General features: G+C 70.6%; 49 protein-coding genes and 3 tRNA genes (1 of these 52 cut by a window edge). 16 read left to right on the top strand and 36 right to left on the bottom strand.

The annotated features are described in order from the left end of the window. The coding region (locus tag ABZV06_RS05905) for a hypothetical protein (RefSeq protein WP_355618998.1) at positions 1-264 on the bottom strand (264 nt) is incomplete at its 3' end. Positions 265-461: 197 nt separating this feature from the next. On the opposite strand from ABZV06_RS05905, the gene ABZV06_RS05910 reads away from it, so the two are divergent. Then, a complete protein-coding gene (locus ABZV06_RS05910) occupies positions 462-1,100 on the top strand; it encodes a response regulator transcription factor (RefSeq protein WP_355240644.1) in 639 nt (212 codons plus the stop codon). 2 nt (positions 1,101-1,102) lie between these two features. Here the strand turns inward: ABZV06_RS05910 and ABZV06_RS05915 are convergent, their stop codons facing one another. From ABZV06_RS05915 to ABZV06_RS05930, 4 genes are read right to left on the bottom strand one after another with little or no spacing between them, the layout of a single operon-like run. Further along, positions 1,103-2,482, bottom strand: a complete 1,380-nt coding sequence (locus ABZV06_RS05915; protein WP_355240641.1) for an EsaB/YukD family protein — start codon at positions 2,480-2,482, stop codon at positions 1,103-1,105. Positions 2,483-2,508: 26 nt separating this feature from the next. Beyond that, positions 2,509-6,507 (bottom strand): type VII secretion protein EccCb, encoded by a 3,999-nt coding sequence (gene eccCb / locus ABZV06_RS05920; protein ID WP_355240638.1) that lies wholly within the window; start codon positions 6,505-6,507, stop codon positions 2,509-2,511. A gap of 6 nt (positions 6,508-6,513) precedes the next feature. Next, complete coding sequence (locus ABZV06_RS05925; RefSeq protein WP_355619001.1) at positions 6,514-9,258, bottom strand: right-handed parallel beta-helix repeat-containing protein; 2,745 nt, start codon at positions 9,256-9,258, stop codon at positions 6,514-6,516. Continuing rightward, positions 9,248-10,027, bottom strand: a complete 780-nt coding sequence (locus tag ABZV06_RS05930; protein ID WP_355240632.1) for a hypothetical protein — start codon at positions 10,025-10,027, stop codon at positions 9,248-9,250. Before ABZV06_RS05930 ends, ABZV06_RS05925 begins: the two co-directional genes overlap by 11 nt. A 155-nt stretch (positions 10,028-10,182) precedes the next feature. On the opposite strand from ABZV06_RS05930, the gene ABZV06_RS05935 reads away from it, so the two are divergent. After that, positions 10,183-11,199, top strand: coding sequence for a CE1758 family FMN-dependent luciferase-like monooxygenase (locus tag ABZV06_RS05935; RefSeq protein ID WP_355619004.1), 1,017 nt, complete (start codon positions 10,183-10,185; stop codon positions 11,197-11,199). Here ABZV06_RS05935 and ABZV06_RS05940 read toward each other — a convergent pair whose 3' ends face one another. The 5 genes from ABZV06_RS05940 to ABZV06_RS05960 all read right to left on the bottom strand — a co-directional run bounded on the left by ABZV06_RS05940 (position 11,200) and on the right by ABZV06_RS05960 (position 15,870). Beyond that, entirely contained in the window at positions 11,200-12,873 is a 1,674-nt protein-coding gene (locus ABZV06_RS05940; protein ID WP_355619007.1) for a hypothetical protein, read from the bottom strand. Then, positions 12,870-13,100 (bottom strand): hypothetical protein, encoded by a 231-nt coding sequence (locus tag ABZV06_RS05945; RefSeq protein ID WP_355619010.1) that lies wholly within the window; start codon positions 13,098-13,100, stop codon positions 12,870-12,872. Before ABZV06_RS05945 ends, ABZV06_RS05940 begins: the two co-directional genes overlap by 4 nt. A gap of 35 nt (positions 13,101-13,135) precedes the next feature. Beyond that, entirely contained in the window at positions 13,136-13,501 is a 366-nt protein-coding gene (locus tag ABZV06_RS05950; RefSeq protein ID WP_355619013.1) for a hypothetical protein, read from the bottom strand. Positions 13,502-13,572: 71 nt separating this feature from the next. Continuing rightward, entirely contained in the window at positions 13,573-14,196 is a 624-nt protein-coding gene (locus ABZV06_RS05955) for a sigma-70 family RNA polymerase sigma factor (protein ID WP_355240617.1), read from the bottom strand. 120 nt (positions 14,197-14,316) lie between these two features. After that, positions 14,317-15,870 (bottom strand): S8 family serine peptidase, encoded by a 1,554-nt coding sequence (locus tag ABZV06_RS05960; protein WP_355240614.1) that lies wholly within the window; start codon positions 15,868-15,870, stop codon positions 14,317-14,319. A 307-nt stretch (positions 15,871-16,177) separates the two neighbouring features. On the opposite strand from ABZV06_RS05960, the gene ABZV06_RS05965 reads away from it, so the two are divergent. Further along, positions 16,178-17,794: an RICIN domain-containing protein gene (locus ABZV06_RS05965; protein WP_355619016.1), complete on the top strand. Its 1,617-nt coding sequence runs from the start codon at positions 16,178-16,180 to the stop codon at positions 17,792-17,794. 61 nt (positions 17,795-17,855) lie between these two features. On the opposite strand, the gene ABZV06_RS05970 is transcribed toward ABZV06_RS05965, so the two are convergent. From ABZV06_RS05970 to ABZV06_RS05985, 4 genes are all read right to left on the bottom strand, one after another. Beyond that, a complete protein-coding gene (locus ABZV06_RS05970) occupies positions 17,856-18,851 on the bottom strand; it encodes a hypothetical protein (protein WP_355619019.1) in 996 nt (331 codons plus the stop codon). Between the two features lie 69 nt (positions 18,852-18,920). After that, positions 18,921-19,256 (bottom strand): putative quinol monooxygenase, encoded by a 336-nt coding sequence (locus tag ABZV06_RS05975; protein WP_355619022.1) that lies wholly within the window; start codon positions 19,254-19,256, stop codon positions 18,921-18,923. A gap of 9 nt (positions 19,257-19,265) precedes the next feature. Continuing rightward, positions 19,266-19,817 (bottom strand): type 1 glutamine amidotransferase domain-containing protein, encoded by a 552-nt coding sequence (locus ABZV06_RS05980; RefSeq protein ID WP_355619025.1) that lies wholly within the window; start codon positions 19,815-19,817, stop codon positions 19,266-19,268. Positions 19,818-19,868: 51 nt separating this feature from the next. After that, on the bottom strand, positions 19,869-21,083 hold the full coding sequence (locus tag ABZV06_RS05985; RefSeq protein ID WP_355619028.1) for an alcohol dehydrogenase catalytic domain-containing protein: 1,215 nt from the start codon (positions 21,081-21,083) through the stop codon (positions 19,869-19,871). Positions 21,084-21,427: 344 nt separating this feature from the next. Here ABZV06_RS05985 and ABZV06_RS05990 point away from each other — a divergent pair, with 344 nt between their 5' ends. Next, positions 21,428-22,657 carry a GH25 family lysozyme gene (locus tag ABZV06_RS05990; RefSeq protein ID WP_355240597.1) on the top strand — a complete coding sequence of 410 codons (1,230 nt, stop codon included), beginning with the start codon at positions 21,428-21,430 and terminating at the stop codon, positions 22,655-22,657. A 64-nt stretch (positions 22,658-22,721) separates the two neighbouring features. On the opposite strand, the gene ABZV06_RS05995 is transcribed toward ABZV06_RS05990, so the two are convergent. The 4 genes from ABZV06_RS05995 to ABZV06_RS06010 form a co-directional block, all read right to left on the bottom strand. Further along, a complete protein-coding gene (locus tag ABZV06_RS05995) occupies positions 22,722-23,378 on the bottom strand; it encodes a response regulator transcription factor (protein ID WP_355240594.1) in 657 nt (218 codons plus the stop codon). After that, positions 23,366-24,592 (bottom strand): sensor domain-containing protein, encoded by a 1,227-nt coding sequence (locus ABZV06_RS06000; protein WP_355619031.1) that lies wholly within the window; start codon positions 24,590-24,592, stop codon positions 23,366-23,368. Before ABZV06_RS06000 ends, ABZV06_RS05995 begins: the two co-directional genes overlap by 13 nt. Positions 24,593-24,709: 117 nt before the next feature. After that, positions 24,710-25,279, bottom strand: a complete 570-nt coding sequence (locus tag ABZV06_RS06005) for a DUF3455 domain-containing protein (RefSeq protein WP_355619034.1) — start codon at positions 25,277-25,279, stop codon at positions 24,710-24,712. A gap of 138 nt (positions 25,280-25,417) precedes the next feature. Further along, positions 25,418-26,257, bottom strand: a complete 840-nt coding sequence (locus ABZV06_RS06010; RefSeq protein WP_355619037.1) for an ATP-binding cassette domain-containing protein — start codon at positions 26,255-26,257, stop codon at positions 25,418-25,420. A gap of 360 nt (positions 26,258-26,617) precedes the next feature. On the opposite strand from ABZV06_RS06010, the gene ABZV06_RS06015 reads away from it, so the two are divergent. Then, the gene (locus ABZV06_RS06015; protein WP_355619040.1) at positions 26,618-27,733 is read left to right on the top strand and encodes a ricin-type beta-trefoil lectin domain protein; all 1,116 of its coding nucleotides are present in this window, start codon (positions 26,618-26,620) and stop codon (positions 27,731-27,733) included. Next, entirely contained in the window at positions 27,730-29,019 is a 1,290-nt protein-coding gene (locus tag ABZV06_RS06020; protein ID WP_355619043.1) for a cellulose binding domain-containing protein, read from the top strand. The genes ABZV06_RS06015 and ABZV06_RS06020 overlap by 4 nt, the downstream gene beginning before the upstream one ends. 81 nt (positions 29,020-29,100) lie before the next feature. Here ABZV06_RS06020 and ABZV06_RS06025 read toward each other — a convergent pair whose 3' ends face one another. The 5 genes from ABZV06_RS06025 to ABZV06_RS06045 form a co-directional block, all read right to left on the bottom strand. Then, positions 29,101-29,697, bottom strand: coding sequence for a TMEM175 family protein (locus ABZV06_RS06025; RefSeq protein WP_355619046.1), 597 nt, complete (start codon positions 29,695-29,697; stop codon positions 29,101-29,103). Positions 29,698-29,950: 253 nt separating this feature from the next. Beyond that, a complete protein-coding gene (locus ABZV06_RS06030) occupies positions 29,951-31,153 on the bottom strand; it encodes a low temperature requirement protein A (RefSeq protein ID WP_355619048.1) in 1,203 nt (400 codons plus the stop codon). A gap of 24 nt (positions 31,154-31,177) precedes the next feature. Then, entirely contained in the window at positions 31,178-32,026 is an 849-nt protein-coding gene (locus ABZV06_RS06035; RefSeq protein WP_355619051.1) for a cytochrome c oxidase assembly protein, read from the bottom strand. Beyond that, entirely contained in the window at positions 32,026-32,556 is a 531-nt protein-coding gene (locus ABZV06_RS06040) for a DUF2243 domain-containing protein (RefSeq protein WP_355619054.1), read from the bottom strand. The genes ABZV06_RS06035 and ABZV06_RS06040 overlap by 1 nt, the downstream gene beginning before the upstream one ends. An 86-nt stretch (positions 32,557-32,642) precedes the next feature. Beyond that, positions 32,643-32,894: a hypothetical protein gene (locus ABZV06_RS06045; protein ID WP_355240565.1), complete on the bottom strand. Its 252-nt coding sequence runs from the start codon at positions 32,892-32,894 to the stop codon at positions 32,643-32,645. Positions 32,895-33,265: 371 nt separating this feature from the next. On the opposite strand from ABZV06_RS06045, the gene ABZV06_RS06050 reads away from it, so the two are divergent. Both ABZV06_RS06050 and ABZV06_RS06055 read left to right on the top strand, forming a co-directional pair. After that, positions 33,266-33,499, top strand: a complete 234-nt coding sequence (locus ABZV06_RS06050) for a GntR family transcriptional regulator (protein WP_355240562.1) — start codon at positions 33,266-33,268, stop codon at positions 33,497-33,499. A gap of 264 nt (positions 33,500-33,763) precedes the next feature. Further along, positions 33,764-34,330 (top strand): RICIN domain-containing protein, encoded by a 567-nt coding sequence (locus ABZV06_RS06055; protein ID WP_355619057.1) that lies wholly within the window; start codon positions 33,764-33,766, stop codon positions 34,328-34,330. Positions 34,331-34,860: 530 nt separating this feature from the next. Here ABZV06_RS06055 and ABZV06_RS06060 read toward each other — a convergent pair. Continuing rightward, positions 34,861-35,991 carry a LacI family DNA-binding transcriptional regulator gene (locus ABZV06_RS06060; RefSeq protein WP_355240556.1) on the bottom strand — a complete coding sequence of 377 codons (1,131 nt, stop codon included), beginning with the start codon at positions 35,989-35,991 and terminating at the stop codon, positions 34,861-34,863. Positions 35,992-36,553: 562 nt separating this feature from the next. Here ABZV06_RS06060 and ABZV06_RS06065 point away from each other — a divergent pair. Next, a complete protein-coding gene (locus ABZV06_RS06065) occupies positions 36,554-39,262 on the top strand; it encodes an RICIN domain-containing protein (protein WP_355619059.1) in 2,709 nt (902 codons plus the stop codon). Positions 39,263-39,453: 191 nt separating this feature from the next. Here ABZV06_RS06065 and ABZV06_RS06070 read toward each other — a convergent pair. Beyond that, positions 39,454-39,526 (bottom strand) — tRNA-Arg (locus ABZV06_RS06070). A gap of 35 nt (positions 39,527-39,561) precedes the next feature. Beyond that, positions 39,562-39,652 (bottom strand) — tRNA-Ser (locus tag ABZV06_RS06075). 943 nt (positions 39,653-40,595) lie between these two features. Between ABZV06_RS06075 and ABZV06_RS06080 the strand changes: the two genes are divergently transcribed. Continuing rightward, the gene (locus tag ABZV06_RS06080; RefSeq protein WP_355240550.1) at positions 40,596-41,207 is read left to right on the top strand and encodes a hypothetical protein; all 612 of its coding nucleotides are present in this window, start codon (positions 40,596-40,598) and stop codon (positions 41,205-41,207) included. 4 nt (positions 41,208-41,211) lie between these two features. On the opposite strand, the gene ABZV06_RS06085 is transcribed toward ABZV06_RS06080, so the two are convergent. Next, positions 41,212-41,982 carry a CPBP family intramembrane glutamic endopeptidase gene (locus tag ABZV06_RS06085; RefSeq protein ID WP_355240547.1) on the bottom strand — a complete coding sequence of 257 codons (771 nt, stop codon included), beginning with the start codon at positions 41,980-41,982 and terminating at the stop codon, positions 41,212-41,214. A 144-nt stretch (positions 41,983-42,126) separates the two neighbouring features. On the opposite strand from ABZV06_RS06085, the gene ABZV06_RS06090 reads away from it, so the two are divergent. Continuing rightward, complete coding sequence (locus ABZV06_RS06090) at positions 42,127-43,242, top strand: globin domain-containing protein (protein WP_355240544.1); 1,116 nt, start codon at positions 42,127-42,129, stop codon at positions 43,240-43,242. 88 nt (positions 43,243-43,330) lie between these two features. On the opposite strand, the gene ABZV06_RS06095 is transcribed toward ABZV06_RS06090, so the two are convergent. After that, a complete protein-coding gene (locus ABZV06_RS06095; RefSeq protein WP_355240541.1) occupies positions 43,331-44,857 on the bottom strand; it encodes a peptide deformylase in 1,527 nt (508 codons plus the stop codon). Between the two features lie 335 nt (positions 44,858-45,192). On the opposite strand from ABZV06_RS06095, the gene ABZV06_RS06100 reads away from it, so the two are divergent. Then, a complete protein-coding gene (locus ABZV06_RS06100; protein ID WP_355619161.1) occupies positions 45,193-45,975 on the top strand; it encodes an IucA/IucC family C-terminal-domain containing protein in 783 nt (260 codons plus the stop codon). Positions 45,976-45,994: 19 nt separating this feature from the next. Here the strand turns inward: ABZV06_RS06100 and ABZV06_RS06105 are convergent, their stop codons facing one another. After that, on the bottom strand, positions 45,995-47,824 hold the full coding sequence (locus ABZV06_RS06105; RefSeq protein ID WP_355619062.1) for a hypothetical protein: 1,830 nt from the start codon (positions 47,822-47,824) through the stop codon (positions 45,995-45,997). Between the two features lie 211 nt (positions 47,825-48,035). Here ABZV06_RS06105 and ABZV06_RS06110 point away from each other — a divergent pair, with 211 nt between their 5' ends. Further along, entirely contained in the window at positions 48,036-48,746 is a 711-nt protein-coding gene (locus ABZV06_RS06110; protein WP_355240532.1) for a class I SAM-dependent methyltransferase, read from the top strand. 110 nt (positions 48,747-48,856) lie between these two features. Here ABZV06_RS06110 and ABZV06_RS06115 read toward each other — a convergent pair whose 3' ends face one another. Further along, positions 48,857-49,399 carry a YbhB/YbcL family Raf kinase inhibitor-like protein gene (locus ABZV06_RS06115; RefSeq protein WP_355240529.1) on the bottom strand — a complete coding sequence of 181 codons (543 nt, stop codon included), beginning with the start codon at positions 49,397-49,399 and terminating at the stop codon, positions 48,857-48,859. Between the two features lie 142 nt (positions 49,400-49,541). Between ABZV06_RS06115 and ABZV06_RS06120 the strand changes: the two genes are divergently transcribed. Then, complete coding sequence (locus ABZV06_RS06120) at positions 49,542-49,697, top strand: hypothetical protein (protein WP_355240526.1); 156 nt, start codon at positions 49,542-49,544, stop codon at positions 49,695-49,697. Here ABZV06_RS06120 and ABZV06_RS06125 read toward each other — a convergent pair. After that, complete coding sequence (locus ABZV06_RS06125; protein WP_355619065.1) at positions 49,694-50,680, bottom strand: hypothetical protein; 987 nt, start codon at positions 50,678-50,680, stop codon at positions 49,694-49,696. The genes ABZV06_RS06120 and ABZV06_RS06125 overlap by 4 nt on opposite strands. Before the next feature lie 84 nt (positions 50,681-50,764). After that, positions 50,765-50,851, bottom strand: a tRNA-Ser gene (locus ABZV06_RS06130). Positions 50,852-51,121: 270 nt separating this feature from the next. Between ABZV06_RS06130 and ABZV06_RS06135 the strand changes: the two genes are divergently transcribed. Then, the gene (locus tag ABZV06_RS06135) at positions 51,122-52,099 is read left to right on the top strand and encodes an NAD(P)H-quinone oxidoreductase (RefSeq protein ID WP_355619067.1); all 978 of its coding nucleotides are present in this window, start codon (positions 51,122-51,124) and stop codon (positions 52,097-52,099) included. Here ABZV06_RS06135 and soxR read toward each other — a convergent pair. Both soxR and ABZV06_RS06145 read right to left on the bottom strand, forming a co-directional pair. Beyond that, positions 52,082-52,537, bottom strand: coding sequence for a redox-sensitive transcriptional activator SoxR (soxR, locus tag ABZV06_RS06140; protein ID WP_355240517.1), 456 nt, complete (start codon positions 52,535-52,537; stop codon positions 52,082-52,084). The two genes, ABZV06_RS06135 and soxR, sit on opposite strands and share 18 nt — an antisense overlap. Before the next feature lie 48 nt (positions 52,538-52,585). After that, positions 52,586-53,293, bottom strand: a complete 708-nt coding sequence (locus ABZV06_RS06145) for a glycosyltransferase family 2 protein (RefSeq protein ID WP_355619070.1) — start codon at positions 53,291-53,293, stop codon at positions 52,586-52,588. A gap of 124 nt (positions 53,294-53,417) precedes the next feature. On the opposite strand from ABZV06_RS06145, the gene ABZV06_RS06150 reads away from it, so the two are divergent. Further along, complete coding sequence (locus ABZV06_RS06150; protein ID WP_355619073.1) at positions 53,418-55,655, top strand: hypothetical protein; 2,238 nt, start codon at positions 53,418-53,420, stop codon at positions 55,653-55,655. A 50-nt stretch (positions 55,656-55,705) separates the two neighbouring features. On the opposite strand, the gene ABZV06_RS06155 is transcribed toward ABZV06_RS06150, so the two are convergent. Beyond that, a complete protein-coding gene (locus ABZV06_RS06155; protein ID WP_355240508.1) occupies positions 55,706-56,299 on the bottom strand; it encodes a hypothetical protein in 594 nt (197 codons plus the stop codon). Positions 56,300-56,355: 56 nt separating this feature from the next. Beyond that, on the bottom strand, positions 56,356-57,103 hold the 3' portion of the coding sequence (locus tag ABZV06_RS06160; protein ID WP_355240505.1) for a histidine kinase dimerization/phospho-acceptor domain-containing protein. It continues 719 nt past the right edge of the window; only the last 748 of its 1,467 coding nucleotides appear in the window; the start codon falls outside the window, past its right edge — the gene reads right to left on this strand; its stop codon occupies positions 56,356-56,358.

Genomic DNA, 57,103 nt, shown 5'->3' on the forward strand with positions numbered 1-57,103 from the left:
CACCGTGCCATCAGCCGACACCTGCAACGTCACATGACTCGAACCGTCGTACGACACCTTCGAGCCATCGTCGAACGACCACGTACTGCCATCACCCGCATACGCGATCGACGCGACCCCACGCCCATTGGGCAGCACCACATGCGTCGGGCCATCATCGGTGAAGGCACTGAACACCGTGCCGTCCGGCAACTCCTGCGACGCGACGTGACCGTCATCGTCGTACGAGACAACCGACCCGTCAGAGAGCTTGTCGGTCAGCACTCGGCCTCCTGGTCGGGGCGTCGGATGGCAGTCCCCTCTGAGGCTAGGAGCGAGCATGGGAGCGCTGGAAATCCTCCGTTCAGGGACGTGCGTGAGATCTCCGGGGAAATCCGACCGTCCGTGAACCGGTGCCGTGGGCGACACGTTCTAGGAGCCGTTCACCCCGGTCCGCCCGGGTTGAGGCCCTGGAGGTACTCGTGTATTCAGTCGCGATCGTCGCTGCACAGCCCATCGCACGCGCCGGCATCGAGAAGCTGACCTCGGACGACCCGGGGCTGCGGGTGGCGGCGGCAGTTGGCTCCCTGCGGGACCTGTACAACCGCGGCGGGTCGTACGACGTCGTCGCGCTCGATTTGCCGCAGGTGACCGCTTCCACGCTTGACGACGTGGCCAAGCTGACGTCGATCGGGGCGCCACTGGTGAGTTCGGTGTGGGAGGGCTCCCCGTCGCTGTTGGCGACCATCCGCGCGGGGGCGCGCGGTTGCATCAGCCGGCAGGCGGAGCAGCGTGACGTGCGCGAGGCCATTCGGGTGACCGCTCAGCAGGGTTTCTACCTGTGTCCGCGCATGATCGGTCAGTTCCAGATGGAGCTGAACAGCCGCGGCGACGAGGACCGTAGCGGGCTGGCGCCACGGGAGGTGGAGACGCTGCGGTGGATCGCCTCGGGCTTCACCCACGCGCAGATCGCCACCCGGATGGGCCTGTCGCAGGCCACGGTCAACACCTACGCGAAGCGTATCCGCGCCAAGTTGAACGTGAGCAACAAGGCCGAGCTGACCCGGATGGCCATCGAGATGGGCCACCTGTCCCGTACCCGCCGCAACCCCGCGGCCTGACCTCAGAACAGTGCGCGGCCGACCGCGACCAGGTGCTCGAACACGCCCAGCACGCCCAGCGTCAGCGGCGCGATGGCGAGCCCGGTGACGACGCCGACGGCCTCGGCGCGGCTGCGTTTGCGCGGTGCCCGCGCCACCGTCGCCGCGTCGGTCTGATCATCCTTCGGGGGAATCAGGTAGGCCATCGCCACACCGACGCCGACGACGAGCAGGCCGGCGACGAGCAGCAGGGCCGCGACGAGTACGTCGGCAGCGCCGGCCCGGCTCACACCCACGATCAGCGCGAACAGTCCGATGAGACCCGCACCGGCGGCGGCGAGCAGTTCACTGGTGACGGCGGCCTGCCAGGCGCGGGCGAGCAGGGCCGCGCTGATGACGATCGCCGTGGCGACGGCGAACCCTTCGCCGGAGACCGCGAGCGGGGGCAGGGCGAGAGCCAGGGCGACGGTCGGCCCGGCCACGACGACGGCCAGGAAACGGTTCGACTCGCGTACGAGGTGGGTGGTGGCTTCGGCAGCCGCGGTGCGCCCACGGGGTCGGCGTACTCCCCAGGACGTCAGCATCGCCGACGTGCGGCGCGAACCCGCGAGCATGGCCACGGCCACGGCGGCGACGAGGGCCATGGCCTGGTTCCGGTCGGCCTCCAGGCCGAGGAGGAGCAGCGCGACGACGGCCGCCACGAACAACTGGACCTCGACGGCGGCGACGACCACGCTGGGTACGAGCGCCAGCCCCATGATCGCGGCAAGGTTCGCGCCGGCGATGGCACCGATCCAACGGTAGTCCGGGCCGCCCAGGCCACCTCCGACGAGCAGGCCGGCCACGGTCAGGCACGGCAGGGTGCCGAGCACCACGAGGTGGACGAACGCCTCGGGCATGGTGCTGGGCTTCTGTTGTAGACCCCAGGCGACTCCGAGAAGCGCCAGCGCGATCAGGACCAGGACGATCACCGTGACGGTCGGGGCGCGCAGTCCGCTTGCCCGACCGACGAGGACCGCTGCGGCGGCGAGCCACGCGAGGCCGAAGGCGAGCACCACCGGGCCTCCGCTCGGCCGGGTGCGGCGCTGGGCGGCCGCCTCGTCGGCGACGACCTCGTCGATGTCCATGACCACGGGCGCCTCACCGGGTTCCCGGGTGACGTCACGCAGGTAGAGCACCTGCCCGTCGACCACACCAAGGTCCTGGAGGCTCGCGTCGAGCGGGTACGCCTGCCCGTCGACACCGGCCAACGACCAGGCGGCCGGCATCACGTCCGGCTCGGCCTGCCCGCACAGCTCTGCCAACTGTGGCGCGTACTCGCCGATGGGAGCGGTGGACGGCACGGCGATGTCGACCCGGCGCAGTTGTCCCACGACCGTGATGCGGCTCTGCTCGTTCGCCATTGAAGACGCCTTTCGGGTACGGGTTGTCAGACGCTCGTGGCGACCTGGATGAGCCGGCGGGGACGTCCCCGCTCGACCAGGACGCCTCGGCCGGGCGGACGCTGGGCGGCACGTTCGTCGCCGAGCACCACCCCTTCGCGGTGGTCACCGGAGAGGATCAGTCCGCCGGCGCCCATGTCGCGGATGCGGGCGGCGAGCGGATCGCCCATCGTGCGGGAGATACCGGTGACCCGCCGGGACAGGACGACGTGCAGGCCGACCTCGCGAGCCTGCGGTATGAACGCGGCCAGCGGGTTGAGCGGGCCGGACGCGCCGGCGAGCAGGTCGTAGTCGTCGGCGACGACGTACAGCTCGGTGCCCTCCCACCAGTCGCGGGCCTTCAGTTGGGCCTGACTGATACCCGGCGGGGGTACGCGTTCCTTGAGCTTCTCGACGACCTGCTGCACGTAGACCTGCGCGGTGGTGGCGTCGCCCGCGTACGCGCCGAGGTAGTCCTCGGGTACGACGTCGAGCAGGGTGTGCCGGTAGTCGAAGAGGACGACCCGCATGTCGTAGGGGGAGGAGCGTTCGGTGAGCCCGCTGAGCCAGGTCTTGAGCACGGTGGTCTTGCCGGATCCGGCGTCGCCGTACACCAGGAAGTGGGGGTTGTCCCCCAGGAGGTCGAGGGTGACGGTTCCCAGGTCGTCCTCCGCGAGACCGATGGGGACGGCGGTGCTGGCGGGGTCGGTGGCCAGCTCGCGCACCTCCACCCGGTGGGGGAGCAGCTTGACCGGGGGCGCGGCCCGGCCGGTCCATCCTGCGGTGATCTTTGCGATCGTCTCCTCCTGGGCCTCGCGCAGGCCCTCGGCGGTGTCCTGCCCGTCGAGACGGGGTAGCACGATCTGGAAGTAGGCGCCGGGAGCACTGAGACCGCGACCGGCCGTCCCGGACGGCACACGGGCGGCCATCCGCCGGTTGACCTCGGATTCGGTGGGATCGTTGAGGCGCAGCTCGATGCGGGTGCCGATGCTGTCGCGCAGGGCCGGCCGGATGTCGTTCCACCGGCCGCTGGTGAGCACGACGTGCACACCAGCGCCGAGGCCGCGGGCGGCGATCTCGGTGACGATCTGCTCGGCGCCCTCGAACTCGGCGCGCAGCGCTCCCCAGTTGTCGATGAGCAGGAAGATGTCGGCCCCGCGTACTCCGGCGGGCAGTTCACCGGCGGCGCGGCGTTCCCGGAAGTCCCCGATCGAGTCGACGCCCAGCTCGCGCAGCAGGCGCTCCCGTTCGACGATCAGTGACCGCATCTCGGCGAGGGTGCGGCTCACCAGTTCGAGGTCGGTACGTCCGGCGACCGAACCGACGTGCGGCGCCGCCGTGAACGGATGCAGCGTGCCGCCACCGAAGTCGATGCAGTAGAACTGCGCCTCGGCCGGGGTGTGGGTGAGCATCGTCGACATCATGATCGTGCGCAGCAGGGTGCTGCGGCCGGTACGCGGTGCGCCGACGGCGGCGAGGTGACCGTGCGCCCCGCCGAAGTCCATGAGCAACGTTTCGTGTTCCTGCTTCAGCGGCAGGTCGAGCAGGCCCAACGCGATGGAGAGTTGACCGGTCAGCGGCCACATGCGCGCGCTGTACCCCCGGTCCGGCTGGTCGGTGGGGCGGCCGATGAGGTGGTCGAGCGCGAGTGCGGGCGGCAGCGGCGGCAGCCACACCTGGTGGGCGGGCGCGGTCAGTGAGCTGAGCCGCTCGACGATGATCTGCAACTCGGTGGGGCCGCTGCGGTTGGTGGCCTGGTTCTCGTCGGGCTCCCGCTCGATGACCTCGGACGCCGTGCGGATACCGAACGGTGCGAGCGTCGGACCACGGCCGGCAGCCGCGTCCCGCTCCTCGGGGCTGACGAACGGCGAGGAGACGTGGGCAACCCGCAGCCGCTGGTAGATGGACTCGTCGACCTTCAGGTACGCGGAGCCCGGGATCGGCGGCAGCTTGTACGCGTCCGGCGTCCCGATCACCGTCCGCGACTCGGCCGCGCTGAAGGTGCGCAGGCAGATCCGGTACGACAGGTGCGAGTCGAGCCCGCGCAGCCGTCCCTCCTCCAGTCGCTGGGTGGCCAGCAGCAGGTGCATGCCGAGTGACCGGCCGACCCGCCCGATCTGGACGAACAGTTCGGTGAAGTCGGGCCGCCCGGCGAGCAGTTCACCGAACTCGTCCACGACGATGAGCAGGTAGGGCAGCGGCTCCAGGGGTCGACCCTGCGGGTCGGTGACGCCGCTGGCACGGCGCATCTGGTACTCGCGGATGCTGTCCACGTTGCCCGCGTCGCGCAGCATGCGTTGACGTCGCTGCTGCTCGCCCATGAGCGCGGCGAGCACCCGGTCGATCATCGCGGCGTCGTCGGCCAGGTTGGTGATCAGCCCGGCGACGTGTGGCAGTCCGACCAGCGGGGCGAACGCGGCACCGCCCTTGAAGTCGACGAGTACGAAGCTCAGCAGCTCCGGCGAGTGGGTCAGCGCAAGGCCCATGGTCAGGGTGCGCAGCAGCTCGCTCTTACCGGAACCGGTCGCGCCCACGATGAGGCCGTGCGGACCGGACCCGCCCTGCGCCGACTCCTTGATGTCGAGTACGACGGTCCGACCGTCGCCGTCGGTGCCGATCGGCGCCCGCAGCATCCGGGGGTCTCCCGGGGCGACCCATCGACCGGTCAGGTCCGCGCTCACCGGGTCTGCGCCGAGCACCATCTCGGTCAGCGACCGGGTCCGGGTCAATACCTGTTCACGCTCGTCGGACAGCCGCAGCGGGGCCAGCGCTCGGGCGATCAGTTCGGCGAACTCGGGGGTCACCGCGTCCGGCACGCAGTCGACCGCGGGCGTGGTGACCAGTTCGGTCCGGCCCTCGACGGCCAGGTGACCGTTGTCGTCGACACGTACCCGCAGGTCGACGCGACCGGGCTCGTCGGCGTCCCGGTCCGCCAGGAAGATCAGCGTGAGGCCGGTCTCCGGCCCGGCCGCCAGCAGCAGCGCGTTCATCAGCTCCGAGCGTCCCCACTCGGAGACGGGTGCGAATCCGGTGAACACCACGATGAGCCGGCGCTGCCGAGGCGCGCTGCCGCGCTCGGCGGCCAGTTGGGACCTGCGGGCGGTCTGGGCCTCGATCCGCTGGGCCAGCTCCTGGGTGAGGTACGGGCCCAGCAGCTCGGGGTCGGGGGCGATCAGCGACACGGTGCCCGCCTCACCGCGGGTCTTCGGCTCGAACGTGTGCGGCAGCCACTTGGCCCAGTCCCAGCGGGGCGCGCCGGACGTCTCGACGGCGATGGTCACGTCGTCGGGAGCGTGCAGCACGGCCACCTGGCAGAGCAGAGCACGCAGCAGGGGTTCGGTGCGGGCGGCGCCACCGACGAGGCTGATCACCCCGGCCTTGCCGACATCGACCACCATCGGCTGGCGTTCCACCCGCCCCATCTGGTCGATGAGGGTGCGCGCCGCCTGCGCCGACTCCCAGTCGTAGTCGGCCAGCGGGTCCATCTTGGCGTCCATCTGCAAGGGCGTGGCGAGCCGCACCGAACCGCAGCCGAGCCGCGTACGCAGGAAGTCGTCATCCTGCTGGCGGCGCTCCCAGATCCGCTGTCGGGTGGTGGCGATCGACCAGAGCCGGGCCGGCTCAGGATTGCCGAACGCCGCCACCGTGCGCTGCGCGGCGGCCACCTGCCGGGCGCTGTCCCGGGACAGTTTGAGGTGGCCCCGGTAGCGCAGCCGCTGGCGCCGGGTGGTCTTGCCGGCCACGCTGCGCTGCTGCATCCGCATGGCGATGACCGCGCCGACGGACGTCACGAAGAAGAGCACACCGATGATGATCAGCGCGGGTCGCCCGAACGTGACCATGTACGCGGCCATGCCGACGCTGGACAGCAGCGGCAGGACGAGGCTCCACGCCGTGTTCGACGGGTTCTCGGTGGGCGGCTCGGGCGGGGTGGGCAGTACGACGGTGTCGTTCGGCAGTTCGGGTTGCAGGACCCGCGCCGGGCGGTGGAAGGCGAGTTTGGTCACCCGAGGTCACTCCCGGAAGTCGACGTCGATGCCGGCAAGGTCGTCCGCCTCCAGCGTGCTGAGGTGTTCGTCGGTCGGGTTGATCAGCTCGAACACGCGGGCGGCGTGTTGCTCGGTCATCTGCTGGAACACCTTGCGCGCGAACCGCCCGTTGCCGAAGCCCTCGCCCCGCCCGGTGGCCCCGAAGAAGGACCGCAACGCCGACTGGGCGGCCGGCGACAGTCGGTAGTCGTGCTCTCCGGCCTGCACCTCGACGATCTCGACCAGTTCGTCCGAGGTGTAGTCGTCGAACGTCAACGTGCGCGAGAACCGCGACGACAGGCCCGGGTTGGCGGCGATGAAGTGCCGCATCTGGTCGGGGTAGCCGGCCACGATGACCACCACCTCGGCGCGGTGGTCCTCCATGAGCTTGACCAGCGTCGAGATCGCCTCCTGGCCGAAGTCGGAACCCTGGCCCTCGGGCACGAGCGCGTACGCCTCGTCGATGAAGAGCACGCCACCGAACGCGCGCCGGAAGGCGGCCTCCGTCTTGGGCGCGGTGTGCCCGACGTACTCGCCCACCAGTTGGCCGCGGTCGACCTCGACCAGGTGCCCGCTGGCGAGCATGCCCATGGCCGCCAGCAGTTGGCCGTAGAGGCGGGCGACGGTGGTCTTTCCGGTGCCCGGGTTGCCGGCGAAGATCAGGTGGCGGGACATCGGCGGCGGCGACAGCCCGGCGGCGCGTCGCCGCTGGACCATCTGCATCAGCTTGACCATGGTCTTGACGTCCTTCTTGACGCCGGTGAGACCGACCAGGGCGGCGAGTTGCGCGAGCAGGGCGTCGAGGTCCGCCTCCGAGGCGACCGGATTGACCTTCCCGACGGCCCTGCGCTGACCGCCTGCCGCCAGCGCCGGCACGGCCAGGGCGGAACGCTCGGCCGGGGTGGATCCCCAGGTGGCGCTGCCGACGTCGGTGCTCCAGCACTCCTGGAAGGTCGCCTGGCCGCCCTCGGCCTGGCTGACGTCCTCGTCGGCGTCGTGCACGTGGCAGCGCAGCAGTGTCGGGTCGGCGCCGCTGCCCACGTACACGGACGGGTAGGCGGTGTGCGACACCTCCGCGTCGACGACGAGTCCGTGCGCGTCCGGCCCGAAGTAGAGACCGTTCTTCTTGCAGTGACTCAACCGCAGGTCGCGGACGACGGGTGCCGCTGCCGCCCAGACGGCCAGCCCACTGCCGCCGACCTCGGTGATCTCGCAACCCTCCAGCACCGCGCGGGACTCCTCGCCGAGGAACACACCGGCCGCGCCGCAACCGTCGACCCTGGTTCGGATCAGCGTCGGCGCGCAGCCCGCCGCCACCTCGATGCCGGTCTGCGCGGCCGCGCTGACCCGGCAGTCCTCCACCAACGGGCGGTGCGGAGTGTCGAGGTGTACGCCGATCGTGCCGCCGGTGACGGTCACGTCACGCAGCACTGCGTCGGCCGCGCCGTCGACGTGCACCCCATGATGCTCGGCACCCTCGACGACCCCGCCCCGCACGTGCAGCAGAACCCGCTCACCCGCCCGCACACCGATCTCCGGCGTACCCGCCACCACGCAGTCGACGAGCGTGGCCTCGGTCGTACCGACCAGGTGAACCGCGGTGAGAGCGCTGCCGCGGATCTCGCAGTCCCGCAGCAGGACCCGACCACCGGCCGCGTAGACGCCGTTCGCGCCCGAGTCGGTGAGAGCGCCGGAGAAGGCGCGTACCTCGGCCTCGTCGCGGACCGCGAGCGCGGTCTGCCCGGTGTGTGCCACGCGGACGTCGTGCAGCGCGAGCCGGCTCTGCCCGGTCGCGAGGATCCCCGCCGACCCGGCCCGCTCCACGTCGGTGTCGTCGACGCGGACCTCGGGAGAGCCCTCCAGGAGCAGTCCCGCCGCCTCGGTGCGGCTGATCCGGCACCGCTGGAGGGTGACTCCACCGTTCCCGGGATCACCCACCTGCGCGCCGACCAGCATGCCGGGCTTGACCGCCGGCCACCAGGCCGCGTCGAAGGACGCGCTGCCGGTAACCCGCACACCGTCGGCCGCGATGTCCTGCAACACGCAGTCGGTCAGGCGGGCCGTTGCCTGCTCGGTGATCGCGACGCCGACGGCACCGATTCGGCCGAGCTCACACCTATCGAGTACGGCCGTGGCGGTGCCCCCGGCGACCAGTCCGGCTCCGGTGATCGAGTCGAGATGCACGCCCACCAGTTCGCCGCGCGCCGAACCGGTCAGCACCACACCGTTCCCGTCGACGCGGTCCACCCGCACGTCGACGGCACCGAGCCGCGCGCCGTCCGTCGCCGTCACGCCCGTACCGGTGACGTCCTGCACCGCGCACTGCCGCAGCAACGCCGCCGCTCCACCGGAAATCTCGATGGTCCCGCCGCTGACGATGGCCGCCTCCAGGGTCAGCGAGCCTCCGGTCACGCTGACCGCGACCTGGCCCCCACGGGTGCCGGAGACGGTCAGTCCGCGTACGGTCGCCGCGCCCCCACGGACGACGAGCGCCGGACCCTCGGCGGCGGTCAGCTCGGCGGTGCCCTCCTCCTCGACGAGGAGGGTGATCGGGCGGTCCAGGACGACCTGTTCGCGGTAGACACCCGGCGCCACCACGATGACGGTGTCCTCCCGGGCGGCACGTACCGCCGCCCCGATGGTGCGGTGCCGGCCCCAACCCCTGGTGGACACGCGTTCCACCCGGCCCGTCGCCGGAATCGGCGCGAGGGTTTCGGTATCAGGTCTCACAGGCCACCTTCAGCTGGGCGAGCGCGATCCGGCTGCCCTTGGCCCCGGCACTGCCAGCCAGGTCGAGAGCGACCGCGATCTTGTTCTGGTGCACCGGAAACGTGCCCGCCGGCGCCCAGGTGCCGGCGTGTGCCTTCTGGTCGAAGGTGAAGTTGGCGTACGGGGTTCCGCCCCGCCCCGGCGTCATCGCGTACCGGACCCGGTTGGCGGGGTTGTAGTCCCCCTCGGGTACGTAGACCGAGACGGCGCAGGTGTTCATGCCCTTCGGCGGCGCGAACCACCACGTGACCGACTCGACGCCGGCCTTCGTCTGCTTCGTCGCCGGAGGCGGCACCGTCGCGTACGTACCGTGGCAGTTGTCGCCGTTCCACCCACCGGTGCCGACGGTCCGCCACTGCGCGGTACGACCGGCCGCCTCGAATCCGTGATCCGACGCGGCGACGCAGTCCCAGCCGGCCACCATGCTCCAGGTGGTGGGCGCGCCAGAGGCGAGCACTCCGTTGGGTGGAGCGGCCTGGGCCGGGGGTTTCTTCTCCAGCGGCTTGACCAGACTCCAGAAGATGCCGACCACCAGGGCGCCCACACACACCAGGGCGGACACGGTCACGAGAGTTGGCCAGCGCACGGTGAGTCGTTCACTGGCCGGGCGATCACCGGCGTGCTCCACGTAGGCGCGGACGAACTCCCGACGCCAACTGATCGCGGCTGCGGGCCCCGAACCCTGCGGCTCCGGCATCACCACTGTGGGGGCGCGGGACGGCTCAGCCACGGTCACCTCCAAGATTCCCGTTCACCAGACGGGTGGCCGACCGTCCCGGTTCACGAGTTCGTGGTGAATTTGCGAGCGACCACGCTCGGCGGGTGAACCGGGTGGCCCAGAAGCCCGTTCTGTAGGGGTCGTCGGCGCGGTCACCGGGAGGTCGGATGCAGTTCGGTGTGTACAGCGTGGGTGACCTCACCCCGGAACCAACGCAGGGGCGGACGATCAGTGAGCACGAGCGGCTGCGAGCCGTCGCTGTCATCGCCGAGCACGCCGAGGCAGCCGGATTCGACGTCTTCGCCGTCGGCGAGCACCACACCGGCGCGTACGTGACCTCGTCACCGGTGGCGCTGCTCGGATACGTGGCGGCCCGGACCTCACGGCTGCTGCTGTCCACGGCCACCACGCTGATCACCACGAACGATCCCGTTCGGCTGGCCGAGGACTACGCGACGTTGCAGCACCTCAGCGCCGGCCGGCTCGACGTGATGGTCGGCCGGGGCGCCTCCCGCTCGGCCTATCCACTGTTCGGCCAGGAGATCCGCGACTCACACGCCCTCGCGGCGGAGAACTACGCCCTGCTGCACCAGCTCTGGCGTACCGAGGACGTGCACTGGTCCGGCACCTTCCGGACGCCGCTGCACGGTCACACCACGCTGCCGCGTCCGCTCGACGGCACCCCGCCGTACGTCTGGCACGCGGCGGTCACCAGCGAGGAGACCGCCGAGCAGGCCGCCCGGTACGGCGACGGCTTCTTCGCCAACCACATCTTCTGGCCGGCTGAGCACACCCGTCGGCTCGTCGCGTACTACCGGGAGCGCAGCGCCGTACACGGTAAGGGCCCCGCGGTGGTCGGACTCGGCGGCCAGGTCTTCGTCCGTCGCCGCTCGCAGGACGCGGTCGACGAGTTCCGCCCCTACTTCGACAGGTCACCCGTCTACGGCGGGGGACCGTCGCTGGAGGAGTACACCGCGACGACCCCGCTCACCGTGGGCAGCCCCCAGCAGATCATCGACCGGGTGCTCGGCTTCCGCGAGTACGCCGGCGACTACCAGCGTCAACTGTTCCTCATCGATCACGCGGGGCTGCCCCTGCGGGTCGTCCTGGAGCAGCTCGACATCCTCGGCGAGGAGGTGCTACCCGTCCTGCGGCGCGAGGCACCCGCGCTGACCTGGTCCTAGTCAGCTCGGCGGAACATCCGCGGTGACGACCGCGCCGCCGCCGGCCCGGGCGACGGTGAACGATGCCACCGACTTCAGCGGCACCGCCAGGTGACCGCTGACGTTCTGCGTCGTGTCGTCGGCCTCCCAGCTGAGTACGCGCCAGACATGGCCGTCCGACGTGGCCGCCATCAGGCGATAGCCGACGCCCTTGTCGAGCCCGTCGACGGCGGCCCGGACGTCCACGCCCTCACCCTGCCCGGTGGCCACCACGGACAGCGAAGCGCCCGTCGCCGAGTCGGCCGCTACGGCGGTCACGGTCACCGCGAGCGGTGGCGTGACCCGACCGACGTGCTGCACCAGGGCCCCGATGGCCAGGCCGGCCACCGCGAGCGCGGTCGTGAGCAGCAGACCGGCACGCACCACCGCACCGCGTCGACGCCGTCTCGGGGCACCGGCCCGACCCGCGTGGGCCTCCCCGCCGGGACGGCTGCGGTCGTTTCGTACCACCGCCGGAGCGGTGGAGACGGCCGCGACCGCCGGTCCTTGGCTGCGCAGCGGTCCGGCCTTCCCGTGGCCGCGCTCCTCCCGATCGGCCGACCGGGTCGGACGCGGGCGTTCGGCGGTGGGGAGGATCGGCTCGGAGGAGAGCGCCTCGGACGGCCGTCGGGTCGATCCGGGCAGGACCGGCAGACGCGCGGCCGGCCCGGGCGCGACGCGAGGCACCGGGTCCGGTGCCGGCACCCCCCGGACCGGCACAGCCGGGACCGGGCCGGGCACATCCCGAACCGGCACAGCCGCGACCGGCGCTGGGGCGGTCGGGCCCGGGGCGGACACAGCCGGGACCGGCGCGGACACGGTGGAGACCGGCGCGTCCGGAGCACCACCGGGGGCGGACGCTGGCGCAGCCGCATCTGGCACTGCAGTGGCTGACACAGCAGGGGACGGCACGGCCGAGGCTGACGCGGCCGGGGCATCGGCGGCGGGCGCAGCCGCAATCGGTACGGCCTGGGCCGGAGTGGCGGCCGGGGCGACCGGCGCCGGGGACGGCAGCAGGGACGGCGTCGCGGACGGCGTCGCGGACGGCGGCCGAGCGGACGGCGGGGCCGGAGGGCCCACCGGTGGGGCCGCTGCCGACGCCGAGGTGGTGTCTTTCGGCGCGGGCGGTGACGTGGTGCGCGGGCGCGCGACCAGCGGCTGGTTGACCGGTGGCGGGTCCACCGGAGCGGGCGGCTGCGGCTCGGGCGGGCGGCTGTCGGACCTGGCGACTCCGGAGCCGACGGCCGCAGGCCTGTCGCCCGGGGACTCGGCGGCCATGGACGCGGCGGCTTCGGGGCTGGCAGCCCTGGACCTGCTGACCCTGGACGCCACGGGTCCGGCCCGGTCCCGGAGTCGACGCCGCAGACCCGGTGTGGGCTCCGGCTCCGGTTGGTGCGCGAGGAACTCGACGAACCGGGCCGGGGGTGGGCCGGTGCGGTTCAGCGCCCCGAAGCTGTCGAGCAGCTCCTCCCGATCCTTCTCCGGCAGCAGTGCCAGCACCGCGATCGTCTCGATCACGGCCACGGCGGCGTCCCGGCAGTCGGCACAGTCGTCGAGGTGCGCCGTCACCAGCGTTCCCTCCACGCGGTCGAGCACGTCGAGGTAGTACGGGGTGAGCAGTTCGGTGACGTGCGGGTTGCCAGCTCCGCCGCTCATCGTTCACCCGGCCGGGTCGACGGGTCGACATCCTCGCCGCCGGCAACTGCCTCATCAGGCTCGCCGAGCAGGGCCAGCGCCGCGACCGTCTCGACGATCTCGCCGGCATGGGCCTGGCAGCACGCGCACACCAGGAGGTGGCGGTGGATCAGATCACTCCGAGCAGGGTCGAGCGCACCCAGGTAGTGGAGGACGAGCTGCTCCTCCTCGATGTGAGCGCCCCGCACGCTCTCCGCCCCTCTTCTCCGCCCAGCTTCCCGTCTCAGGACCCGAGCAGCCGCCTCTGGTCCTGCTGTGCCGTCGGCTTGCCCGGGACCTGGTCCGCCCCGTCGATCTCCAGGACCATGCCAGAGTTCCGGTTGGCGATCCAGACCGTGCCGCCGCTGACGTCCCTGCGGCTCCACTGCCGGTCCGGGCGCGCAGCGACCCGTCGCGGCGGGGCACCCTCGGCGGGCGAAGTTTTCAGCCCGTCGTACGCGTCGGTGACGTAGCCGGGCCGCGGGAAAGCGCTCTTCCACACCTTGTCCTCGGAACTCACGGAGAGCCCGAAGGCACCCATTTCGGCACGTCCGCGTCTGGTCGCCAGGAGGCGGTGCCACACGCGCCGCAGCTTTGCACGCTTTTTCATGATCCACTCTTTGCGGCTAGAACGTCCGGAAGGAGACGGCGCTCACCAGACGGCGCGGCGACGGCGGCGGTTCACGGTTCGTCGGACATTCGTTCTTTCGTCGGAGGCCGGAACACGAATCCTCGGGCGATGAGCGCCTCACGGAGCGCCTTGAGCCCGTAGAAGCTCCGCGACTTCACGGTGCCCGGCGGGACGGCCAGCAGTTCGGCGACCTCGGCCACGGACCGTTCCTGGAAGTACACCTCGACGAGCGTGACGCGCAGCCGCTCCGGAAGTGAGTTGAGGGCCGCGCGCACCTCCTGCGCGTCGATCATTCGCTCGAAAGCGTCGCCCGCGCCCGCGTGCGTGTCGATGAACTCGTCGGAACGCTCGTCGGGGCGCACGTTCGCGGCGCGAAGCTGGTCGATGAAGATGCGCTTGGCCACGGTGAGGAGCCAACCCCGGCTCCAGCGCCCGTCCGCGTTGCGGGCACCCGGGTGCCGCCATGCTCTGAGCAGCACCTCCTGGACGATGTCCTGGGCTCGGTGGACGTCGCCGCGCGTCAGTCGGGTCAGGAAGCTGAGCAGCACCGGTCCGTGGACCTGCTCCAGGTGTCGCAGCGCTTCCTCGTCGCTCTCATCGGTCGCGGCCGCCGACTGGTACGGGACGATCTGGGCGGCCTCGGGTTCGTCCGGGCCACGAAGACCTGAGGACATATGTGGCACCCGGCCACCATGCCAGCGATCACCACACCTGTCATGACGTTGCCGCGCACCGACGGACGTCCCCGAAAGGGGACGTCCGTCGTGTCCCGAGGGGGACGTCCGACCCTCGGATCAGCCTCGTGCCGGGCTGGGTTCGGTGAAGGAATCCTCGTCCTGGGCGCGGTCTTCACGCAGCAACCGCCGCACGCGCAGGACCAGCATCACCGCCGCGACGAGCGCCAGGAGGGTCACGATCACGAGCAGCGTGGTACGGCCATCGGTCATCCCACCGCCGCTCACCGGCATGCCGCCGACCTTGGCCTTGGTGACCTCCTCCGGGAGCCGTGTGGTCACCGACGCCGCCAGGTCGATCAGGCCGTAGCCGTACCGGGCGTCCGGCACCTTGCCGCTGCCCATCTTCTGCGCCGTCGCCTCGATCCGGTGGGCCACCTGCTGCGCCGTCAGATCCGGGTACGCGGCCCGTACCAGCGCCGCGGCACCGGCCACGAATGCCACCGCGTACTGGGTGCCCGACCGTGCCGACGAACCGGTGCCGGTGATGCCGAGTTCGGTGATGTTGACACCGGGCGCCACCACGTCGATACCGCCGAGGTGGTAGTCCGCCGCCCACTGCCCGTCCATGCCGATGCCGCCGACCCGCAGCAGGCCCGGGCTTGTCCTGGCGTCCTGCGCCACCACCACGGAGGACAACGGGGAGCACGCCACCACGACGACGTCCTTGCCCACCGCGCCGTTGACCGCCGCGATGACGCCGGGGTCGTTGGTGTCCACGTGTGACCCGAGCGCGATCACCGTCGCGCCCGCCTCGGCGGCCGCCGTGATCGCCGACGCGCTGTCCTCGGCGCGGGCCTTGCCGGCGGCGTCGGTGATCCGGACGGGCATGACGGTGGCATCGGGAGCGATACCGCTCGACCCCCGGTCCTGGCTCACGATGAGCCCCGCCATCCCGGTGCCGGTCCCCAGGCAGTCGGTGTCGCCCCGACCCGAGCCGGCGATGATGTCCATCCCCTCCGAGACGTGGCCGGCCACCTGCGGGAGGCTGCCGTCGACGCCGGAGTCGACCACGGCGACCAGCTGACCGTTGCCCTTACTCGTGGGCCACGCCTGGTCGGGTGCGAGTCGGAGGGTGGCCCAGTTCGACTTGGAAGAGGACGTCGAGGCGGTCGCGCACTGGCCCGGCTTCGGTTTCGTACCCGGCTTGGTGGTCTTGCCGGGCTTCGTGGTCGGACCCGGCGGTGTCGTGCCCTTGCCGGGCTTCGTCGCGCCGGGGGACGGCGACGACTGCGGCCTCGGACCGGGCGACGGCACGGTGGTGGGTGACTTGTCCCCGAGGGCTCCGTGCTGCACGCCGGCACCGACCGCGTCCCACGGCAGGATCAACATCCAACCCGGGTTGAGCTTCGCCGGATCGGTCAGGGCCTGGCCGTCGGGTTGCTTCCGGCCGGCGTTCAGATTGAAGATCTCCGACGATCGGGAGCCACTGCCCAGGAACCGGTCGGCGACCTCCGTCAGGTTCTCCGGCTTCCCGGCGTACGACGTGGTCACCGTGTAGTACTTGACGTCCTCGGCGACGGCGGACGCCGCCTGCGCGGTGAGGCCGAGCAGCGCCAGGACCATCGCGGCGACCAGGCTGACGCGTCCGGCCGAGCGGGTGTTGCAGGACATGGATTCACCTTCGTCGTCGCCCCGGACTTCTCCGCGCGGCCGCCCGACCGGCACGCCGGTCGACCACGCCAGCCAGACGAGGTGGGCCATCCACCGGTTCACGATGTCGACGAATTTTCTTCGGCGACGAAGCGAAAGCGTGAACCGGCATCAGTGTCGGGCCGTTACCTCGTCGACCCGTACCACCGTGGCGTGAAGGTGTGTAGCAGTGACTCCGTTCAGCCGAAGTCCTCGACCCAACCGATGGCAGTTGCCCCGACTCCGCCGCCGGCACGCGGCGATCGCCGGGTTAGGTGTCCTTACCCTCATGGCTGGTGTTCTGCCGATGGCGGGGGACGGTCCCGCAGCGGTGGCCGCAGAGGCGGTCGCCGGCACGCCGGTGCCGCCCGCGCTGTCCGAGACGATCGTCGCGGCGTCCCTGTCGTGCCCGACGTTGAACCCGTCCCGCCTGTCCGCCCAGATCATGATGGCGTCGGGCTTCAACACGGGCGACAGCCGGGGCGTCGCCGGTCTCGACGACGACGACTGGAAGCTCTGGCGCCCGACGAAGACCGCAAACCGGGCCGACAGCGAGGCCAACATCTACGCCCTGGCCCACCACACCTGCGACACCGCTGGCCGACTGCGGGCCGCCGGGCTCACCGGCGACCTGTGGCCGCTGGCCATGGCGGCCGAAACGAGCGGACTCACGGCTGTCACCCGGGCCAAGGGCATTCCGGACGCCGCCCGCGTCTACGTCAACCGCCTCGAGGCGTACGCGCGCTGGTACGCCGACCAGCAGCCGTTCCGCATCGACGCCAAGGCCGCACAGTCCTCGCCGTCGGCACCGATCCCCGTGCCGGAGGCCTACGTCGCCGCGATCCGCAAGGCCGGCTCGGTGTGCCCGGCCGTCCCGCCACCACTGGTGGCGGCGCAGCTCATGGCAGCGTCGAAGTTCGACGCCAACCTGCGGTCGCCGGAGGGCAACCAGGGCATCGCCCAGTTCAGCCCGGAGCTGTGGAGCCAGTACCGTGCCACGGCGTCCGCCTCGGTGTGGAACCCGAACGACGCCATTCCGGCGCTCGGCATGGCCATGTGCGACCTGGGCGCACAGCTGACCGACCTGAACGGCGCCGAGCCGTACCGGCTCGCTCTCGCCGCCTTCCAGTGGGGCGACATGGCGGTCCGCGCGGCCGGTGGGGTGCCCAGGGCGAACGTTCCCCAGCTCGCCGACACGACGCCGCGCTACGTCTCCGCGTACGAGAAGGACACCCGGCTGGGCGGCGGCCCGGCCAAGCCCGGCAGTTCGCCGACGCCCGCGAGCCCGAGCCCGAGCCCGGCGATGACGCCGACGCCGACGGGTGCCAGCCCCGGCGCCGTTCCCCCGGCCGGCGGTGGGTCCCAGGGCCAGGGCACGTCCACCACCTCGCCCAGCCCGGCCGCCGGCAGTCCGCAGGCCCCACCGGCGACCATCGCGGGGCTTCGGGTGGGTCAGAAGTACAAGCTGCTGAACGACCACACGAACTCGGTGGCCGAGCTGCCGGACCAGGACACCAACAAGAGTGTCGGCGCGCACGTCCAGCTCTGGCTGAAGAGGGACCAGGCCGATCAGTACTGGAAGGTGACGGCGGCCCCGGCCGCCGGCTACATCGTCTTCGTGAACACCTTCAGCGGTCACGCCCTGGGCCTGGAGTCCGGCGGAACGTGGGACGGCGCGAAGGTCCTCCAGGTGAAGCTGAACCCGGCCGACCCGACGCAGCAGTGGTACCTGCAGGATGCGGGCGGCGGCAAGTGGTTCATCCGCAACCACGCGACCGGCAAGACGCTGGACATCCTCGGCGACGACCTGGGACCGGTGTCGGACGGCACCTGGAACGGCAAGTGGGTCGAGCAGTGGGACATCGTCCCCGGCCAGCGCGACCAGCTGTGGAGTTTCATCCAGTGACGACGCGGTGCGGCCCCGGTCCCTCCTCGGGACCGGGGCCGCGCCCGTTCCGGTGTGATCGCTACTTCCAGCGCGGACCGTTGCGCACCAAGCGGGCGCTGAGCAGGACGAGTCCGAGCAGGACGACCAGCCACACCGCCTCGACGAGCAGGGGTCGTACGCCGATCGCCTCGGGGAAGTACGACGTGGTCTGCAGCAGCGCGACGACGCACCCGTTCGGGTGGATGTCGCTGATGGTGCGGTACGGTTGCGGGAGCAGGGCGGTCGCCACGGCACCGCCCGACGCCGCGTTGCCGATCGCGATGAAGATCAACCAGGTCGGCACCACCGCCCAGCGGCCGATGAGGATCACCATCAGCGTGCCGAAGAGACCGGTGACGGCGATCTGGGCGGCCAGTGTGCCCCACAGGGCCGGCAGGGACGCGGGAAGCGCCCCGAGAACCGGGCCCACGACGACCGCCAGCGCCAGTCCGCCGATAACGGCGAGTCCGGCGATGATGGAGAGCCAGGTCCGCAGCGGTAGTCGGCCGACGTTCATCCGCAGTTGCAGGGCGGTGAGGAAGCCGAGCAGGGTTGCGGCGATCATCGCGTAGAAGGCGGCAAGGCCGGAGCGGTCGGTGTCGGGCAGTGGCCGGACGTCGGTGACGACCAGTTTCCGTCCGCCCTGCTCGTCCAGCTTGAGAGCGGCGTTGCGCAGCATCTGGGCGAGGGAGTTGCCGGCGGCGCTGGCGACCAGTAGCCGAGACCCACCCGGGTCGACGATCAGGGCCGCGTAGACCTTCTGCTGCTCGATGGCGTGTTCGGCCGCTTCGGCGGTCGGGTAGCTCCGATATTCGAGTGCGCCACGCATGCTCGACCTCAGCTGTTGGGCGATCGCTCCGTCGCTCGTCTCGCCACCCACGAGCGCCGCGGCGATGCGCCGCGGCGGCGGCCGGTCCAGTGCCAGGGTGTACGAGGCCACGAACGTCATGGCCAGCGCGATCCCGACGGCCACGACGGTCAGCACCGTGCGGAGTTCCCCGGGTTTGTGCTCACCGTCAGCCGTGTTCCTGCTCAAGAGCCCCCCTCGTGTCGGCGTGACCGTCGACGGCGGGGCGGGAGCCGCTCTGGCCCCCGCCCTGGTTCGCTAGCTGTTGCCCGCGGGTACGGCGAGGTCCGGGAACGGCGTCCAGCCGTCCTGCGCGATGGTCGCCCGAACGGTCTGCACCGTCTCGACCAGTCGTGGCGGCAGGTCCCGCTGAGCCTGCCGGAAGTGGTCCGACCGAAGGTGCGCGTTCATCGCCGCCTCGTCCCGGTAGGACTCGATCAGGATGTACTCGTTCGGGTCGTCGACGCTGCGCGACCAGTCGAACCACAGGCACCCGGTCTCGGCCCGGGTCGCGCGGGTGAGGTCGGCGACCGTCTCCGGCCACTGCTTGGCGTCCTCGGGCCGTACCCGGAACTTCGCGGTGATGATGAGCATGCCGCCCCCTCAGCGCGCTCGTGCCGCGAACAGTTCGATCACCTTCGGGTTGAAGGCCGGAATGTCGTCGGGCTTCCGGCTCGTCACCAGGTTGTCGTCGACGACGACCTCCTGGTCGACCCAGGTCGCGCCGGCGTTGAGCAGGTCGGTACGCAGCGACGGCCAGGACGTCATCGTCCGGCCCCGCGCGACGTCGGCCTCGGCCAGCAGCCAGAGGGCGTGGCAGATCGCGGCGACCGGCTTGCCGGCGTCGAAGAAGTCCCGCACGAACTGGACGGCCGTCGGGTTCGTCCGCATCGTGTCCGGATTGCCGACGCCGCCGGGCAGCACCAGCGCCGCGTAGTCCGCCGCCGAGACCTCGCCGACCTGCTTGTCCACCGGGAAGGTGTCGCCCTTGTCGTAGTGGTTGAAGAGCTGGATCGTGCCGCCCTTGTTGGAGATCAGCTCCAGGTCCGCGCCGGCCGCCTTGAGTGCGTTCCACGGCTCGACCAGCTCGGGAGTCTCCACCATGTCGGTGGCGAGAACCGCGATCCTGACCCCGCTCAGTGCCTTGTCCGTCATTTCCGTCCCGTCCTTCGGCTCGTGTTGGTTGTCGTGCTGTGGAAAAGCTGGTCAGGGCCGCAGTGCGACCTTGAGCCATCCCGGGCTGCGGAGATCGAACTCCCGGTACGCACTGAGCGCGTCCGTCACCGGCTCGTGCTGCGTCACCACCGTCGCCGGGTCGATGCGGCCCGACTCGACCATCGCCAACAGCTTCGGGATGTAGCGCGGGTGGTTGCCGTTACCGGCCTGCACGGTGAGGTTGCGGCCCAGCACGGTGCCGATCGGGAAGTAGCGGTCGTTCGCCGGGTAGACGCCCACGATGCCGAGGGTGCCCATCTTGGCGAGGCTCTCGACAGCCCAGGTCTGTGCCTGGGTGGGGGCGTCGCCCGGCTTCCACCGGCCGTCGGTCACGTCCTGGTTGGCGTCGGGGGAGATCTCCCGCTGCTCGTTGCGGTTCTGCTCGGCGGCCTCGCGTGCACCCTCGGCGGCGGGCCCGGCCTTGGCGCTCTCCGCGTCCACCCCGACGGCGTCCACCGCGCAGTCGGCGCCGATGCCGCCGGTCAGCTCCATGACGGCCTGCACCGGGTCCACCTCGTTGAAGTTGACCACCTCGGCGCCGTGGAGTCTCGCCTTCTCCAGACGGTCGGCATGCCCGTCGATCGCGATGACCCGCGACGCGCCGCGCTGGAACGCCGACACCACGGCGAACTGACCGACCGGACCGCAGCCCCACACCGTGGCGATATTTCCGTCCCGCACGTTGGCGAGGACCGCGCCGAAGTAGCCGGTCGGGTAGATGTCGGACAGGGTGATCGCCTGATCGTCCGTGACGGTGTCCGGCAGTCGGAAGAGATTGGTGTGGGCGAAGGGAACCCGCGCGTACTCGGCCTGTAGACCGTTGAAAGGGCCCTGGGGCTTTGGCGATCCGAAGGATGCCGTGCCGGACCGCGGGCCGTAGGGGTTGATGTCGTCGCATTGCGCGAAGTAGCCGCGCCGACAGTAGGAGCAGGAGCCACAACCAAGTACCGCCGAAATGAGTACGCGATCACCCGGCTTGAAGCTGCGGACCTGCGAGCCGACCTCCTCGACCACGCCGACGCCCTCATGACCGAGGATGCGCCCCTGCTCCATCTCGGACATCGTGCCGCGGATGAAGTGCAGGTCGGTACCGCAGATCGCCGCCGTCGTCACTCGTACAATGGCGTCGGTCGGCTGTTCAATTTTCGGCTCGGGGACATCGTCTACCCTGATGTCGCCCGTGCCGTGATAGACGACTGCCTTCATCAATGCCTCCCACTCACATCTGCCAGGCGTTCAGCGGAAGCGCAGATACCCCTCGGGGGAGGATTGAAACAATAGAGTAAGCGGTGCCGCGTCAACGGAGAATCGGAGAAAATTCCCCACGGTATGGCTCGGAACTTTACGGGGGGTTGATTTCCACCGTACGGCTCGACGCGTCCTACCGATGATCTGATTTCGGCCCACCGGACAGCGCGACCTGCCGTCGACAAGGGATACTCTGCGGACCCACATCGATGAGCCACCCGTCGGCGGCGCGCAGGCGTAGCGAGCCCCGCAGCCACGGCGACGGACGCCTCGACTCAGCGACCAGGAGAAACCCACCTCACATGCATAGAAGACTGCTCTGCGTGCTGATGTCCGCCGGCCTCGTGGTCGGTACGGCGCTCGGCGTCTCGCATCCGGCGCAGGCCGCAGACCCGTCCGTCGACGGTGGCGGCCGAGCGAACGCCGGCATCGCCCCGGGCGCGCGCAGCAGCGCGATGGCCAAGAGCGCCGCCATCCCGGCGGGTTACACGGTCCGGGGCATCGACGTCTCCAGCCACGACCACAACCTCGGCCCGATCAACTGGCCCGCGGTCGCGGCGAGCGGCGTGAAGTTCGCCTACGTCAAGGCGACGGAAGGCAGGACGTACCTCAATCCGTACTTCGCCGAGGACTACGCGGCGGCCAAGGACGCCGGCCTTCTGGTCGGCGCCTACCACTTCACCCGTCCGGACAGCCGCGACCCGATCAACGAGGCCAACTACTTCGTCGACAACGCGAAGTTCGCCAAGGACGGCCAGACCCTCGTGCCGATGGTCGACATCGAATGGCCCTACTGGAGCGGCGCGCCCACCTGTTACGGGCTCACCCCGACCGAGATGTCGAACTGGATCAAGGCCTTCACCGACCAGATCAAGGCACGTATCGGCAGGCCTCCGATGATCTACACGAACACCAACTACTGGAACCCCTGCACCGGAAAGAACGCGTCGTTCGGCGCGAACCCGTTGGACATCGCCGGCTACACCGCCGCTCGTCCGCCGCTGCCGGCGGGTTGGACCACGGAGACCATCTGGCAGTACGCCGCCGGCAACCCGAGCCAGCCCGGCAACTACAGCCAGAACGTCTTCAACGGCACCTACGCGGCGCTCACCAAGCTCACCAGCGCACCGGTGGCCGCGCCTCCGGTCGCGCTCCGCTCGCGGGCCAACAAGCGGTACGTGGTGGCCGAGAGCGCCGGCGCCAAGCCGCTGATCGCCAGTCGCACGACTGTTGCCCGGTGGGAGCAGTTCGACGTGATCAGTGCGGGCGGCAGCTACGTGGCGCTCCGCTCCCGGTCCAACGGTCGGTACGTGAGCGCGGAGAGCAAGGGTGCCAAGCCGCTGATCGCCAACCGGACCAAGGTCAGCACCTGGGAGAAGTTCACCATCATCAAGAACTCGGACGGCACGATCAGCCTGCGGGCCGCGGCCAACGGCAGGTACGTGGTGGCGGAGAGCAAGGGCACGAAGCCCCTCATCGCCAACCGTACGTCGATCAGTAGCTGGGAGAAGTTCGACCGGATCAGCCTCTGAGCACCGCCGCTGCCCGGCACCCCGCAACGGGGCGCCGGGCAGCGGTCTGTCACCGGCTCGCTGCTTACCGCTGCCCACCGTCCAGGTAACGCAGCACCGCGGTGACCCGCCGGTCGGCGCGGTCGTCCGGCGGTAGCTGGAGTTTGGCGAAGATGCTGCGGATGTGCTTGTGCACCGCGCCGTCGGTGACGAACAGCCGCTCGGCGATCGCGGTGTTGCCGAGCCCTTCGGCCATCAGCCCCAGCACCTCCCGCTCGCGGGGTGACAACTCGCCCAGCGCCCCGTCCGACCGGCGGTTGCGGGCCAACAACTGGGCCACCACCTCCGGGTCGATCACGCTGCCGCCGTCCGCGACACGGCGCAGCGCGGCGAGGAACTCCTCGACCCGGCCGACCCGCTCCTTCAACAGATAGCCCAGCCCGACGGCGCCCACCGAGAACAGGTCGGTGGCGAACGCCTGCTCGACGTACGCCGACAGGACCAGCACCGCGAGGCCGGGCCGCCGTCGCCGGGCCTCCACAGCGGCCACGATGCCCTCGTCCGTGTGGGTCGGCGGCATGCGTACGTCCACGATCGCCACGTCCGGCGCGTGCTCGTCGACGGCGACCAGGAACTCGCCGGGTGTGCCGGCGGTGGCGACGACGTCCAACTCCTCGGCCCGCAACAGCAGCGCCAACCCCTCGCGCAGCAGTGGGTCGTCCTCCGCGATCACGATCCGCATGGCAACTCCACGTGCATCCTCGTCGGTCCTCCCGATGGGCTGGTCAGTGTCATCCGGCCGTCGTACGCCTCGACCCGCCGGCGGATGCCGGTGAGCCCGGAGCCGTGCGCCTCGTCGGCGTCGCCACGCCCGTCGTCCTCGATGGTCACCAACAGCAGTCCCGGCTCACGGCGCACGGCGACATCCACCTGGCTCGCGCCACTGTGCCGAACGACGTTGGTCAGCGCCTCGGCCACCACGAAGTACGCGGTGGCCTCGACCGAGGCCGCGCAGCGGACGGCCACGTCGACCGCGAGCCGGCAGGGCACCGCGCAACTGCCGGCGAGGCCCGCCAGCGCGCCGGCCAGCCCTCGGTCGTCCAGCACGGGCGGCAGGATGCCCCGCACCACCGTACGCAGTTCGCCGAGCGCCTGTTCCGCAGCGTCCTGCGCCCGCCCGAGGATCTCGTCGGCACGCTCGGGGTCGCGCCGCACGGCTCGCCGCGCTGCTCCCAGCAACACGTTGACCGCGACCAGCCGATTCTGCGTACCGTCGTGCAGCGACCGCTCGATGCGGCGCAGTTCCAGCGCGTGGGCGTCCAGCGCGGCAGCCCGGGTGGCGGTCAGCGCGGCCACCCGCAGCGACAGGTCGATTCCCGGCGGCGGAGGCAGCAGCAATCGGCCCGGCCAGGCCTGGACCCGGGCCAGCGCCGGACCGAACCCGAACGCGGCGACCAGCAGGCCCACCCCGAGCAGGCCCACCAGCAGCGCCTCGGACAGCTCGTCGACACGCCACCAGACGAACCCCGGGGCGCCGTCCTCGGGCGGGACCAGCCGGTACCACAGCGGAAAGGTGATGTCCTGGACGGCGTTGACCGGCAGGGCGAGGCCGACCAGCCCCAACACCAGCCCGATTGTCGAGTGGAGCGTGAGCCAGCCCAGCTCCCGGCGCACGAACGGATCGCGTGCCGCCTCCCGCAGCCCGTCCTGCACCGGCCCCGGCGCGGGTATCGACGTGCCCCAGCGGGACAGCCGACCCCGCTCCCGGTCGGCCACCGAGCGCACCGACCGCAGGGCGCCGGGCACCAGGCGAAGCCCCAGCCCGGTCAGACAGGTCACCGCCACGACCATCACCCAGAGCAACGCGCCCAACGCGAGCAGCGCGGTTCCGAGCCCGCCGACGAGGTGTTCGAGGGCGTCGACCGAGGCGCGCAGCCGGCCCCGCACGTATGCCATCGCCACCCACCTCCCGCGCCAACATAGGTCACGGTGGGCACCCTCGGCAGCGTCCGCGGCGGAAAGTACAGCCTGCTGTACCAGCGGTTGTCGAGCGGGAAGGCTCGTCGCCGGGGGTTACCGCCTCGCCGCCCAGAAGACGTAGACCGCGCCGTACGGCACGGCCTTCGTGGCACCGTCCGTGCAGGCGCCCGCCGGGGCCGCGCCGCCCGAGGTCCGGAGCCGACTGATGTACGCCACCTTGCCGAGCGTGCCGGTGCCGGTGTGGCTGTCCACCGTCAGCAGCAACTCCGGGATCGTCCCCGCACGCGGGCTCTCCGCCGTCTTCTTGGCGGTGATCAGGGAGTTGTCGCGCTGGGACTGCCAGCTCGGTCCCTTGAAGTGGTGGATCCGACCGCCGGTCCCGAGGAGCTGGGCCTCCGGCACGGAAGCGCCGGTGAACACGCCACCGGTACAGGTGTAGGTCTGCGTTCCCCGGGTGACGACGTACGCGCCGACCGGTCGAGAACCTGCCGGCGGCTTGATCGCTGCGGCGATTCGCGGGATGTCGACCCGGCGGGCGTCGGCGCCGACGGCGGCCGGGGCGGCCACCTCGGCCGCGGACGCCTGATGGGTCACCGCTCCGGCCGCCGCGAGAAGACCGGCCACTCCGACGACCAGGAGTCCCCGGAAACGGGAACGAGACATGCTGGGCATGAGATTCCTCCGATTCAGGCGGGCAGGTTCGCGCCCACCTGAATCCTTTTACGGGCGAAATCCGCGCGCCGATCAAAACCGCGTGATATTTGATCGACCGTTCACCCACAAGGCGTACCGGAAAGGAATTCAGCCGGTGGCGGCCGCCAGCCGCCGGACGGACCCGGCGCGGGCCGCCCAACGCCCGTCCTCGTGGCGTACCTCGATGGGGTGCGCGAAGGCCGCCGAAACCTGCGCGGTCGTGACCGTTTCGTCGGCCGGGCCGGCGGCGACCACGCTGCCGCCGCTGATCAACATCGCGTGGGTGGTCGTGGCCGGAAGTTCCTCGAGGTGGTGGGTGACCATGATCGAGGCGAGGCGGGGGTGGGTCGCGCGGAGAAGGTCGATGGTCTCGAGCAACTGTTCGCGGGCCGCGACGTCGAGACCGGTCGAGGGCTCGTCCAGCAGCAGCAGTCGCGGCTGACTGATGAGAGCCCGGACGATCAGGGCACGACCCCGCTCGCCCTGCGAGAGGGTGGGCCAGCGTTCGTCGGCCCTGTCGACCAGCCCGAACGTGCTCAGCAGGGAATCCGTCCGTTCACGGTCATCCTGGGTCGGCCGCCAGCGTGGCGGCAGGTCCACCGACCCGACGAGCCCGGTCAGGACGACCTCACGGATGGTCAGCGGCGACCGCAGCGGATGGCGGGGGTTCACGTGACCGATCGCCCTGCGCAACTGTTGCAGGTCGACGCGGCCGAGTTGCTGACCGAGGATGCGCACGATTCCCGAGCTCGGATGGGTGAGCGCGCCGCAGAAGCCCAGCAGCGTGCTCTTGCCCGCGCCGTTCGGGCCGAGGAGCGCCCAGTGCTCGCCTTCGCGCACGGTGAGGTCGATGCCGTGCAGGATCTGCTTGCCGTCCCGCCGGAACGTCACGTCGCACAGTTCGACGACGGGGGACGGAGGGAGTGTCTCGGCGGACCTGGCGAGCATGGCCTTCTCTCGGTACGGCAGCGTGCAAGGCACGGCGACGGTCGCCCCTGCACGCTGCCACAGACCGGCCCGCAGGTCAGTGACCGGGGCCACCGCCGCTGAAGTGCTCGCCCGGGTGCGGTCGCCGCCGAGGTAGACCAGGACGGTTCGATGAATCTACACTCGTCTCTGTTAACGCTCACACTCGTCCCAGTGCTGAGGCAGCAACGCCGTGCCGATCTGACGATCGGCGCGAGCCGGGCAACGCCCGGCAGCCGGCGGCTGCTCGGTCCGCCGGCCCCCGAGGTTGCCGGCTGCCCGTGGCGGCCCTACCGATCGGCCAACGCCCTCGGCCAGCTCGACCGATCCAGGGGAGAAGACATGCGAACGAGGGCACGATGGCTCGCGACACTCGCGGCGCTCGGTGTCGTGGTCGCCGGAGTGGTGACACCCATTTCGCCGGCCAGCGCGGAATCCAACGGCGGCGTACGCGTGATGCCCCTCGGTGACTCCATCACCGAGGGCACGCAGGTGCCCGGCGGCTACCGCATCGGGCTCTGGCAGCGTCTCGCCAGTGGCCGGTACACGGTGGACTTCGTCGGATCGCAGTTCAACGGGCCCGCCAGCCTCGGCGACCACGACCACCAGGGGCACCCCGGCTGGCGCATCGACCAGATCGACGCGAACATCGTCAACTGGTTGAACACCCAACGCCCGCAGACCGTCCTGCTGCACATCGGCACCAACGACATCCTGCAGAACTACAACGTGAGCACCGCGCCGAACCGGCTCTCCACGCTGATCGACAAGATCACCACCACCGCGCCCACCGCCGAGGTGTTCGTGGCGCAGCTCATCCCGCTGTCCAACAGCAACCAGGAGAACGCCGCTCGTACGTTCAACGCGGCGATCCCCGGCATCGTGCAGAGCAAGGTCAACGCCGGTAAGCGGGTGCACCTGGTCGACATGCACAGCGCGCTCACCACCGCCGACCTGATCGACGGCGTCCACCCCACCGCCGGCGGTTACGACAAGATGGCCGCCCGCTGGTACAGCGCGTTGCAGTCGGTCCCCGGCAGCATCGGCGATCCGAGCAGCGGCGGCGGCCAGACCACCACCACCCTCGTGGGCACGCTGTCCGGCCGGTGCGTCGACGTCCCCGGCTCCTCCACCACCAACGGCACCCAGATGCAGTTGTGGGACTGCCACGGCCGCACCAACCAGCAGTGGACCTACACGTCCGGCAAGGCCCTGACGGTGTACGGCAACAAGTGTCTCGACGCCGCCGGCTACGGCACCTCGCCGGGCACCCTGGTCTCCATCTACGACTGCCACGGCGGCACGAACCAGCAGTGGAACGTCAACGCCAACGGCACCATCACCGGCGTGCAGTCCGGCCTCTGCCTGGACCCCTACAACCAGGGCACCGCCAACGGCACCAAGCTCGTCCTCTGGACCTGCACCGGCCAGACCAACCAGCAGTGGAGCCGTCGATGAAGCGGCTCGGTACCGCCAGATGGCTGACGGGGGCACTGGCCGTGGCCCTCGGCCTGGCACTGGCGACGACGACCCGGGACGCGGCGGTCGCGGACAGCCCGTACCAGCGGGGCCCGGACCCCACCCTGGCCAGCGTGGCCGCCACCCGGGGCCCGTTCGCCACGACGCAGGCGACCGTCCCGACCGGCAACGGCTTCAACGGCGGGTACGTCTACTACCCCACCGACACCAGCCTGGGCACCTGGGGCGCGATCGCGATCGTCCCCGGCTACTCCGCCCTGTTCGCCAACGAGGAGGCCTGGATGGGCCCCTGGCTGGCCTCGTTCGGGTTCGTGGTGATCGGCATCGAGACCAACAGCCGCACCGACGGCGCCGACGCCCGCGCCACCCAACTGCTCGCCGCGTTGGACTACCTCACGCGGACCAGCCCGGTCCGCAGCCGGGTCGACCCGAACCGGCTGGGCGTGATGGGCCACTCGGCGGGCGGCGCCGGGACCCTGCTCGCGTCGCTCCGGCGACCCACCCTGAAGACGGCTGTCGGTCTCGCACCGGGCACCCCCGGAAACAACCTGAACATGTCCAGCACCCAGGTGCCCACCATGCTCATCTCCGGCCAGAACGACGGCACGGTCACGCCCTCGTACGTCCAGGGGATCTACAACAGCCTGCCGGCCACCGTCGAACACGCCTGGGCCGAGCTGGCCGGCAACGACCACCTCTCCTTCACCAGGTCGAACCCGACCGAGATGCGGCTCCTGATCCCCTGGTTGAAGACGTTCCTCGACAACGACACGCGCTACACCCAGTTCCTCTGCCCGCTGGCGGACAACCGGGGTGTGTCGCGGTACAGCGCCACCTGTCCCCTGGTGCCGCCGGGTGAGCCGACACCACCGCCCACCACGGGTACGCCCACCACACCGCCCCCGACCACACCGCCCCCGACCACGCCACCACCCACCACGCCACCGCCGACCACGCCGCCTCCCTCGGGTGCCGCCTGCACCGCCACCTATCGCACGGTCAACTCGTGGTCCGGAGGCTTCCAGGGTGAGGTCACCGTGACCGCCGGCACCGCCGCCGTCGACGGGTGGACCGTCCGCTGGACCCTGGGGAACGGCCAGAGCATCAGTCAGGTCTGGAACGGCACCCTGAGCACCAGCGGCTCGGCAGCGACCGTCCGCAACGCGGTGTACAACGGTTCGCTGGCACCGGGCACAACGACGACGTTCGGCTTCCTCGGCTCCGGTACGCCGACCAACCCGTCGCCGACCTGCACCAGCCCCTGAGCAGCCGCGCGGGGGACGGCGGTTCTCCGCCTCCCCCGCGTCCTGCGCTGCCGGCCGACAGGGAGTCGCCGACCGGCACGATCAGCGACTCTCATCGCCGAGAGGGACTGGTTCGAGCGCGGGCAGGGGCAGCCAGAAGACAGGGATCATCAGGGCGTAGAAAGCCAGCCCCGCAGCGGGGGCGAACGCGCCGACCGCCGCGCCGAGGAGAGTCAGCACCGGTCCCGCCAGAAAACGTCTGCCCACGAGCCTGCCCGCGTGCGCACTGACCCGCGAATTCAACAGCCTCGGTGTACGCAACGCGTACCACCAGAGGGCATTGAAGAAGATCGCGCCCACGCCGAAGGAGCCACCGAAGAACAACACGGCTAGCGGCTCACCCGCCCCGTTGCGGAAGGCTGCGGCGAGTACGGACGCCGCGAACGGCAGGAACGCCACGGTCATCAGCAGCACGGTGTTGAGCAGGAGCAGCCCTCGATCAGCCGCGACGACCTGGTCGAATATGACATGGTGGTTGGCCCAGATCGAGGCGATCAGGAAGAAGCTCAGCACGTACGCCAGGAACGATGGCCACAGCTCGACGAGACCCCGACCCAGGTAGGCGGTGTCCTCCGGCGGGTGGATCTCCAGCACCAGGAGCGTGATGGAGATGGCGAAGACCCCATCACTGAAGAACACGGTCCGGCTGGGGTCTCTGAGAGCGCTGTCCTGCAGCGCAGCCTCGTCCGCCGACCGTGTCCGCCGCCGGAAGTGCCACCTCCTGGACATCAGCCTGTCCAGCAGCCGACCACCAGCGTGCGGAATGGCCGCCCGCTGACAGCCACGCCAAGCCATGCACGCACAGACGGACAAAGAGCCATAGATGCGACTCTACTGGAGGAATCGCCAACCACCGTCAAGCACGTGGATGCACCAGCCCGCGACCGGTTGGTCAACCTCCGGCACCCGGCGGGGACGGGTGCTCGGGCGGTTTGCCCATGGCGCGAATCGCGTCCGAGGTGGCGATGCCGCCCAGGACGACGACGGCGGTGACGGCCACGGCCAGTGGCGGGACGAGGATCATTGCGGGCGAGACGGCGACCAGCAGGAAGACGCCGATCAGCCGCGAGCGGGACACCCGCGCGAACACCGCGTGTTCGACCAGGGCACGCCCGGCCAGAAAGATCACCGGTCCACCGAGGATGGCGACGATCCAGGACGCGTCGGTGTGCCCGGACGGATGGGTGATCACGATTTCGTAGCCGACGGCGATGGCAACGGTGCCGACGACCATGAGCATGTGGGCGAGGAACGCCTCCCGGATGAGGTGCGCCGGGTTACGGGCGGCGTCGAGCGCCCCGGGCAGCAGCTGGCCCGCCTTGAAGAGGTACACCCGGAACATCAGCACGGTCGTGGCGAACGAGACGGCGAACGCCGCGGCGGCGCCGCCCTTCTGGAACGACGTGTCGCTGTAGGCCGATCCGGTGGTCAGGATCAGCTCACCGAGCGCGATGATGAAAAACTGTCGGTACCGTTCGGAGATGTACTCCGCCGACACGGGCCACCTCGGTCGGCTGGAGATGTTCCACGGCACAGGGTAGAAGAGCAGCAACGCCGTGCCGTCGATGGCGATCGCGAGCGCCCACAGCACCGCCCGCGCCGCATCCGGCAGGAGCGCTCCGACGATCCACGGCACGGCGGACATCGAGAACCACAGGAGTACGCCCGCCGCACGGCTCTGGGCCTCGAGACCCCGCAACGCCGGCACGATGACGAGGCCACGAACGATGTGTACCGCCACGTACGAGCCGGCGAAGACCAGACCCCCGGTACCGAACGCCTGCGGCACCGTAACCGCCATCATCAGGGCGCCGAGCATGGCCGTGTAGACCACAAACTGGACCTGTGGCCGCTCGGAGTTGTAGAGATCGGTGACCCAGGCCGTGACGAACCACAGTGACATGAAGGCCATCAGCAACAGCAACGTCTCGCCGACTTCGGCGAGAACCATCCTTCGCTCGGTCAGGTCTTCGACGAGCCGATGAGAGACCCGGTTGAGCGCGAAGACGAACACCAGGTCGAAGAAGAGTTCCAGGAGACTCGGCCGTTGCGGCTGCGCCGACTTGCGAAGCAGCGTTGCTGCGCCTGTCGACATATCGCCGCCCGACTTTGCCCAGATTTATTGCCTATCGGAGATTGATACCACGTGCGAGCGCTGCGGCGCGGGGGTGTCGCCGGACCGGCTGCGGCGCTCGGGTCGCCAGGTCGCCACGAGGGCGGCGGCGAGGAGCAGCTCGGCGATGTCCCCGCCGTAGTACATGAGCTGCGCTCCACCCTGCACCTGTGGGATCGGGGCGTGGATGTCGACCCAGAAACCGCCGTACATCAGTTGCGAGATGACGGCGTGGGTCGCGATTGCGAGACCGAGGTAGACCAGCCGGGTGCGGACCTCGGGCCGCCGGGGCGCGGGGTCGGGGCCGGCGATGACGTAGGCGAAGAGGCAGCCGGAGAGCAGGAAGTGGGTGTGCAGCAGCCAGTGACCGACCGGACCGCCGGCGGCGAGGTGGTAGAGCGGGGTGAAGTAGAGCACGGCGAGGCTGGCGGTGGAGAGCAGGAAAGCCACCGCCGGGTGGGTCAGCACCCGAACCGGAACGCTGTGCAGCAGGGCGGTCAGTTGGCGGGCCCGGGGCGCGGGCAGAGCCCGCAGCACCAGCGTCACCGGGGCGGCGAGCACCAGCGCGAGCGGGGCGTACATGCCGATGAGCAGGTGTTGGGTCATGTGGCCGCGGAAGTCGGTGTGGGCGAAGGGCGCCAGCGGCGGCAGGAGCGCCACGGCCAGCAGGAGCAGCCCGACGGCGAAGCTCGCCGTACGCCAGCGGTTCCAACCCTGCACCGGGTTCCGACGGCGTGCCCGCCCCGCCAGGTGCAGATAGAGGCCCGCGCAGGCGAGCAGGACGACGGCGGGCACCACCGTCTCGCCCAGGCCAACCCCCAGCGCCGCACTCTCGTGGTGCGGGTGGGGATCCATCAGACCTCGCGGTCGGAGTCGGCGACCCTGCCACCGCGCTGGAGCAACCAGCCGCCGATCAGCAGCAGCGCGCCGAAGAAGAGGAACCCGATGTCCCACCAGAGTTGGTGAGGGCCACCGCGAACATGGTGGATGCCGAGGATCTGATGGTCCACCACGCCCTCGACGAGGTTGAACAACCCCCAGCCCGCGATGATCCAGCCCCAGAGCACGCGGGAGCCCCACACCCTGCGGCGGTCGTGACTGACGCGCGAGTACAGGATGGCCAGGCCAAGCAGCACTGCCAGCCAGCACACGACGTGGAAGATGCCGTCCCAGACGGTGTTCATCTCCAGGCCCGAGACCGTGTGCGGGTTGTAGTACCGCACCCCGATTCGATCCTCGTTCGTGCTGGTGAGCATGTGGTGCCACTGGAAGACCTGGTGCAGGAAGATCCCGTCGGCGAAGCCGCCGAGCCCCAGCCCCAGCACGACTCCGGGCAGTCGGAGGCCGACCCGGCCGAGCCTGCCCTCGTCCGCGGTGGTTGTCATCACCTCTCCGTCCCTCGTACCCGAGGTGGCCCTTTCTCCACGCTAGGGGCAGATAAACGGGATCGAGGCGGAACCGCGGTGATGGACTACGGAGATCTCTTGCTGCGGCACGACCGGGCGCCCGGGAGCTTCCGGACCCCGGCGGGCTGGACGAAGAGTTCCCGCCGGGCTACCGCCGCGCCTCGGGCGTCAAGCTCATACCCTTCGATCCAGACCCACCCGTCGTACGTGATCCGGTCTTCCAGGACACGGATGAGCCGGACGAAGAACGGCCGGGAGAACTGGACGCTGGCCGCCCGCGTGAGGAGCAGGAGGTCACCACTCCTGAATGGGTGCACGACCCACCGCCCGTCGCCAAGCCAGGATCCGCGCTCGGGCCACCGCAGCCCTCGGACACCAGCCGTCCGGGTGGCAGCGACTGCACCTCTGCATCCGGTGGTAGTCGATCACCGTCCAGGAAAGCTCCACCTCGAAGGGCACCGCGCTCACCGCTCACCCTCCGTGCACGGCTCCGCAGGATCGGTTCGATCGAGCGCTTCTCGACGGCGAGGGAGCGGCCAGAGCTTCACGAGGTGGCTCCTACCTGGGCGAATGGCTGACCCTGAGGGTAGTCGAACCTATACAGCCTGTACAGCCCGGCCAGCCTGCCTAGCCCAGGTTACCTGTACCCAACGACTATCCCGTGTAGCGCGTCCATATCGTGTCGATCATGATTGACGAGATGAGCCCGGTCCCCTTCTACATCCAGCTCGCCGATCTCCTCGCCAAGCAGATCGAATCCGGGAAGCTCAAGCCTCGTCAGCCGCTCCCGAGCGAGGCGACGTTGCAGCAGGAGCACGGCGTAGCTCGTGGCACGGTCCGCGCAGCGGTACGGCTGCTGCGGGAACGAGGGCTCGTCGTCACCTTCACCGGGCGCGGGACGTTCGTCGCCGAGAAGCCGTAGCCCTTACCCCTCCCGGGCTGCTGGCGGAGATGGGGCAGCCCCAGACACGCACGCCGAGGCCCTGACGACACGCGAACCCGCCCGCGCTGCGTGCGCGACTCCTGCTGGGCCTACGTGCGGCCCGCTGCCCACGTCGCTCGCGCCCTCACACCGCTCGACAGGTGCCCGCACCTGCCATCCGGCAGTGCACTCAGGGATGCACATGTCTGACTGCCCCGGGTAGGGTCGTGCCCGTTGCTTGTTCGATCATTGGGGGGAACGAGTATGAAGCTGCGCAAATTCGCCGCTGTCTTCGCGGCGTTGGTCGGGGTGGCCGCCGCTGGGCTGGTCGGGCCGTCCGCTGCCTACGCTGCGGACAACGGACCGTGGGAGATCTTCCCCGCGAGCGCCGTCGACAAGTGCGTCGAAGTTCAGGGTGGTTCGACCGCGCCGAGCGCGCAGGTCCAGGTCTACACCTGCGCAACCTGGAGCGGGGGCGTCACGCCGCTGCACCAGCGCTGGATCTTCCGGCCCACCTCCGGTGGCTACCAGCGGATCATCAACGGCAAGACGGGCATGTGCGCCAACATCAAGGGCAGCACGGACGCCAACAGCACGAAGATCGTCCAGTACAACTGTGGTGGCAGCACGACGATGAACGACCAGTGGTACCCGCAGTTCGTACGGAAGATCGGCGGCTTCGACTTCTACCAGTTCAAGAGCCGGCTGAACTCCACGAAGTGTCTCAACGTGCAGGGCAGCACCACGTCGAACGGCTCCGACGTGATCCTCTACCCGTGCAGCACGGCGGACAACGCCATCTTCTCCTGGGCCCCGGCGGTGCAGGCCTAGGCTGCGACGACGCAGTAGTGGACGCCGAGGGTCAGGCGCGGGACGCCCGCACCTGACCCTCGGCGCTTGGTAGATCGGGGACGGTTGTCGGACGAGCAGCCGAACGCCCGCAAGGGACAGAAAGGCGAAGGGCCCGACTTGCGTTTCCGCAGGCCAGGCCCTCTTGATCTTGTGCGCCCGAAGGGACTCGAACCCCTAACCTTCTGATCCGTAGTCCAAAGCTCCGAGCGCATAACCCTACAAATAGAACTCCACCTAAAACTCGTCCGGCCGCAACCCTTTCGGTCCGTTCAAGTCCAAGTGCGCCCTCCCAGGCCCACGCCCTGCGCAAGCAGCCGATCCTGCCGTCCGCTCGATCGGTGGCGACGGGCGCGGCGGCGGTTGGGTCCGCGGCGATCGTGCCGGTGTTGGCGCGCGAGGTGCCCGTGTCGGGAGCACCACCAGCACTCCTCGTCGCGACGTGGACTCTGGCCTGCACGCTCGCGCCTTCTCGGCACAGGGATCGTGGAGGGTGGACGGATCTACGTTGATCAGGGCTGGGTGGATGGGACTTCGCTGCCGGCGGGCTGACCGTGCGGGCCACCGTGGGCCTGGGGGATCGCTCGGCGGCCACGTTCCGGGATCGGCCGGGGCGGTGGTGGAGCCGTCGAGGCGCGGACGACGAGCTCGACCGGTTGGTCGGCCGCCGGTGGAAGCTCGACGTCCGGCTTCTCGATGACCTGTACCAGCAGCGCGAGGCCCTGCCGCGCGACCTCGTCGAACGGCTGCCGCACGGTGGTGAGCGGGGGAGTGACGTAGGCGGCGACCGGGATGTCGTCGAACCCGACGACGCTGATGTCCTCGGGCACGCGGCGCCCGGCCTCGAGCTGCGCGCGGATGAGACCGATCGCCATGTCGTCGTTCGCGGCGAACACCGCGGTCACGGTGCCGTCGCCGGCCAGTTCCCGGCCCGCCGCGTAGCCGGACGCGGCCGACCAGTCGCCCTCGACGACCGGCGGCTCGTCCGCGCCGTGGGCTCGCAGCGCCTCGCGCCAGCCGGCGAGACGGTCCCGTGCCGAATACCACCGCTGCGGGCCGGCCAAATGATGGACGGTCGCGTGCCCCAGCCCCAGCAGGTGCTCGGTCGCGGCCCGCGCGAGCCTGCCCGCGCCGACCCTGGCGGTCACCACCTGCGGCGCGGCGAAGGTGGGCGGCGCGCCGAGGACCAGGACCGGCACGTCGACGCTGATGAGGCCGACGCCCTCGTCGATCGGCTCGGAGATGACGACGCCGTCCACGCCCTGGCCCAGCAGCGACGCCAGGGCGCTCGCGATGCCGCCCGGGTCGCCCTCGATCGTGGCGGCCACCCGCAGCGTGTAGCCCACCTCCCGGACCGCCCGCTCGATGCCCATGAGCCATGACGCCGGCCCGTACAAGGCGCTGCCGAGCGTCACCACGCCGATCGACCGGGTCCGCCCGGAGGCCAGCGCCCGGGCCGCCTGGTTGCGCCGGTAGCCGAGCTCCTCGGCGGCGTCCAGGACCCGCCGGCGCACGTCGGCCGAGACATACGGCTCGTCGTTGAGGACCCTGGACACCGTCTTCTGGGAGACGCCGGCCAGCCGCGCGACGTCCACGCTGCGCGGCGTCGGAGGGCTTTCGCCCGGCCTCGCCAGTCGCGTCACGGCACCTCCCATCGCCAGCCATAGTCCTGTATGATTGCGTAGTCATGTCTACGCAGTCAGACACTCACCGTTAAGAGCCCGCAACCCTCCCGTGACGCTGGCAAGGCACGTTCCCTGCCAGCACCCTAACTCCAATTTCGAACCGAACAAGTCAGGCCGGGCGCCCGCCGACTTCACCGAAGACCACGGGCTGTCCACACCTTCAGCGTCTAACGCGGCCGGCGCCGCAGCGGCGAATCGGTTCGCTATTCGATCGGCACTACGTCGGTGGGTCGGCGACACGGAATGCCTGAGCGCGATGACCTCGCACTCCGGTAGGGCTTTATCTATCGGCGGCCACCCGAAGCCTGCGAGGCATCAGGAGCAGGAGTTAACCGTCTTGAAACCTTGACTTCACGCTCGACGCACCCATTAATACATACCTATGTATTAAGGCCGCAACCAGCCTTTCCGGCTGGTCGGCGACGCCGGCAAATTTGTCGAATCGGTTCGAGACTCGGCCTTGAAGGCTGTGCCCTGAACCGGTCTTGCGGAGCTGGCGGATGAGTCACAGGAGGCAACCGTGCATGATACGAACGTCCACTGGGGTGGCCGATTGTCGGCGTTGGCCAGAGGGTTGGCCGCGACCGTGGCGCTCGCCCTGCCCCTGACGCTGGGTGGGCTGACCCTGGCGACCCCCGGGTCGGCCCTGGCCGCGCCGGTCGAGACGCAGAGTGTCGCGGCCGCCGGACTTGACGGTGTGGCGGCCGGTAGCGCCGCGATCGCCTCGGTCGATCTGAGCGGGACATGGAACTTCACGCCCGCGGGTCGGGGGGCGACCACGATCGCGGTACCCGGTGGCGGCTGGTACAAGCAGGGCTTCACCACCGTGAACGAGGCGGTGTACTCGCGCAGCATCACCGTGCCGGAATCGGGGCAGCCGCAGTCGACCTGGATCGAGTTCGGCGCCGTCAATCACCAGGCGACACTGTCGGTCGACGGCCGCGTGGTCGCCACCCAGACGACGGCGTTCACCCCGTCGAACTTCGACATCAGCGCATACGCGGCGCCCGGCACCACCCACACGATCACCGTGAACGTGAAGGGCCGCGGCGCGTTGAAGGCATCCAACGGCCGGTACCTGGTGCCCGACGCCGCCACGTGGTCCGAGGCGATACCGCAGGGGATCTTCGGGTCCGCGTTCCTGCGGGTGTACCCGGCGGTGTACGTCAGCGACACATTCGTGCGTACGTCGGTGGCGAACAAGACGCTGACCTACGACGTGACGGTGCGGAACACGTCGGGCAGTTCCCGGTCGGTGACGTTGACCGGGTCGCTGTCGTCCCACAACGGAACGGCTTTCAGCTACCCGGGACTGCCCAGCCGTACGGTCACCGTGGCGGCCAACTCGATCGCGACCGTGACCGTCGGTCCGGTCGCGTGGAACCTCGACAGCACCTCGTACTGGTGGCCCAACGTGCCGTACCGGTCGGGGTACCGGGCGCAGCTGCACGGGCTGACGGTGCATGCCGTCACCGACGACGGCCGGACGAGCGACGCCGAGTCCCGGTTCGGGTTCCGGGAGGCCACCCAGAACGGTGACTACTACTACCTCAACGGCGTGCGCGTGAACTTCCGCGGCGACAACCTCCAGGGTGCCGACTATGACCGGATCGAGAACGGCGGCAAGGGCGACGCGTACCACACCCTGCCCGGCTTCCTGCCCCCGTCGTCCGGCAACGGCGGCTGGCCGCAGGCGGTGGACAACTACCAGCGGCTGAACTACAACGTGGTGCGCATCCACCAGGAGCCCGGAAGCCCGTACATGTTGGATGTCGCCGACGAGATGGGCCTAATGATCATCGACGAGGTCGCGATTCGCGGCTCCCAGTCCTCGCAGGAGTGGCAGAACTCCGTCGGCCGCGACAACATGATCAACCACGCCCGTGCGCTGGTCCTGCGCGACCGCAACCACCCCGCGATCATCCGCTGGAGTCAGAACAACGAGCCGAACCAGAGCGGCCAGGATTCCGAGCAGTTCGAGAAGGACCTGTACGCGGCGATGAACGGCGCCGACGGCACCCGGCCGATCATTGTCGAGGTGGGCGTCGGCAACAATGTCAGCCTGTATCCCGGAATGACCTACGCCAACTTCGCGGTGATTCCGCACTACGTCGACGGCTTCGGCAGGTACGGGGAGGGCCTGGTCAGCGTGAACGGGCGGCCCGACGGCGAGGGCGAGTTCATCTGGCCGGCATGCAACAACAAGCAGGGCTTCGAGTGGTTCGCCACCGCGACTGCTGCCAAGCGCGGCAAGGGCGCCACCGACCTGCGCCCGTACACGCTGCTGTCCGCCTGGGCCAGCGTGGTGCCGGGCGTGCGGTCCACCGACTTCACCCCGGAGGAGGGCGGTCACCCCATCTACGGCGCGGACAACCTGCCCGATCCGTGGAGCAACGCGCAGATCCAGCGCGTGCAGGCGGCGTTCAACCCGGTGGCCGCGATCGACCTCCCGTACTGGTCCGCCTCCGGTAACTCGGACTCCAACGGCAGCTTCCCGCTGGCGCAGGCGGTGCCCAGCTACGCCCGCAACGCCACGGTGACCCGCAACATCACCGTGTTCAACGACGACTTCACCAACACCTCCGTGGGCTTCACCTGGACCGCCCGGCTCGACAGCCCGACCGGCGCGGTCGTCGCGTCCGGCAACAGCACCCTGACCGTCCCGCTCGGCTCACGGGTCACCCAACCGGTGTCCTTCACCGCCCCCGCCACCGGCAGCCGCGTGTACCTGCAACTGTCGACCGCCAAGTCCGGCAGCACCGTCTTCACCGACGCGGTCGAGTACCTCAACCTCAGTGGAAGCGGTGGAACCGGGCCGGCAGCAGGCACCTACCGCATCGTCAACCGCAACAGCGGCAAGCCCCTCGCCATCGCCGGCAACTCCACCGCCGACGGCGCCAAGGCGGTCCAGCAGAGCGGCTCCCCCACCTGGACGATCAGTACCACGCAGGACGCGTACACCCTGCGCTACACCGCCTCCGGAAAGATGCTCGACGTCAACGCCGGCAGCACCACGCAGGGCCTGCAGCTACAGCAGTGGTCGGCCAATGGCGGTGCCAACCAGTCGTGGTACCTGCGGCCCACCGGTGACGGCTACTACACCATCGTCAGCCGCAGCAGCGGACTCGTGGCCGACGTCTCCGCGGCCTCGACCAGCGAAGGGGCGCAGGTCGTGCAGTGGACCGCCAACGGCGGGACCAACCAGCAGTGGCAGTTCGTACCCGCCTGACCAGTGGCAGAGGTGGTTGACAAGTCCGACCGCCGGTGACCGCCTGACGATCATTGTGAGGTCTACTCGGGCGCGGGGGTTCCCGCGCCCGGGTAGATCACGACCCGATCTCATGCCGCCCACTGTCCAACGGGACGATCAACAAAAAACGCCTGACCGCGTTTCCGCAGGTCAGACGTCTGATGATCTTGTGCGCCCGAAGGGACTCGAACCCCTAACCTTCTGATCCGTAGTCAGATGCTCTATCCATTGAGCTACGGGCGCTCGTGCTCAGCCAGCATACACACCCGGCTTTCGCGCGGAGACTCCGGGATTCGAACCCGGGAGGGGCTTTAAGACCCCAACCGCATTAGCAGTGCGGCGCCATAGACCAGACTAGGCGAAGTCTCCCTGGTGGCCCGCAGACCACCGCGCCCGAGGATACAGGTCGGCACCCACCGGGAGCAAAACGACTTCCGGGGTACGCCGACCGAGGCACGCCGCCACGGTATTTCCCCGCTGTGCGGCGACGTGATCGGGACTACGCTCCATCGATATGCAGGAGCAGCCGCCCAGCGAACCGACCCGCCAAGAGCCTGCTGAGCGTACGCGTCGGCGCCCGGCGCGGGCCACGTTCACGCCGCCGCAGGTGACCGAGCAGTCCGCCGAGACCGCGCCTGCGGCACCGGCGAGCCCGCGTCCCCGCCGGGCCAAGGCGGCACCGGTGATCTTCCAGCCACCTGAGCCGGACCGTCCCCTGCCTCGACAGCCGGCGCCCGCCCCCGCCGCCACGGACAGCGTGACAGTCGAGCCGCCCGCCGCCGAGGACGCGGCGCAGGCCGGCCCGGTGCAGGAACCGACAGGCCAGCCACCGAGGAAGCGGGCTCCCCGACCGCGCAAGACCGCCACCAGCACGGCTGCCGTCGCACCGACATCACCCCCGCCAGCGCCGGCCGTCCCGGATGCGACGCCTGTCACGCCCGAACCGGCCGAGATCACGCCGATCCCTCGCAAGCGCGCCACGCCCGCCCGAGCCACGCCCGCCCGAGCCACGCCCACCCGCGCCACGACCCCGAGCAGGAAGACCCCGGGCAAGGCAACCTCGCGCTCGACGACCCAGGACAAGCCGACTCCGGACCCAGCCACGCCGCCCGGGTCCACCCCGCGCGAGGTAACACCGGAGAAGGCCACCCCGCGCAGTGCCGCCGGGGCGAAGGCGAGTGCACCCGCGGTCGCACCGGCGCCCACGCCAGGAGCGACTTCCGCGATCACCCCCCAGCCGGCCGCAGCGGCGGTTCCATCGGCTGACCCAGAGGCGGCTTTCCCTCGTACCCCGGAATCGGACTTGCGGGCCGTGGCCGTTCGCCTACGCGACCACCCCGGCTTCGCTCCGGAGTTGCTGGCGCTGGAGGCGGTCCGGACGCTCGGTCCGGGCGCCGCCGAGTGGGCGCGGCGGCTGCGGGACCGCTACCCGGACGCCTCGGCGGACGGTCTGGCCCGCCTGGCGACCCGGCGGTACGTGCGGGCGGCGGGCGTGGGAGGGGCTGCGGCGGCGCTGGCGGGGCTCTTCGCGCCGTTGGCGGAGCTGCTGTCGGTGCTGTGGACCCAGTCGAACCTGGTGCTGCACCTGGCGGCGGCCTACGGCCGGGACCCGTCGCACCCCGATCGGGCCGAGGAATTGCTGGTGTTGACCCAGGTGCATCCGGACGCGGCGAGCGCGCGGGCGGCGCTGGCCGGTGCGCGGGACCCTGGCGATCCGGTGGAGGGAACGTGGCCGAGGGCTGCGGAGGCCGCGTGGCGGCTGGCCGCGCCGCTCACCGCGCAGGCCGGCGGCTGGGTGGCGCTGCGGTTGGCGTCCCGGCTGGTGCCGGGCGCGGCTGTGGTGGCCGCCACGTTGGGCGACGCGGCGGCGGCTGACCGGCTCGCGGCGCGGGCGATGGCCGCCTACCGAACGGGCCGGCGCTGACCCGTCACAGCCAGTCGAACCACTCCCGGGGCAGCGACGCGTAGCCGACGAAGGCGACCACGTCGAGCACGGTGTGCGCGATGATCAGGGGCATCACCCGACGGGTACGCAGGTAGAAGAGGCTGAACACGACGCCCATCACCGCGTTGCCGACGAACGCGCCGAAGCCCTGGTAGAGGTGGTAGGAGCCGCGCAGCAGCGCGCTGGCCGCGATGATCGCGGCCAGCCGCCACTGGAGCTGGCGCAGCCGGGTGACCAGGTAGCCGACCACGATCACCTCCTCCAGCACGGCGTTCTGCACGGCGGCGAGGATCAGCACCGGGACCGCCCACCAGACGTGCGGCAGCGCCGCCGGCACCAGCGTGGCGTTGAGGCCGAGGTGCGCCGCCACCCAGAACAGGGCCAGGCCGGGCAGGCCGATCAGCGCGGCCAGGCCGGCGCCGCGCGCCAGATCCTGGCCGGGCCGCCGCGCGTCCAGGCCGAGGGTCCGCGCCGGGTCGCCGGGGTCCCGACTGAGCAGGTGTACGGCGAGCAGCACCGGAAGCAGCGCGAACACGATGCCGAGGAGTTGGTACGTCAGGTCCAGCCAGGGGCGGGCCGACGCGGAGGTGTTCAGTGACGCGGTCTGCTTGGACAGCGGCCCCTCGGCGGTCAGCTTCGCGATGATCGAGACCACCGCGTAGACGGCCGACTGGCCAAGGGACAGGCCGAGGACCAGCAACGTTTCGGTCCCCAGCAGCCGGCGGGACACCGGGCGGGTCAGCTCTACGGTCACCGCACCACTGTGCCCGACGGACGGCGTGGCAGGCAGCACCGATCGGTCGGCATGAACCGATCGCACATTCTGTGCGACCGATGTGCACGCTCCGTGGAGATTCTATCGGTGCCCGATCCGCTGTCGTCTGGAGAAGGAGCACCGGTGGACAACGTCGCACGGTTGCTGAAGGAGAGCTGGACCCTGGTCGAGGAGGACCGGGAGCGGCTGACCGGGCACTTCTACGCTCGGGTGTTCCTGCTCGACCCCGCTCTACGGCAGCTCTTCCCGGTGCAGATGACCGGCCAGGGTGACCGCCTGCTGGAAGCGATCATCACGGCGATCCACACTGTGGGCGATCCGGAGAGCTTCGACGAGTTCCTGCGCGCGCTGGGCCGCGACCACCGCAAGTACCACGTCGACGACCGGCACTACGCCACGATGGGCGTCGCGCTGCTCGACGCGCTGCGCAGCACGGCCGGCGACGGCTGGAACCTGGAGTACGACCAGGCGTGGCGGGACGCGTACGCGGCCATCGCGGCGAAGATGGTCGCCGGGGCGGCCGACGACGACAACCCGCCGTTCTGGCACGCCGAGGTGCTGACGCACGAGCGCCACGGCCCGGACATCGCCGTGCTGACCTGCCGAGCCCTGCAACATCCACTGCCCTGGCAGGCGGGCCAGTACGTCAGCCTGGAGCTGCCCCGCTTCCACCCGAGGGTGTGGCGGAACTACTCGGTGGCGAACGCCCCGAACGACGACAACGTGCTGGAGTTCCACGTACGGAGCCCGGGCGCGGGATGGGTGTCCGGCGCGCTGGTCCGGCGGGTGCGGCCCGGGCAGCTGCTGCGCCTGGCGGCGCCGATGGGGTCGATGACCCTGGACCGTTCTTCCGAGCGGGACATCCTCTGCGTGGCCGGCGGCGTCGGGCTAGCGCCGATCAAGGCGCTGGTGGAGGAGTTGGCCACCTACAACCGGACGCGGTGGGTGCACGTCTTCTACGGCGCCCAGCAGGCGTCCGACCTGTACGGGCTGGCCGGTTTTCAGGACCTGGTGGCGGCACACCCGTGGTTGTCGGTCACCGCGGCGTGCAGCGACGACCCGGACTTCGACGGCGAGCTGGGCGACATCGCGGACGTGGTGGCCCGGTACGGCCCGTGGACGACCCACGACTGTTACGTGTCCGGCTCGGCGCAGATGGTCCGGTCGACCCTGCGGGTGCTGGCCGCCGACGAGGTACCACCGCCGAACATACGCTACGACACGTTCGGCGATCTCTAGACGTTCCTCCCCCCACACCGGGGCGCGTGCCCCTGCCCCCTGGGGCGCGCGCCCCGGTCCCCCTCCTTTGAGTCGGCAGCGCCAGGTTTCAGTAGCGCCAGGGGCGCCCGGTCTCGCGGTATTCCTCGACCGGCACCAGCGGCACGCCGGGTGCCATCCGGTCGACGTAGAGCCGGCCCTGTAGGTGGTCGATCTCGTGCGCGACGAGCCGGGCCATGCCGAACTCGAACGAGGTGATGATCCGGCTGCCGTCCCACTGGGCGTGTTCGACGTCGAGTCGCAGCGGGCGGGGCACCAGACCTCGATGGTCGAAGAAGGAGAGGCACCCCTCGTACTGCTCGTCGGTCTCCGGGTCGGCGTCGACCACCCGGGGGTTGAGCAGGACGACCGGTTCCGCCGAGCGGTCGGGAGGTCGGACGACGGCGGCGGCCCGGCCGATGCCGAGCTGCGGTGCGGCGATGCCCACTCCCTTGCTGAACGGGTGCAGCTCGTCGAGCCGGGACAGCGCCATGGTGAGGCGCTCCACGATGCCGCGGGCCACCTGCTCCTCGCCGGGCAGGTCGAACTGTCGAACCGGCTGGCGGAGGAGATCGTCGCCGCGCTGCACGATGCCGATCCCGCGCATCCGGTCGCTGGGGCGGACCCGGGTGCTGTCGGTGCCGGCGTCCGGGTCGGTGTCGGGCCGAGCCCGGAAGCGCCACTGCATCCGGTAGCGCGCGTTGAGCGGCGGGTCGTCGGTCTGCCAGCCGAAGATCGCCCGGTCGTCCTCGTCGTGTCGCTGCGGGGCGGTCCGCAGTGGGCCTTCCTCCGCGGAGAGCGAAGTCTCCACGCCCCAGACCTGCGGGTCGAGCGCCGCCGGTAGATCCAGGCGTACGGCGAGGTGCCGGGTGGGCAGCCGGACGGCCCGCTGGAACCAGGGGCCCCACTTCTCGTGTCCGACGCTGTACGCGTACTCGATGCTGGTCCGGTCGCCGGGGTAGAGCGGGAACCGGCGTTCGCTGTTCTCGAAGAGGAGCCAGATCTCCTTGAACGCGTCCCGGTCGTGTTTCGCCCGCCAGTGCATCGGCTCCGGATCGCCGGTGCCGTCGTCGCGTCGGGCCTGTAGTTGCAGTTCGGCGAAGGTGAGCGGGTGCTCCCGGTGGTGCCGGTTGGAGCGACCGGGATCGTTCGGGTAGCGGTCGACCGCCACGCGTACGAGGTAGCGGGTGACCGGGTCCGTGCCCGCGTTGTACAGCTCACGGTGGATGACGCACCGGTAGCCGTTGTCGGTGTGGATGAGGGTGGCCAGTTCCCGCTCCACCACCAGGCCGGTGCCGGGGGGAAGCCACTGGCCGGGCAGCGAGGGCTCGCGCTGCGGATGGCCGGAGCGGGCGTGCCGGAGGTCGTCGTACTCCCGGAAGCGCTGCCAGATCGCGCCGCTGGCCTCCAGGACGGCCTCGGCACGGCGGGCGAAGTCCTCGGTCGGGCGGTGTCGACGGCCCTCGACGTGACTCACGTAGGACGGGTCGAAGCCCATCAGCACGGCCAGTTGCTTCTTGGAGAGGCCCCGCCCGGCACGCTGCCGGGCAAGCTCGGCCGCAAAGGACTCGGCAGCCCGTTCGAGGGGTGAGGTCATCGGCTTCCTCGCGGCCGGGAGTATCAGTTTCACGTTCCGTGGCCAGACGCACACTTGACTGGCATGTTCCCGACACACCGCTTGACAGCTCATGCCGAGCCCTGGTTGTGACGGCGGCCGCTGATGGCAACCCTCGGCGAGGCCCCGGATCGCGGTACGCGGTCCGGGGCCTGCCCGTCTGCCCGGATACGGCAGCCCCTGTCGCTCGGATTACAGAGACTCGCGTATACCGACGAGCTTGGTTAGGCTAGCCTTAGCTTCGGACGGCATCTGACCGTCCGCCGGGGCACGCTCCCCGGCCACTCGGACGGGGGACGGCTCAGGTGACAGCGGTGATGCCGAGGCGGGACGTGGCCGCCACGCCGCTCGCGCCCGTCACCGCCGCGTTGCGGGCGATGTTCGGCACCGACGACCTCCCCGGGCTCGCCCGGGGCCTGCTCGTCGACGACGAGTTCGGCTGGGCGCCCGCCACCACCCTCATCGACGGCACCCGCCTGCCGGAGCTGCTGCGCGCGGCGAGCGTCCGCTGGGGCGGCACGCCGCACGCCTGCGCCGCGCTGGCCTGGAAGTCGTACAGCTACTGGACGGCGCTGCCGGTCGTGCTCGGTTGGGCCTCGGCCCGCCGGGTGCCGCTGCTCGACCACTCCGACGTGCTGATCCACTTCGAGGACCACCGCCCGCTGATCACGCTGGGCCTGCGCCACGGCACCACCGTGGCGGTGCTGCCGAGCGACCCGCTGGCGCTGTCCGGCCTGCCGCAGGTACGCGTCGTCGCCGGCGAGGCGGAGCTGCTGGCCGCGCTGCGCGCCTCCCTGCTCGACGCCCACCTCGCCCCGCTGATCGCGGCGATCCAGGCGGAGGTACGGGTGGGCACCAGGACGCTGCTCGGTTCGGTCGCCTCCGGCATCGCGCACGGCATCCTGCGCGCTGCGGACGGGCTGCCCGGCTCGACGGTGGAGAGCATCGACACCCTGCTCGGCGCGCTCGACCTGGCCGACCTTGTCGAGCTGGTCCCCGGCCCCACCGGCGAGCCCAGCGTCCAGCGCCGCACGTGCTGCCTGGCCTTCACACTGCCCAGCCCCAAGGTCTGCCAGGGCTGCTGCGTCCGACAGGGCTGATCAGGCGCGATCCCGTCGTTCAGTCGGTCAACGCTCGGACGTCCCACACCCAGACGCCGCCGGTGAAGGTCGGTTGGATACCGGTCAGCTCGGTCATCCCGCGGCGCAACTCCGTCTCGTGCTCGTGCGGCCCGAGGATCACCACGCCGGCTCGCCAGTAGCGCAGGTCGTCGACCGCCTTGACCCGACTCTGCGGCGTGATCGGCGGCACCGCGCCGGTGCGCCGGATGGTGGCGAAGAAACTGCTGGTGGGCCGGGGCGGCGCGGTGAACAGCGCGACCTTCGGCGGCTGGGCGCTCGGGCGGGTGTCCGGGCCGAGGAAGTAGCCCCGGGCCAGCGGCATGCCCAGCCGGGTCGCGGCCGACCAACGCAGTGGCTCCGCGTAGTTGGTGTCCGGCAGCGGCAGGGTCACCACACTGCGCCCGCCAGCCACGTACGGCCGCCATGCCCCACTGGTCACGAAGGTGGGGACCGGGTCCAGCTGGACCACGGGCAGCGGGGTCGGCAGGATCGGCAGCAGGGCCATCGTCAGCACGGTCGCGGTGGCGAAGCGGATCTGCGGTCGGGCGGCCGGACGCGTACGGGCCAACTCGCGGGCACGCTCGGCGCCGTAGGCGAGCAGCACCCCGACGATCGGAGTGATCGCCAGCGCCCACCGGGTCGGCACCACCGAGTGCAGGATCGGCAGGTTTTCCAGCGCCGCCCAGGGCCCGGGCACGCCGGTGCCGCGCCCGTCGAAGCGGATCTCCCGTCCGAGCGAGAGCACGGTGAAGAGCAGCCCGAGCCCGGCCAGCGCGAGCACCACCGCCGACCGCCGCAGCCACCAGACGAGGGCGACCACCAGCACGAGCAGCGACCAGCCGAAGAAGCTGTTCTCCTCGGTCGGGTTCTTGGCCAGGCCCGCGGCGGTGCGCGGGCTGCCGGCCAGCGACTCCCGGGAGTACGCCACGAACGACGCGAGGTCGCTGGAGTAACCACGGATCAGGCCGGACAGCCCGGAGTAGGCGCCGGGTCCGAAGAACTGCACATACAGCGGGTACGCGAGCAGCAGGCCGGCGACCACGGCGGCGACGGCCAAGCCGGCGAGGAAGGGTCGGATCCGTGACCGCAGAGCGGGGCGAGCGAGGGCCAGCACCCCGACGATCACCCCGATCCCGATGGCGGTCATCAGCAGGATCTCCAGATTGAGGAACGCCTGCCAGACGATCACCAGCGCAAGCAGCACACCGTTACGCAGCCAGTGGCCGGCGTCGGCGAGCCGCAGCGTACGCCAGATGATCAGTGGGACGACGAACTGCGACACGATGTTCGGGTGCCCGTTGGCGTGCGACACCATGGCCGGCGCGAACGCGCAGAAGCCGGCACCCAGCCAGGCCGGCCCCCGGCTCCTGACCAGGACCCGGGAGAGCAGGAAGTACCAGGCCGTGGCAGTGGCGATCATTCCGAGAGTAAGAAAGAGCAGGAATGCGGCACGTGGTCCGAACAGCAGGGTAATTGGCGTCATTGGTAGTGAAATGGATAATACGGACGTATTTGCCATCAGGTTGACGCCGTCCGGCACGTTCATCCGGTCCGAATGGAACGGGTACGCGAATTGCGTGACCACCCGCGCACCGTGCGCCATCATCCATTCGAACTGCGACTGGTCCGAGCGGTTGTCGCGCACTCCACTGCCCGGGTTCCACCAGAGACGCCCGGTGACCCAGAAGCCGAGTACCACGAAGCTCAGCACGGCCGCCGGGTCGGCCCACTTCCCGTTGCGGCGCAACCGATCGCCGCCGCCGGGCTCCTCCACCGGCGATGCGGTGGCCGGGCCGTCGCCGGGAGCGTCCGATTCGGGAGTAGTCATGACAATTCATAGGGTAGTCAGCGTATGACGGTGCCGTGACATGTTTCGGGGTACTGCCGTACTATGTGCCGGGTTCGCCGACCGCCGATCACGTGCCCACCCCCCGACCGCAATTCGGCCAACCGCTCCCCCGTTTCCTTCGCCATCCAAGCGGATGATTCACTCTGTCGGTCCAGGCACGGGTCGAGTTCATATCGTGAGGAATCGACGCATGGCAGAAATCACTGGGGATCAGCGCGTCCAGTCCGAGGTGCTGGAAGGCCTGGCGACGGCCGTCAACCACCGTCGTTGGTTCGTCGAACTGGCGGTGCCGTACCTCGGTGACGACCCCATCGAGATCGGCAGCGGCCTCGGCGACTACGCGCTGGAATGGTCTCAGCGGCTGCCCCGGTTCACCGCCACCGAGGCCGACCCCGACCGGCTCGTGCAACTCAAGGAGCGGCTGTCCGCCCAGCCGGGCATCGACGTCCGGCAGATGCTGCTTCCGCACAGCGACCGGGGCAACTACAGCGCCGCCGTCTCGTACAACGTCCTCGAGCACATCGACGACCACGTGGGCGCGCTGCGGAGCATGCGCGACCTGGTCCGACCCGGCGGTGCGGTGATCATCATCGTGCCGGCGTTCCAGTTCGCCATGAGCCCGGCCGACATCGCCACCGGCCACGTCCGCCGCTACACGAAGAAGACGCTCGGTGCGGCGATGACCGAGGCCGGCCTGACGGTGGAGAAGATCCACTACGCCAACGCGCTCGGGTTGATCGGTTACTTCATGGCCACCAAGGTCTTCCGGCTGATGCCGAAGGAAGGGCCCATGGTCAAGGTCTACGACACCCTGGTCCTGCCCGCCACCAAGGCCGCCGAACAGGTCGTCCGCCCCCCGTTCGGCCAGTCCGTCTTCGCGGTGGCCCGCGTCCCGGCCTGACCCACGCACCCCTCTCTTCGCCGATCTTGCACTTTCGGTCGTCGACACGTCCCTTGTATGGGGTTATGTCGGCGCAGAAAGTGCAAGATCGGCGCGGCCAGGGGCGGTGGTTACTCCTTGGTCTGATGCGTGGGGCGGATTACTGCTCGTGCCAGGGTGTGGAAGGTCAGGTTGAAGCCTACGTAGGCCGGGCTCGCATCCGGGGTCACGTCGAGGCGGTCGACGTCTAGGGCGTGCACCGCGAAGACGTACCGGTGGGGGCGGTCACCGGGCGGCGGCGCCGCACCCCCGTAGCCCTGCGCGCCGTAGTCGTTGCGGACCGAGAACGCGCCCCCGAGATCGGTGCCCGCCGCGCCCCCGGCACCGGTGGGCAGCTGCGTGACGTCGACCGGCACGTTCACCAGCACCCAGTGCCAGAAGCCGCTGCCGGTCGGCGCGTCCGGGTCGTAGCAGGTGACGGTGAAGCTCTTGGTCTCGGCGGGGAAGTCCGACCAGGCCAGCTGCGGGGAGACGTTCTCACCGCCGGCGCTGCCGTGCGCGTGCCGGATGTCCATCGGCTCGCCGTTCTGCACGTCGTCACTGGTGAGCGTGAACGAGGGAACGGTCGGCAGCAGCTCGTACGGGTCCGGGGCGATCGGTCGTTCCAGAGTCATCGGGACGGGTCCTTCCGGAGTGGGCAGATACCTGCCTCTTCATACCCCTTTCCACGCCGTGGAACGACCGATTGGTCGGGGTGTGCCGGATCACGGGGGCGGGCTAGGGTGGTGCCCCTGCAACGTCCCACGGGGGGAATCCTTGCTCAGCATCTGGCGAGACTTTCTGGTCGCCGTCGTCGGCGTCCTGCGCAAGCCGGACGAGCAGGCGCTCGCCGAGGAGCGCCGACGCGCCGTCGAACGACTCGCCGACACGACGATCCGGGAGAGTCGGCCGGACAAGCCCGCAGCCTCCTAGGCGGGATTGAGAACCACCTTGTCAAGATCGGGCATCTGGTCGGTTTCGTGGTAGAACCTGAAAATCACCGGCCCTGCCGTCACATCGACGGGGAAGGTGAAGACCCTCGGCGTCAGCCAATCACCTCCAGCCGCCACCGTGAACGTTCGCGGGCTTGCACCGTTGACACTGACCTTCAGAGGCCGCGAAACGGCACTCTCGTAGGAAACCGACGCGTTCCACCGTCCCGCTACGGCGACAGCGGTGTGGACCACGAGATAATTGCTTCCCCCGAGGTATATGACCTTGGCGCCACCCTCGCAGGTCGGGCACTTCGCCACCAGCGCGCCGTGCAGCTCGTTGCCCGGGTCCTCCGCCTGGACGGCGACCGGACTGACCGCCGGCAACGGGGGCGGAGTGGGCGGCGCCGGTCGTGGCGTGGCACCTGCCACTGCGCGCGGGGTGACCGGTGACGCCGATCCGGCCGTGGTGGGCACGGCCGCAGCCGAAACGGTAGTCGCCGAGGGTGTCGGTGACGCCTCGGGTGCGGCGGACCCCCCGGGGGTGGTGGTTGCCGCCGGCGGGGTGGCGAGGGCCGGACCGGAGGCGACTTGGTCGGACGCGCCGCCGATCACCCAGGGCAGGACGACGGCTCGGCCGGTTGTGTGATGGGAACGTGGGCCGAGGCTGAGCGCGAGGACGGCCAGAAGCGCGCCGAGCAATCCGGCAATGAACGCGAAACGCCGCGGGCCGGACCAACCCCGGACATTCGCCCGACGCACCCCCTCATACCTGTCGCTTCCACCACCCGAACCCGGGCTGGCCCGCCGCGCGTTGATCCGGTCGATCGCTGTTGTTTGCTGTTGCTGGTTCTTGCCAGCTTCCGTGCCCATACCGACGTCCCCCAGACCAGGCCCAGTGCTGGGCATTCGGCTGACAGGACGGACGATGGCACCGGCAGGTTCACGCAGTCTGCGGATAACGACGCCGTCGGAGCTGTTCACGCGTACGCCATCAGGGCGCAAAGAAAGCTCGTTGATGGTTTCGGAGGCACCACCGGCCGCGAACCAGCTCTAGGCGGTGATCGGCGGAGGGTGTGGGATTCGAACCCACGAAGACATCGCTGCCTTACCGGTTTTCAAGACCAGCGCCATCGGCCACTAGGCGAACCCTCCCGGACCACCACCCGCAGGTGCGCGGCCGTGAACAGTCTGCCACGACACGCGCCGGCCGGCTCGGTGTGCCTCCCGGAAAGCGCCGGCCAGGCGGCAGCTCCGCCGTCCACTGTGGCGTTGATCGGCTCGGGTCCCTGGAAACCGGGGCGTCGCGTGCGCCGGGATGCCCCGGTTTCGCGGAAGCCGAGTTGACCAAGCCGACCACGGTCGGACCGAGCCGCCGCGAGGGGTGCGTCTGCGGCGGGAAGCCCGGCGGGTGAGACTGGGGGCATGCGAGCCATCACCGTTCCGCAGCCCGGTGGACCCGACGCGCTGGTCTGGGCCGAGGTCCCCGACCCCGAGCCCGGCCCGGGCGAGGTGATCGTCAGGGTGCGGGCCAGCGGGGTCAACCGCGCGGACCTGCTGCAACGGCAGGGGCACTATCCGCCGCCGCCGGGCGCGCCCGCGTACCTCGGCCTGGAATGTTCCGGGGTGATCGACGCGATCGGCCCGGAGGTTACCGGGTGGGCCGTCGGCGAGGAGGTCTGCGCGCTGCTGGCCGGCGGCGGGTACGCCGAGCGCGTCGCGGTACCCGCCGGGCAGTTGCTGCCGGTGCCGGCCGGCGTCGACCTGGTCGACGCCGCGGCGCTGCCGGAGGTGGCCTGCACGGTCTGGTCGAACGTGGTGGGGGTGGGCCGGCTCGACGCTGGCGACACGCTGCTGGTGCACGGCGGGGGCAGTGGGATCGGCACGTTCGCGATCCAGTTCGGGTCGGCGCTCGGTGCGACGGTCCTGGCGACCGCCCGCGCGGCGAAGCATTCCCGGCTGCGCGAGTTGGGCGCGGCGCACACGATCGACTACGCGGAGCAGGACTTCGTCGAGGAGGTGCGCACGGCCACCGAGGGTCATGGGGCGGACGTCATCCTCGACATCATGGGCGGGTCCTACCTGGGGCGGAACGTCGCCGCGCTGGCGACCGGCGGTCGGCTCGTGGTGATCGGGATGCAGGGTGGCCGCAAGGCCGAGCTGGATCTGGGCGCGTTGTTGACCAAGAGGGCCAGTGTGTCGGCGACCGCGCTGCGGTCCCGGCCGCTGGCGGAGAAGGCGGCGATCGTCCGGGGCGTACGCGACGAGGTGTGGCCGTTGGTCGCGGCCGGCGCGGTACGGCCGGTGGTGGACCGGCGGCTGCCGATGGCCGAGGCGGCCGAGGCGCACCGGCTGGTCGAGTCGAGCGATCACGTCGGGAAGGTGCTACTCACCCTCGGGTGAGGCGGGCGGCAGCATGAGGCGGGCGCCCGGGCCCTGTGCGGCGAGGGTGTCGCCCGGGTTGTAGAGCATGCAGCGTTGCATCGACAGGCAGCCGCAGCCGATGCAGCCGTCGAGGTCGTCGCGGAGCTTGGTGAGCAGTCGGATCTTCTCGTCGAGCCGGCTGCGCCAACTCGCCGAAAGTTGCTCCCAGTCCTGCGGGCTGGGGGTGCGGCTGTCGGGCAGCGATTCGAGCGCGTCGCGGATCTCGTCGAGTGAGACGCCGACCTGCTGGGAGATCCGGATGAAGGCGACCCGCCGCAGCTCGGCGCGGGCGTAGCGGCGCTGGTTTCCGCCGGTGCGGTCGGCGCGGATCAGGCCGAGGCGCTCGTAGTAGCGCAGCGCGGACGGTGCCACGCCGGAGCGTACGGACAGCTCACCGATCGTCAACGCGTCCTGCATCACCGGGTCCTCGAATTGAAGTGGACTTCAATTCGAGGTTACCGGCGCTCAGCGCGCGGACGACACCGCGGGACGACGGCGGGCGCGCTCGCGACCGAGGATCCAGATCGCCTCGACGCCGTCCTTCCAGGTGATCTTCTTGCCCTCTTCGCGGCCACGGGCCCGGTAGCTGATCGGCACCTCGTACGGGCGGATGCGGCGGCGCAGCAGCTTGCCGGTCACCTCGGCCTCCATGCCGAAGCCGCGCGAGCGCACCTCCAGCGACCGGTAGAGCTCCACCGGCATCAGCTTGAAGCAGGTCTCCAGGTCGCCGATGTACGAGTTGAAGAGGACGTTGGCCGCCATCGTGACGCCCTTGTTGCCCATCACGTACCAGAAGCTGTAGGCGCTGTGGCTGCCGAAGGTGCGATTGCCGTAGACCACCGTGGCCCGCCCGTCGAGCACCGGGGCGAGCAGCTTGGGGATGTCCTGCGGGTCGTACTCCAGGTCGGCGTCGAGAATGACCATGTATTCACCCTCGGCGCTGTCCACAGCCGTCTTGATGGCCGCGCCCTTGCCCGCGTTGCGCTGGTGGGTGATGACCCGCAGGCACGCGTCGTCGGCGCGACCGAGGACCTCACCGGTGCCGTCGCGGCTGCCGTCGTCGACCACGACCAGCTCGATCTCGCAGGGGTAGTCCACCGCCAATGCCTGCTTGAGGGCATCCGCGATGCGTTCTTCCTCGTTGTAGACCGGCATGAGGATCGAGAGCTTCACGGGAATCTCCACGGTGGCGACAACACGTCGGGCATAGCCTAGCCTGGCTGGTCAGCCCGACGGTGGCCGCCACCGTCGGACAGTCGGCGTGGCGGTCTCAGCCCGATGGTGTTTACTTCCCGCCATGTCGGCTGCCGGCTCCCTGCTCGTGGTGCTCCCCGCCACCTCGGTGCTCCTGCTCACGGTCGCGTCGAAGCCGCGCGGGGTCGATGCGGTGACGCCGACACGGCTTGCCGCGGTGCGTGCCGCGCTGATCACCGGTGCGTACGCGGTGCTCGTCGTCGAGGTGCTCGGCGCGCTGCACGCGCTGACCAGGCCGGCGTTCGTCGCCGCCTGGCTGCTCTTCCTCCTTGCCTCCGCGACGGCGGTGGGTCTGCGCTGGCGGCGGGACACCCCGGTCGCCCATCCGGCCGCCGTGACGCCGCAGCCGGTGCCGGTCGGCGCGGCGGTGACCGTCGGCGTCGGCTCGGGCACGCCCGCCCCGGCCACCGACGACGGCCTGGTGGTCGGGCGCGACGCCGCACCGGCCCAGACCGAGGGAGTACGCGCCAGACTGCTCGCCCGGGCAACCGAGAGCTGGCGTACGGCGGGTCGGGGCGAGCGGCTGCTCGCGGGCGGCATCGGCGCTCTGGTGTTGCTGGAACTGCTGATCGCACTGCTGGCCGAGCCGAACAACTTCGACTCGCAGACGTACCACCTGCCGAAGGTCGAGCACTGGGTGGCCCAGGGCGACCTCGACTTCTGGCCCACGGCCATCCACCGGCAGGTGACGATCCCGCCCGGCGCGGAGTACCTGCTGCTGCACCTGCGCCTGCTCACCGGCTCCGACGCGCTGCACAACCTGGTGCAGTGGGCCGCCGGGGTGCTCTGCCTACTGGTGGCCGCGCGGATCACCGCGCAGCTCGGCGGCGGCCGACGGGCCCAGTTGATCACCGCGTTCGTGCTGGCCAGCACCCCGATGGTCGCGCTACAGGCCACCAGCACCCAGACCGACCTGGTCTGCGCGGCGTGGGTGGCGAGTGCGGCGACCCTCGCTGTGGACGGGCTGCGCCGCCGGACCGGCTGGGGAACCGTGCTCGGTCTGGGCGCGGCCACCGGGCTGACCGCGGTGACCAAGACCAGTGGCCTGATCGCGGTGGGCCCGCTGCTGGTGCTCTGGGGTCTGGCGCAGCTCCGGCTGGCCCTGGCCGACCGGGGATCCGCCACCGAGGCGGCCGGCCGGGAAGGGGACGTCGGGTCTGCGGCCGGTCGGGTGGGGGCGGTTCGCGGGGTGTTCCGGGTCGTCGGTGGCTCGGTGCTGGTCCTGGCGGTCGCGGCGCTTGTCGTCGGCCCGTTCCTGGCCCGGGTGACGGCCGAGTTCGGGCACCCGTTGGGCCCACCACGGCTGCGTGAGTCGATCCCCATGGAACGCCACGATCCGGCGTCGATCCTGGTCAACGCGCTGCGGATCGGGCACACGGCCTTCGACACCCCGGTCGCGCCGCTGCGGGTCGCCGGCGCGGACGCGATCATCGGCGGCGCGGAGGCGATCGGCGTCGACCCCCAGGACCGGGCGATCACCTTCGGCCAGGAGGTGTTCCCGGTGCCCGCCTGGTATCCGGACGAGGATCGGGTCGCGTTCCCGATCGCCGGATCGCTGGCGCTACTCGGCGCGCTCGTCGCCCTCGTACGCCCGCGCCGGATCGATCCGGCGCAGGTCGGGCCGCTGCGGGCGTACGCCGTGGTGGTGCTGGCCGCCGTGCTGCTGCACACCTCGATGATCAAGTGGCAGCCGTGGGGCAATCGGCTGATCCTCTACGCCCTGGTGCTCGCCGTCCCGCTCGCCGGCCGGTGGCTGGACGCGCTCCTGCGTCGGGGCGGCGACCGGGCGACGAATCCGGCCGAGGCGGGTCGGGGGCGGCGGTCGGTTGCCGCCGTGGCGACCGTCGTCGTGCTGGCCACCTCGGCGTTGGCCGGAGTGCTCGCGCTGTCGTACGGCTTCCCGCGCCGGCTCGTCGGCTCGGGCTCGGTCTTCACCACCTCGGACTGGGACACCCGGTTCCTGCGCCGTCCGGAGTGGGCCGACGAGTTCCGCTGGGCCGCCACGGCGGTGCGGGACAGCGGTGCCCGCCGGATCGGGTTGGTGGAGCGCAACGACGACTGGGAGTACCCGTGGTGGCTGCTGCTGCGCCAGCCGGACGGCAGCTCGCCGGATCTGGTGTCGTTGCAGTCGGTCCTGCCGGAACGGCCGCCGGCCGACCCGGCCTCGGTGGACGCCATCGTCTGCACCGGCAGCCAGCCGGCCTGCGCCAAGCTGGTGCCGGCCGGGTGGCGGTTGGAGTTCCGCGACTACGTCGGCTACGCCCTACCCCCGGGCCGCTGAGACGACGACATGGAAGGGCCCCGCACGTACGACGTGCGGGGCCCTTCTGCTCACTTGTCGCGCGGGATGAGGACGAGCCGGGCGACGCCCTTGTCACCGTCCTTGGCGCCGGCGACGCCGACCTTCGTGCCGACCTTGACCTCGCTGGGCTGCACCGTCGACCGCTTCTCGACGACGCGCAGGTCGTCACCGAAGGTCCACGTCATCGTGAAGCCGTCCGTGGACTTGACGGTCATCGAGTCACCGTCGACGGCGGTCACCTCGCCACGCTGCACGACCACGGTCTGCGCACCGTTGTCCTTGGTCTGCACCACCGCCTCACCGTGCAGGGTGTTCTTGCGCAGCAGCACGCGGGCCTGGTGGCGCTTGCGCAACTCCTCGCCGCGCTTCTGCTTCCCCTTCTCGGCGGCCGTGGGGGAGGGCCCGGGCGTCGCCGGGGCGGCGACGGTCTGCACGTCCAGGTCGGCGGGGTCGAAGCCCATCGCGGTCAATGCTTGACCTTCCACGCCCATCGCGGCGGCGACCTCGACGGCCGCGTCCCGCGCGGGCTGGCTGGCCACCTCGGCCGCGCCGCACCCGCTGACGCCGAGCGCCACTGCCGCGAACAGCGCCGTGGTGCCGGTGACGAATCCCCAACGTGGCATGACTCTCCCTCTCGTTCGTGGAGTCCCCAGCCTCTCCCGCGAGCACGAGCGGACCGTCAGGCCGATGTTCGGGTCCGGTAAGGATCACCGGGCAGTTGGACCGTGAAGGCGGCACCGCCTTCGGGGGCGTGGCCGGCGACGATCTCCCCGCCGAGCCGGCGCACCAGCCCGGCGGCCAGCGCCAACCCCAGCCCGCTGCCCACCTTGCGCACCCCGCGGTACCGCTCGTGCAGCGCCCCCCGCTCGAACGCCACCGCAAGGTCGTCGTCGGTGAAGCCGGGCCCGCCGTCGCGGACCTCCAACACACCGCCGGCCGCCGGGTCCGCACCGACCGGCCGGACCGCGAGCACCACCGGCGCCCCCGGGGGTACGACCCGCAGCGCGTTCTCCAGCAGCCCGTCCAGCACCTGCCGAATCCGACCCGGATCGGTGTACGCGGACACCGGCCGACCCGGCGTCTCCAGGTGGAACGGCACACCCACGGCGGCGCACCGCCCGGACCAGGTCGGCTCGGCGTCGGCGGCCAACCCGGCCAGGTCGACGGGTACCGGTTCCAACGGGAAGTCGGCGGCCTCCAGCCGGGCCAGCGCCAGCAGGTCACCGATCAGCCGGTCGAGGTGCTGGGCCTCGGCCAGCATCGTCCGGCCGGTGTCGGCGCTGCCGTCCGCCTCGATGACCCCGTCGGCGAGCGCCTCGGCGTACCCCCGGATGGCGGTCAGCGGCGTCCGCAGCTCGTGCGACACGGACAGCAGGAACTCGCGCTGTCGGCCCTCGCTGGTGGTCAGCGCGGCGGCCAGGCCGTTC

Source organism: Micromonospora sp. NPDC005172 (assembly GCF_040608555.1).
Lineage (GTDB): Bacteria > Actinomycetota > Actinomycetes > Mycobacteriales > Micromonosporaceae > Micromonospora.

Excerpts from the sequence above, each read along its gene's own strand:
- ABZV06_RS05915 (WP_355240641.1), bottom strand. The coding sequence starts at position 2,482 with ATGGCGAACGAGCAGAGCCGCATCACGGTCGTGGGACAACTGCGCCGG.
- ABZV06_RS05935 (WP_355619004.1), top strand. The coding sequence starts at position 10,183 with ATGCAGTTCGGTGTGTACAGCGTGGGTGACCTCACCCCGGAACCAACG.
- ABZV06_RS05940 (WP_355619007.1), bottom strand. The coding sequence starts at position 12,873 with ATGAGCGGCGGAGCTGGCAACCCGCACGTCACCGAACTGCTCACCCCG.
- ABZV06_RS05950 (WP_355619013.1), bottom strand. The coding sequence starts at position 13,501 with ATGAAAAAGCGTGCAAAGCTGCGGCGCGTGTGGCACCGCCTCCTGGCG.
- ABZV06_RS05955 (WP_355240617.1), bottom strand. The coding sequence starts at position 14,196 with ATGTCCTCAGGTCTTCGTGGCCCGGACGAACCCGAGGCCGCCCAGATC.
- ABZV06_RS05960 (WP_355240614.1), bottom strand. The coding sequence starts at position 15,870 with ATGTCCTGCAACACCCGCTCGGCCGGACGCGTCAGCCTGGTCGCCGCG.
- ABZV06_RS05965 (WP_355619016.1), top strand. The coding sequence starts at position 16,178 with ATGGCTGGTGTTCTGCCGATGGCGGGGGACGGTCCCGCAGCGGTGGCC.
- ABZV06_RS05975 (WP_355619022.1), bottom strand. The coding sequence starts at position 19,256 with ATGCTCATCATCACCGCGAAGTTCCGGGTACGGCCCGAGGACGCCAAG.
- ABZV06_RS05980 (WP_355619025.1), bottom strand. The coding sequence starts at position 19,817 with ATGACGGACAAGGCACTGAGCGGGGTCAGGATCGCGGTTCTCGCCACC.
- ABZV06_RS05985 (WP_355619028.1), bottom strand. The coding sequence starts at position 21,083 with ATGAAGGCAGTCGTCTATCACGGCACGGGCGACATCAGGGTAGACGAT.
- ABZV06_RS05990 (WP_355240597.1), top strand. The coding sequence starts at position 21,428 with ATGCATAGAAGACTGCTCTGCGTGCTGATGTCCGCCGGCCTCGTGGTC.
- ABZV06_RS05995 (WP_355240594.1), bottom strand. The coding sequence starts at position 23,378 with ATGCGGATCGTGATCGCGGAGGACGACCCACTGCTGCGCGAGGGGTTG.
- ABZV06_RS06000 (WP_355619031.1), bottom strand. The coding sequence starts at position 24,592 with ATGGCATACGTGCGGGGCCGGCTGCGCGCCTCGGTCGACGCCCTCGAA.
- ABZV06_RS06005 (WP_355619034.1), bottom strand. The coding sequence starts at position 25,279 with ATGTCTCGTTCCCGTTTCCGGGGACTCCTGGTCGTCGGAGTGGCCGGT.
- ABZV06_RS06010 (WP_355619037.1), bottom strand. The coding sequence starts at position 26,257 with ATGCTCGCCAGGTCCGCCGAGACACTCCCTCCGTCCCCCGTCGTCGAA.
- ABZV06_RS06015 (WP_355619040.1), top strand. The coding sequence starts at position 26,618 with ATGCGAACGAGGGCACGATGGCTCGCGACACTCGCGGCGCTCGGTGTC.
- ABZV06_RS06020 (WP_355619043.1), top strand. The coding sequence starts at position 27,730 with ATGAAGCGGCTCGGTACCGCCAGATGGCTGACGGGGGCACTGGCCGTG.
- ABZV06_RS06030 (WP_355619048.1), bottom strand. The coding sequence starts at position 31,153 with ATGTCGACAGGCGCAGCAACGCTGCTTCGCAAGTCGGCGCAGCCGCAA.
- ABZV06_RS06035 (WP_355619051.1), bottom strand. The coding sequence starts at position 32,026 with ATGGATCCCCACCCGCACCACGAGAGTGCGGCGCTGGGGGTTGGCCTG.
- ABZV06_RS06040 (WP_355619054.1), bottom strand. The coding sequence starts at position 32,556 with ATGACAACCACCGCGGACGAGGGCAGGCTCGGCCGGGTCGGCCTCCGA.
- ABZV06_RS06050 (WP_355240562.1), top strand. The coding sequence starts at position 33,266 with ATGATTGACGAGATGAGCCCGGTCCCCTTCTACATCCAGCTCGCCGAT.
- ABZV06_RS06055 (WP_355619057.1), top strand. The coding sequence starts at position 33,764 with ATGAAGCTGCGCAAATTCGCCGCTGTCTTCGCGGCGTTGGTCGGGGTG.
- ABZV06_RS06095 (WP_355240541.1), bottom strand. The coding sequence starts at position 44,857 with ATGACCTCACCCCTCGAACGGGCTGCCGAGTCCTTTGCGGCCGAGCTT.
- ABZV06_RS06100 (WP_355619161.1), top strand. The coding sequence starts at position 45,193 with ATGCCGAGGCGGGACGTGGCCGCCACGCCGCTCGCGCCCGTCACCGCC.
- ABZV06_RS06105 (WP_355619062.1), bottom strand. The coding sequence starts at position 47,824 with ATGACTACTCCCGAATCGGACGCTCCCGGCGACGGCCCGGCCACCGCA.
- ABZV06_RS06110 (WP_355240532.1), top strand. The coding sequence starts at position 48,036 with ATGGCAGAAATCACTGGGGATCAGCGCGTCCAGTCCGAGGTGCTGGAA.
- ABZV06_RS06115 (WP_355240529.1), bottom strand. The coding sequence starts at position 49,399 with ATGACTCTGGAACGACCGATCGCCCCGGACCCGTACGAGCTGCTGCCG.
- ABZV06_RS06135 (WP_355619067.1), top strand. The coding sequence starts at position 51,122 with ATGCGAGCCATCACCGTTCCGCAGCCCGGTGGACCCGACGCGCTGGTC.
- soxR (WP_355240517.1), bottom strand. The coding sequence starts at position 52,537 with ATGCAGGACGCGTTGACGATCGGTGAGCTGTCCGTACGCTCCGGCGTG.
- ABZV06_RS06150 (WP_355619073.1), top strand. The coding sequence starts at position 53,418 with ATGTCGGCTGCCGGCTCCCTGCTCGTGGTGCTCCCCGCCACCTCGGTG.
- ABZV06_RS06155 (WP_355240508.1), bottom strand. The coding sequence starts at position 56,299 with ATGCCACGTTGGGGATTCGTCACCGGCACCACGGCGCTGTTCGCGGCA.